Source organism: Streptomyces sp. NPDC101191 (assembly GCF_044767915.1).
Lineage (GTDB): Bacteria > Actinomycetota > Actinomycetes > Streptomycetales > Streptomycetaceae > Streptomyces.
Map to the genome: position 1 here is coordinate 426531 of NZ_JBIWOU010000006.1, position 57182 is coordinate 483712.

The following is a 57182-nucleotide window of genomic DNA, read 5'->3' on the forward strand; positions in this document are numbered from 1 at the left end:
CGACGCCGGTGACGCTGTGGCGGGAGACGAGGAGGGTCTGCGGGACGGTGTCCGGGCCGAAGGCGTCGACCACCTGCTCGCAGGACACGTACGCGGTGTCGGCGGCCTCGCAGAACAGGTCGTCGAAGTACGGGTCGGGGCCGAGGTACTGGCCGTTGCCGAGCCGGTCGGCGCGGTTGAGGTGGACGAGGGCGGCGTCCATGCGCAGGGCGGGCACGGCGACGAACTCCTCGCCGTCCGCGTACGGCGAGGTCACCGTGCGCAGTTCCGGATTGACCCGCATGACGTCGGAGCCGAGGCCGGCCCGCACGGGCAGGAAGGGCAGCCGGTTGGCGGCGGCGTGCAGGCCCCACATGAACATCGCCTCGTCGAGCTCCGTGAGCCGGAAGGCGCCGCGCTCGCGGGCGGCCCGGAAGTGCGGTTCGAGCGGGATCGAGTCCAGGGTGGCGAAGGGCGCGACGAGCCGGCGGATCCGGCCGGCGGCGGCGAGCAGGCCGACGTCGGGGCCGCCGTAGGAGATCACCGTGAGATCGGTGATCTTGGCCCGGAGCAGCGCTCTGACCAGGGCCATCGGCTTGCGCCGGGAGCCCCAGCCGCCGATCCCGATCGTCATGCCGGAGCGGAGCCGGCCCACCACGTCCTCGGGGGTCATGGTCTTGTCGGTCATGCCTGCCGCTCCTTCCCGGCGGCCCCGGAGGCGCCGAAGGTGTCGCGGACCCGGTCGGCGACCCCGCTGAGGTTGGCCTCGAAGGTGAAGCCCTGCTCGAAGCGGTAGCTGCGCCGCACGTCGACCGGGTCGATGCCGTTGATGGCCGCCTTGGCGAGCCGGATGAGGGTGCCGTCCTTGGCCGCGATCTCGCCCGCGAGCTCCAGGGCGGCGGCGCGCAGTTCCTCGCGCGGGACCACCTTCCACACCGAGCCGTGGGCGTGCAGTTCGTGGGCGGTGGCGGTGCGCGAGGTGAAGTAGAGCGCGCGCATCAGATGCTGGGGGACCAGCCGGGCGAGGTGGGTCGCGGCGCCGAGCGCGCCCCGGTCGAGTTCGGGCAGGCCGAAGACGGCGTCCTCGGCGGCGACGATCGCGTCGGCGTTGCCGACCAGTCCGATCCCCCCGCCCAGGCAGAAGCCGCCGACCGCGGCGACCACCGGCACCTCGCAGTCGTAGACCGCCGCGAAGGCTTCCGCGCAGCCGTGGTTGACGCCGATGAGCGAGCCGTGGCCGGGGTCGCGCTGGAGTTCCTTGATGTCGACGCCCGCGTTGAAGCCGCGGCCCTCGGCGGCGAGGACGACACAGCGGACCTCGGGATCGCGCCCGGCGGTACGGACCGCGTCGGCCAGGTCGTACCAGCCCCGCACGGGAAGGGCGTTGACGGGTGGGAAGTCGACGGTGACCAGTGCGACGCCCTTGTCGGGGCGGGAGGTGGAGACACCCATGAGCGGATCAGCTACCTTTCCACCAAACGTTTGTTAGGTGACGCTGGGAGGAAGGTAGCAGCCGATGGAGCTGGACGGGAGGGTCGCCGTCGTCACCGGCGGAACCCGCGGGGTCGGCGCGGGCATCGCCCGGGCCTTTCTGCGGGCCGGGGCCCAGGTCGTGGTCTGCGCCCGCAGACCGCCCGACGAACCGGTCGCCGCCGCGGGCCGCGAGGCCGTCTTCGAAGCGGTCGACCTGCGCAGATCCGAGGAGGTGAGCGCGTTCTTCGACCGGGTCGCCGAGCGCCACGGGAGGCTCGACACGCTCGTCAACAACGCGGGCGGCACGCCGTACCGCCTGCTGGGCGAGGGCGGCGCCGCCGCGGCCGAACGGCACGCGCGGGTCGTCGAGCTGAACCTCACGGCCCCGCTGACCGCCTCGCTCGCCGCGTACGAGCGGCTGCGCGCGACCCGCGGCTCGGTCGTCATGATCGGCAGCGTCGGCGGCACCCGCCCCTCGCCGGGCACCGCCGCCTACGGCGCCGCCAAGGCCGGCCTGGAGAACCTGGCCCGCTCCATGGCCGTCGAGTGGGCACCCGAGGTCCGGGTCAACACCCTGGTCCTCGGCATGGTCAGGACCGAGCTGTCCCACCTGCACTACGGCGACGCCGAGGGCCTCGCCGCCGTCGGCCGCACCGTGCCCCTCGGCCGGCTCGCCGAACCGTCCGACGTCGGCGAGGCCGCGGTCTTCCTCGCCTCCGACCGGGCGGGCTACGTCTCCGGAGCCTCGCTCCTGGTCCACGGCGGCGGGGAACGCCCCGCCTTCCTGGACGCCGCAACCGCCAACAAGGAAAGCTGAGGAGAGCCGACATGGGACTGTGCGACGAACGAGTGGCCGTCGTGACCGGCGCCGGCCGCGGCCTCGGCCGCGCCCACGCGCTGGCCTTCGCCGCCGAGGGCGCCAAGGTCGTCGTCAACGACCTCGGCGTCGGCCTCGACGGGCGGCCCGGCCCCGACAGCCCGGCGGCCCAGGTCGTCGACGAGATCCGGGCGGCCGGTGGCGCCGCCGTCGCCCACGGCGGCGACATCGCCACCGAGGAGGGCGCGGCCTCCCTCGTGCGGACCGCCCTCGACGCCTTCGGGCGGCTCGACACCCTCGTCAACAACGCGGGCTTCCTGCGCGACCGCATGCTCGTCAACCTCGGCGAGGACGACTTCGACGCCGTCATGCGCGTGCACGTGAAGGGCCACTTCCTGCCGCTCCGGCACGCCGCCGCGCACTGGCGCGCCGAGGCCAAGGCGGGCCGCCCGGTGACCGCCCGGGTCGTCAACACGACCTCGGGCGCGGGCCTCCTCGGCAGCGTGGGCCAGGGCAACTACGCGGCGGCCAAGGCCGGGATCGTCGGCCTGACCCTCGTCGCGGCGGCCGAGATGGGCCGCTACGGCGTGCAGGTCAACGCCATCGCCCCGGCCGCCAGGACCCGGATGACCGAGCAGGCCTTCGCGGGGCTGGCCGCACTCCCGGAGGACGTCTCCCCGCTGGTGGTCTGGCTGGGCTCGGCCGCCTCCGCCGGCGTGACCGGCCGGGTCTTCGAGACGGAGGGCGGCCGGCTCACCGTCATGGAGGGCTGGCGCCCCGGCCCCACGGCCGACAAGGGCGCCCGCTGGACCCCGGCCGAGGCGGGGGAGACGGCCCTGAAGCTCCTCGCGGAATCGGAGCCGCCCCAGCCGGTGTACGGGGCGTAAGCCCGGACGGCCGTAGCCCCGGGGTGCAACGTCGGCCGACCTCGGCCGGTCGCGGCGGGCCCCGGGTGCCGGGCGAGTTCGGCGGCGCGCGCGACGCGGGCCCGCCCGCGACCGGGGGCGACGGCGTCCGCCCCGTGCCGGTCGGCCCCGTGCCGGCCGGCCCCGCGACCGGCGGCGAGCCGGACCGTCCCGACGCCCCTCCTGGTCAACCCGTCTGTCGAGCGGTCAGGTCGGCTCGCCTAGGCTGCTGCCCTGGTCGGCGCGCCGGTCGGCCGGAGGATCGGGGGGACGGGGCGGATGAAGAGCGTGACCGAGGTGTTCCAGCCACTGCAGGCGGACGATCCGGTCCAGGTGGGCGACTACCGCCTTGCCGCACGGCTGGGCGCGGGCGGCATGGGCCGGGTCTACCTGTCGCACACCCGGGGCGGGCGGCCGGTGGCCATCAAGGTCGTACGGCCCGAGCTGGCCGACGACCCGGACTTCCGGCGGCGCTTCCGCCGCGAGATGGAAGCCGCCCGGCGTGTCCGCGGCGCGTACACCGCCGAGTTGATCGGCGGCGACGCGCAGGGCGCACCGCCCTGGCTGGCCACCCTGTACGTGCCCGGGCCCTCCCTCGCGGAGGCCGTCGCCCGGAGCGGACCGCTGCCGGTCCCGGCCGTGCTGTGGCTGCTGGCCGGCGTGGCCGAGGCGCTGCAGGCCATTCACGGGGTGGGCGTGGTGCACCGGGACCTGAAGCCCGCGAACGTGCTCCTCGCCGCCGACGGCCCCCGGGTGATCGACTTCGGCATCTCGCTCGCCTCCGGCGTCTCCTCGCACACCGCCACCGGCGCCGCCGTCGGCACGCCGTCGTTCATGGCACCCGAACAGGCTTCCGCGGCCGAGGTCACCCAGGCCACCGACATCTTCGCGCTGGGCCAGACGGCGGCGTTCGCGGCCCTCGGCCGGCCGCTGTACGGGGACGGCCCCGGGGTCAGCGTGCTGTACCGGATCGTCCACTCGGACCCCGATCTGTCGCAGCTGCCGGAACAGTTGCGCCCGCTGATCGCCCGGTGCCTGGCCGCCGATCCGGCGGACCGCATCACCGCCGCCGAGGTCGTGGACCGGTGCCGCCGGCTGCTCGGCGCTGACCTCGAAGCGGGCGTCGGACCGGCCGCCTGGCGGGAGGTCAAGGGGCCCGACCCGGAGATCCCGCCGCCGGTGGCCGAGCCCACCCCGCTGCACGTGCCGCCGCTGGGCACCTGGCCGTATCCGCCGGACGCCGCGGCCCCGGTGTCCGCCGGCGGGGCCGGGGACGACGAGGGGCGCCGCGCGCGCAGGAGGCGCACCGCGCTGGTCACGACCGCGGCCGTGACGGCCGGGGCGCTGGTGCTGACCGGTGTGGTCATGCTGCTCGGGGACGCCTTCGGCCGGCTCGCCGACCGCGCGGCGCAGGGCCCGTCGACGGGGGCGAGCCGCTCGGCGGACCCGAGCGGCTCGGCGGGGGCCGCCTCTTCCGGTCCGGGCACCGGGAACCCGGCCTCCGGCTCCACCGCGTCCGCCTCGGGCGGTCCGTCGGCGCAGCCGACCCCCGAGCCGTACAACGGTGTCTTCCTCGACGAGAAGAGCTCGGTGGGCATCCGGGACGGGGAGCGCCGCACGGACCGCAGGGGGGACCTGCGGCTGGTGTGCGACCCGGGCAGGTGCGAGTTGGAGAGCGACAGCAGTGTGATGGTGCAGCTCTTCGGCCAGGAGGGGAACGGCCTCGACATGTGCCGGCTGATGCTCCGGAGCGCCACGGAGCACAGTTGGCCGATGGCCGCGATGGCGGCCGGCAGCCGGCTCTGCGTCCGCCACCCCTCCGGGGACATCGCGCTGCTCGTGGTCCAGGTGAAGTCGACGTACCTGCCGGCATCGTCGAGCGACTTCGTGACCGCGGACATGACGGTCTGGCGGAACGTCTTCGACCGGCGCTCCGCATCCAGTCGCTGAACCGCGGCTCGGCACGGCCACCGACCTGCTTGGACCGGGTGGGGGCGCGCCGCCGGTGTGCCTGCCGGGCGGACAGCCCTTCCTCCTCGTCGCCGACCGCGGCATCCCGGGGACGGTGATCGTGAACGCGGCGGGGGAGCGGTACGCGAACGAGGCGGCGCCCTGTCCGGGCCCCGGCGCGCCGATCGGCCCGGCGACGGCCGCCGCGTGGGCCGCGGTCGGCGCGATGGCCGGCGCCGGGCCGCGTCCGTAGGTCCCGCCCGGCTCGCGGGCGCCTCGCACGCACGCTCGCCGCGCCGCCGGTGTGCCCGCCGGGCGAACGGCCCCTCTTCCCCGTCGCCGACCGGGCATCCCGGATCCCCGAGTACGCCCGGTACGAGAGCGACCCTCCGCCGTGCGATCGCACGCGCCAGGCGCCGCGAGCCCCGCCCTCCGGGCGGACAGCGCTACTCTCCGGACGCGACCTGGCGGCACCGTGGTGTCGTCCACTCCAGCCGGGTCCTGACCCGGGGGTCCCGGAGGTGCTCCAGGGCGGCCAGGGCCGTCTCGCGGGCGGGGTCGTCGGGGGCGCTGTCCGCCAGGATGCGGGCCAGGGCCTCGACGGCGCGGGGGTCCTGACGGATCGCCAGGCCGCGCGCCGCCTCGGCCGCCGTCTCCGGATCGGGGTCGGCGAGCCGGGCGGCCAGGGCCTCGCGCACCAGTGGGGTGTCGTCGGGCAGCTCGCCGAGGGCGAGGGCCGCCCAGTCGCGGACCCGCGCCTCGGCGTCCCGGCTCAGTGTCACGAGCACCCGGGCGGCCTGCGGGTGCCCGGCCGGCACGAGACCGGCGAGGGCCGCGGCCACCTGCTGCCGCACCTCGGCCGCGGGATGCCCGGCCAGGCCGAGCAACTCGCCCACGGCGCCCGCGTCCCCGCACCGCCCGAGCGCGATCGCGACGGACAGCGCGGGCTCGGGGGCGTCCTGCCGCGCCGGCCCGTCCGTGGCGCACTCGGCCGCCAGGCGGCGCAGGACCGGCACCGCGCTTCCCGTCCAGTCGGTGAGGGCGCCCAGGACGCGGGCGCCGAGGGCGCGGCGCAGCGGGTCCCGGTCGGCGCACCAGGCGGCGGCGGTGACGAAGGTGTGCTCGTCGGCGCGGTCCGCGAGCGCCGCGACGGCCGTGGTCCAGTCGTCCTGCTCGGGGTCGCCGCAGCGCAGCGCGCGCCCGGCCAGTTCCTCCGGCGGGACCCGGATCCCGAGGGCGCGCTCCAGGAGCGTGGCGATCGCGGCGTGGCCGGTCTGGCGTTCGTCGCCGCGGGTCGGGGCGCCGTCCTCGCGCAACAGCTCGACGACCACGGTGACGCCGCCGTCCTCCGGGACGCGCCGGACCACCGCCTCGTACGTCTCCGCGGTGCCGCCGCTCTCGACGAGCCCGCGCCGCAGCACGCCCGCCATGTCGGCGCCGATCCACCGCCGGGCCTCGTCGAGCGCCTCCTCCCGGTGGTCCGCGCCGTGGTCGAGCAGCACCCGGACGAGGGAGGCCGAGCCGCGCCGGGCGGCGGCGACGAGCGGCGCGAGCCCGTCGGGGCCGGGGCGGCCGGGCGAGGCGCCCGCCTCCAGCAGCGCCCGCGCCACCCCGGTGTGGCCGAGCCGCACCGCCCAGGCCAGGGCGGTGAAGCCGTACGCCTCCTCCTGGTCCGGCTCGGCGCCGGCCGCGAGCAGGGCCCGGACGACCTCGGTGTGGCCGCCGCACGCGGCCCCGCACAGCGGCAGGTCTCCGTCGTCCTCGCCGCTCGTCCGGGCCGGGTCCGCGCCGGCCGCGAGCAGCAGCCGGACCGCCACCGGACGGTTCGCGACGGCCGCCCGGTACAGCGCGGTCTCCCCGTCCTCCCGGGCCTCCGGGTCGGTCCCCTCCCGCAGGGCCCGGACCACCCCGTCGTCGTCCCCTGCCACCAGCGCGTCGAACAGCATGCTCATGCGCCGACCCTCACCCGAACCACCCGAACGGCGCAAATGCATAGCGCACGGATGCACCGTGGGTGCGGTGGGCGAGGTGCTACGGCGCGCACTCCAGGACCGTCTCGCAGACCCCGCACCGTGCCTTCAGGCGCCGCTCCGGTGCCACCCGCAGCCGCTGTCCGCAGACCGGGCAGGGGAAGACGCCGTCGCCGGTGGCGCGGGCCCGTCGGCGGGCGGCCCAGCCGGCACCGGCCAGCGGCGGCCGGCGCCAGTCGCGCGCGGCCTCGGCCCGGCCGCGTACCCAGGCCTCGTACGCCACCGCGCTGGTGAACCACGGTGACGGGTCCTCGCCGAACACCTCGGCGCGTTTGGCCAGGACGTAGCCGAACTCCTCCGGCGTCAGATAGCCGAGCTTCTGGCTGGAGACGCCGTCCTGCCGGAAGGCGTCGAGGAGGAGCCAGCCGGCGCCGAGGTAGGTGGTGACGACGTCGGTGAGGATCTCGTTCTCGGCCGTCGCCGGGAAGGAGAGGCCGAGGCGGTGCAGCAGCACGTGGGTGATCTCGTGCGCGAGGGCGGCGCCGATGTCGCGCCGGTGGGTGCGGAAGCGGTCGTTGAGCTCGACGAAGTACTCCGGGCCCGCGGTCAGTTCGACGCCGGCCGCGTGCTCCATCGCCCGGAAGCCCACCACCATGCGGGCGTCCGGCAGCCGCAGGTGCCGGACGAGGGCGCGGGCCGCCCGCTGGGCGCCGAGGTGGAGCCCGTCGGCGTCGTCGACCAGCACGTCCGCTGCCGTGACGCTGGTCCCGTAGCGCCGTACGCCGTCCGGGGAGAGTCGCCGGTAGAGCGCGGCGATCGAGGCCCGGACCGTGTCGAGGTGCGGGAACCCGTGGACCACCCGGGAGACTTCATCGCTGTGCGACACGTACGGCACGCCGGACCACCCCCTGCCGCCCAGGGTACGGGCGGTCCCTCGCCACTCCCAGGACGTCCCCCATCTGGCCGAAAAGGCCTCCTTGTGACCCCGGTTGGGCGTTGTCCATACTCCGGACACGTCTTGACGGGCACATGCCATCAAGATCAACCCCCCATGAAAGAAGGCAGTCGCATGCAGAAGAACAGACTCGTCCGTGCCCTGCAGAAACTCGCCGCCGCCGGTGCCGTCGTCCTCGCGGCCGTCAGCCTCCAGCCCACCACCGCCTCCGCCGCGCCCGCACCGGTCGTCGGCGGCACCCGCGCCGCCCAGGGCGAGTTCCCCTGGATGGTCCGGCTCTCCATGGGCTGTGGCGGCTCCCTGATCACCCCTCAGGTCGTCCTCACCGCCGCGCACTGCGTGAGCGGCTCCGGCAACAACACCTCCATCACCGCCACCGCCGGCGTCGTGGACCTCCAGTCGAGCAGCGCCATCAAGGTCAGGTCCACCAAGGTCTACCAGGCCCCCGGCTACAACGGGCAGGGCAAGGACTGGGCCCTCATCAAGCTCGCCTCCCCCATCACCAGCCTGCCGAACCTGAAGATCGCCGAGACCACCGCCTACAACAACGGCACCTTCACCGTCTCCGGCTGGGGCGCCACCCGCGAGGGCGGCGGCCAGCAGCGGTACCTGCGCAAGGCGACCGTCCCCTTCGTCTCCGACGCCGACTGCCAGTCCGCCTACGGCAGCTCCCTCGTCCCCGGCGAGGAGATCTGTGCCGGCTTCAACGAGGGCGGCGTCGACACCTGCCAGGGCGACTCCGGCGGCCCGATGTTCCGCAAGGACAACACCAACGCCTGGATCCAGGTCGGCATCGTGAGCTGGGGCGAGGGCTGCGCCCGGGCCGGCTACCCCGGCGTCTACACCGAGGTCTCGACCTTCGCCTCCGCGATCAAGGCCGCGGCCGCCACGCTCTAGCGGCGGAAGCGCCACGGGGCGCCCGGGGCCGGCCGGCCCCGGGCACCCCGTTCACGCGAGCTCGACCGCGTCCCCCGGCCCGCCCGCCAGCTCCAGGACCCACACCTCGTTCACGCCCTCCCGCAGCACCGGGCCCGGCACGAACAGCGACTCCTGCGGGCCCGCGTTCCAGTAGCGCCCCAGGCAGAAGCCGTTGACCCACACGAAGCCGCGCGTCCAGCCCGGCAGCCGCAGGGCGGCGTCACCCGGCGACGCGACCACCACCGCACCCCGGTGGAGCCCCGGCCCGGCGTCCGCCGGCACGGCACCCCACGGCACCTTCGCCACCGCCGCCGCCTCGAAGGCGTCCAGCCGCAGACCCCGCGCCCGCACCCCGTGCAGATACTGGCGCTCGTGTCGCACCCCGCCCGTGACCCCCTTCGGCTCGGCCAGCCGCGGCCCGTAGTTCACCCGCCCCAGGGACTCCACCCACAGCTCGACCACCGCGGGCCCCGCCACCGGCTCCGGCAGCTCCGCCTCCTCCGTGTCCAGCACCCCCGCGAGGACCCCGTCCACGTACACCGTCGCGCGGTCCCGCAACCCCGACACCGCCAGCGGATACGGCTGCCGCGGCCCCGGCACCTCCACCCGGTAGCGGACCAGCCCCCGGTCCACACCGAGTTCCTCGAACGTCGGCGGCAGCGGCGTGTCCGACTCCTCGTCCCCGAGCACCCCCAGGACCTCCGCCAGCGGCGCCCACTCCGGCACCGTGCCCGCCGCCGGCGCCCCGATCCGCGCCGGCGCCTCCGGCACCCCGGGCAGCGGCCCGTCCGTGTACCCGGCGAGCACCTCACGGAAGAGCCAGAACTTCTCCGTCGGCAACCCCGCCTCGTCGACCGGCGCGTCGTAGTCGTACGAGGTCACCGTCGGCCGCAGCACGCCCCCGTGCAGCCGGCCGGCCCGGTTCGCGCCCGCCCACCCCCCGAAGCTCGTCCCGCCGTGCGCCATGTAGACGTTGACCGACGCCCCGCACTCCAGGATCTCCCGCAGCGCCGCCGCCGCGTCCGCCGCGTCCCGCCCCACATGGTCCCTGCCCCAGTGGTCGAACCACCCGCACCAGAACTCCATGCACATCAGCGGCCCCGCCGCCCGGTGCCGCCGCAGCGTCGCGAACGCCTCCCGCGCCCCCGAGCCGAAGTTCACCGTCGCCAGCACCCCCGGCACCGAACCACCGGTCAGCATGTGGTCCTCCGGGCCGTCCGAGGTGAACAGCGGCACCTCCACCCCGCACGCCACCAGCAGATCCGCCATGTGCCGCAGATACCCGGCGTCCGTGCCGTAGCTGCCGTACTCGTTCTCCACCTGCACCATCAGCACCGGACCGCCCCGCCCGATCTGCCGCTCCGCCACCTGCGGCAGCAGGTGACGGAACCAGCGGTCCACGTGCACCAGGTACTCGGCGTCGTCCGTCCGCACCCGCCGCCCGAGCCGCCCCGTCAGCCAGTGCGGCAGCCCGCCGTTCTCCCACTCGGCGCAGATGTACGGACCAGGGCGCACGATCGCCCACAGACCGGCCCGCGCCACCGCGTCCAGGAAGCGCCCGAGCTCCGCCACGTCCCCGTACCGGCCCGGCTCCGGCTCGTACAGGTTCCACGGCACGTACGTCTCGACACAGTTGAGACCCATCGCCCGCAGCATCCCGAGCCGGTGCTCCCACTGCTCCTCGTGCACCCGGAAGTAGTGCAGCGCCCCCGACAGCAGCCGCACCGGCCGCCCGTCGAGAAGGAAGTCCTCGTCACCCACCACGAACTGGCTGAACTCGCTCATGCGCCTCACCTTCGCCCTCTGGCGGCGGACCGGTCCATGGACAAAGATCGTCGCAGTTTGGACGTTCGGACCGAGGTCAGGAAGGCGGTCGCGCCGTGTACCACACCTGGATGCGCTACTTCACGCCCGGCCCCGCCCACCACCGCCTCGGCCTGGTCTGCCTCGGCGTGGGACTCCAGCACGGCGCCCTGCCCACCGTCGGCCCGCGCACCCTCGACCACCACGTCGCCGTCCTCGTCAGCTCCGGCAGCGGCTGGTACCTGGGCACCGACGGACGCCGCACCACCGTCACCGCACCCGCGCTGATCTGGCTCACCCCCGGCACCCCGCACCACTACTCCGCCGACCCCGGCAGCGGCTGGGACGAGTCCTTCGTCGACTTCACCGGACCCGCCACCGCCACCTACACCGAACTCGGCTACATCGAACCCGACCGGCCCGTCGTCCCCCTCGCCGACGCCGCCCCCGCCCGCGCCGTCATCGCCCGCATCGCCCGCGCCGCCCGCCCCGGCAACCCCCTCCTGGAGGTCGAGACCGGGGCCGCCGTCCACGAACTCCTCGTCGCCCTGCGCCGCGCCCGCGCCGACACCAACGCCGACGGCGACCCCGTCCTCGCCGCACTCGCCCGCGACGCCTTCCGCCGCCTGTCCGTCGCCGAACACGCCGCCCGGCACGGCATGACCCCCGCCGAGCTGCGCACCGCCGTCCGCCGCACCGCCGGCTGCAGCCCCAAGGACTACCTGCTCACCGTGCGCCTCGGCCGCGCCAAGGAACTCCTCGCCGCCACCGACCTGCCCGTCGCCGCCGTCGCCCGCCGCGTCGGCTACGACGACCCCGCCTACTTCTCCCGGCTGTTCACCCGCCGGGTCGGCACCGCCCCCGTCCGCTTCCGTGAGCAGCAGGGCAGGACCGTGCCGGGCGGCTGGAGCCACACCGTTCCGGATCCCGAACACCCGCCGACCATCCTCACGGGATCCGGATAGGCTCGCGCATCATGAGCGACCCCAGCGATATCGACGAGTCCGTACGGGCCGACCTGACCCGACTGCGCGAGAGCATCGACAACATCGACGCGGCGGTGGTCCACATGCTCGCCGAGCGCTTCAAGTGCACCCAGCAGGTCGGCGTCCTCAAGGCGGAACACAACCTGCCGCCCGCCGACCCGGCCCGCGAGGCCCGCCAGATCGCCCGGCTGCGGGAACTCGCCGAGAGCGCGAAACTGGATCCGGCGTTCGCGGAGAAGCTGCTGAACTTCATCATCGCGGAGGTCATCCGCCACCACGAGACGATCGCGGACGGAGCACGCTGATGGCGCGCGTCACCGTATTCACCCTGGGGGGCACCATCTCCGCGCGGGGCGGTGACGCGGCCCGCATGTCCGGCGCGGAGGTGCTCGCCGAACTCGGTGTCGACACCGCGGGCCCGTCCGGCACCACCGAGGTCGAACTCCGGGACTTCCGGCGGGTCCCCAGCTCCTCCCTGACCTTCGAGGACCTGACCGCCCTCGCCGACGAGGTCGCCAGGACCGTCGCCGCCGGCTCCGGCGTGGTCGTCGTCCAGGGCACCGACACCCTGGAGGAGACCGCCTTCCTGCTCGACCTGGTGTGCACCACCGAGCAGCCAGTCGTGGTCACCGGCGCCATGCGCCGCCCCGACCTGCCCGGCGCCGACGGCCCCGCCAACCTGGCCGCCGCCCTCGCCGTCGCCGCCGACCCCGGCTGCCGCGAGCTCGGCGTCCTCGTCGTGCTCGCCGACGAGATCCACGCCGCCCGCTTCGCCCACAAGGCCCACACCACCTCCGTCGCCACCTTCGCCTCGCCCGGCGCCGGCCCCCTCGGCGTCGTCGTGGAGGGCGAGCCCCGGCTCCTGCTCCGCCCGGCCGTCGCCAGCCGGCTCTGCCCGCTCCGCTTCGACCCCGACGTACGGGTGGCCCTGCTGACCCTCTCCCTCGGCGACCGCGGCGACCTCCTCGAACTCGTCACGGAACGGCCCGAGCGGTACGACGGCCTGGTCGTCGCCGCCTTCGGCGCGGGACACGTCCCCGCCTGGTTCGTCGAACCCCTCGCCGCGCTCACCGAGCGCATGCCCGTCGTCCTCGCCTCCCGCACCGGCGCCGGCGCGACCCTCTCCCACACCTACCGCAGCCCCGGCTCCGAGTACGACCTGCTGCACCGCGGCCTCATCCCCGCCGGCCCCCTCGCCCCGGCCAAGGCCCGGCTGCTGCTCCACGCCCTGCTCTCCAGCGGCGCCAAGGGACCCGCCGGCTACGACCGGCCCCGGATCTCCGCCGCCTTCGCCCACCTGGACGGCGCCGGACTCGCCTGAGGAATCCGCCGGGGATCTCCCGGGACTCGCCTGTGGAATCCGCCGGGGATCTTCCGGTACCCGCCTGAGGAATCCGCCGGGGGGCCTCCCGGGACTCGCCCGGGGATCTCCCGGGACTCGCCCGGGGGGATCCGCTGAGCTCTCGGTGAACGCCCCTCCCCGGCCCCGCGGGGCATCAGGCAGCATGGGCCCATGTCCGTACTGACGCGCGACGAAGCGCAGACCCGTGCCCAGCTCCTCGACGTCCACCACTACACCGTGGACCTCGACCTCACCACCGGCGACGAGACCTTCGAGTCCACCAGCCTCATCCGGTTCACCGCCCGCGCCGCCGGGGACACCTTCGTCGAGCTCAAGCCGGACGCCCTCCACTCCGCCGTCCTCGACGGACAGCCGCTGGACACCGCGGCCCTCGACGGCAACCGGCTCCCGCTCACCCTCACCGAGGGCGAGCACACCCTCAGCATCGCCGCCACCATGCGCTACTCGCGCACGGGCGAGGGCATGCACCGCTTCACCGACCCCACCGACGGCGAGGCGTACGTCTACACCCAACTGTTCATGGAGGACGTCCAGCGCGTCTTCGCCGCCTTCGACCAGCCCGACCTCAAGGCCGTCTTCGAGGTCGGCGTCACCGCCCCCGAGGGCTGGTCCGTCCTCGCCAACGGCATCACCGAGCAGCAGGCGGACGGGCGCTGGAAGGCCGCCCCCACCCCGCTGCTCTCCACCTACTTCGTGTGCGTCGCCGCCGGCCCCTGGCACTCCGTCCGCACCGAGCACGCCGGCCTGCCCTTCGGCATCCACTGCCGCCGCTCGCTCGCCCCCCACCTCGACGCCGACGCCGACGAGATCCTCGACATCACCAAGGCCTGCTACGACCGCTACCACGAGAAGTTCGACGAGCCGTACCCCTTCGACTCGTACGACCAGGCCTTCGTGCCCGAGTTCAACGCCGGCGCCATGGAGAACCCCGGACTCGTCACCTTCCGCGACGAGTTCGTCTTCCGCTCCGCCGTCACCGACACCGAGCGGATGACCCGCGCCATGGTCATCGCCCACGAGATGGCCCACATGTGGTTCGGCGACCTCGTCACCCTGCGCTGGTGGGACGACATCTGGCTGAACGAGTCCTTCGCCGAGTACATGGGCTTCCAGACGGTCAACGAGGCCTGCGCCGACCGCTTCGCCGACACCTGGATCGACTTCGGCGTCACCCGCAAGTCCTGGGGCTACGAGGCCGACCAGCGGCCCTCCACCCACCCCGTCGCCCCCGACCCGGACGCCGTCCCCGACACCGCCTCCGCGCTGCTCAACTTCGACGGCATCTCCTACGCCAAGGGCGCCTCCGCGCTGCGACAGCTCGTCGCGTGGATGGGGGAGAAGGACTTCCTCGCCGGCATCAACATCCACTTCAAGCGCCACAAGTTCGGCAACGCCACCCTCGCCGACTTCATCGACAACCTCGCCGCCGCCACCGACCGCGACGTCCACGGCTGGGCCGAGCAGTGGCTGCGCACCACCGGCGTCGACACCCTGACCCCCCGCCTGGACGGCGAGGGCCGGCACTGGCGGCTCACCGTCGACCGCGACGGCCGCCGGCCCCACCGCCTCGCCGTCGGCGTCTACGACCGCGACGGGGCCGGCGACCTCGTGCTGCGCGAGCGCCCCTGGGTGGACGTGCCGCAGGAGGCCCCGCTGGAGCTCGAGGGCCCGCGCCCCGCCCTCGTCGTCCTCAACGACGGCGACCTCACGTACGCCAAGATGCGCTTCGACGAGGTGTCGCAGGAGAGCGCCCTGCGCGGGCTCTCCCGCATCCCCGACGCCCTCACCCGCGCGGTCGTGTGGAACGCGCTGCGCGACATGGTCCGCGACGGCGAACTGGAGCCCGCCGCCTACCTGCAGACCGCCCTCGTCCACCTCTCCGAGGAGACGGACCTCGCCGTCGTCCAGGGCGTCCTCGGCTTCGCGCGGACGCAGATCGCCGACCGCTACGTCTCCGAGGCCGAGCGCCCCGCCGCCCTCACCACGATCTGCGAGATCGCCCGCGCCCTGATGCGCCGCACCGAGGACGGTGAGGCGCCCGGCCTGCGCCTGACCGCCGTGCGCACCTACGTCGACAGCGCCACCACCCCCGCCAAGATCGCCTCCTGGCTCGACGACGGCACCGTCCACGGCGGCCCCGAGCTCGACCCGGAGCTGCGCTGGCGCATCCTCGCCCGGCTCGCCGTCCTCGGCGCCACCGACGAGGCCGCCATCGCCGCCGAGCTCGAGCGCGACCCGAGCGCCACCGGCCGGGAGGGCGCCGCCCGCTGCCGCGCCGCGCTGCCGACGGCGGAGGCGAAGGAGGCCGCCTGGGCAGCCATGTTCGCGTCCGACGAACTGTCCAACTACCTCTTCACCGCCACCGCCCAGGGCTTCTGGAAGCCCGAACAGGCCGAGCTGGTAAGGGAGTACGTGGCCCGCTTCTACCCCGACGCCGTCGCCATGGCCGGGCGCCGCAGCCCCGCCATGGCCGAGGCGGCCGGCCGCTGGGCCTTCCCGTCGTACGCGGTCGACGCGGACTCCCTCGCCCTGGGGGAACGCCACCTCGCGGACGACGAGATGATCCCGGCCCTCCACCGCAAGCTGGTCGACCAGCTGGACGACCTGCGCCGCGCGCTGCGGGTGCGGGCCTGAGCCGTGTCCGTCAGGTCCCGGACTCGACCCAGGCGGGAACTGCCGACCACGCCGAGCTCCCTGCCGACCACGCCGGGCGCCCTGCCGATCACGCCGGGCTCCCTGCCGACCATGCCGGGCTCCCTGCCGATCACGCCGGGCTCGCGGTGTCCGGCCTCTGATCCGGCCTGATCGACAAGGCACCCCCGGCAGCCGGTGACGGCCCTACACCGGGCCCGACGCCCAGTCCCAGTCGGTGAGCGCCGCGTGCATGAGGCGCGCGGCGCCCGCCGGTTGCCCGTCCGCGCTCCGGAGCAGGGTCAGGGTGCGCCGGCAGCCGGGGCCCTCGACGGAGATCCAGGCGACCGGGGCGCGGGTGGCGCTGCGCCGGGCCATGTCCGGGATGAGGCCGATGCCGAGCCCCGCGCCGACCAGGATCGCCGTGGCGCCGGGCTCGTCGCCCTGGCACACGATCCTCGGCGGGGCGAGGCCGTTGCCGGTGAAGAGCCGGTCGAGGAGCCGGCGCTGCCAGTGCCCCCGGCGGGTGGTGACGAAGGGCTCGTCGGCGAGCTCGGCGACCGTCACCGAGGTCCGGCCGGCCAGCGGATGGCCGAGCGGGGTGACCACCCACACCGCCTCGTCCAGGAGTTCCACCGCCTCCAGGCCCTCCCCGCGGACCGGCTGGGAGGCCACGCACAGGTCGACCTCCCGGGCCCTGAGCCGGCGGGACATCTCCTCGGCGGCCATCTGGTGCAGCTCGACCTCGACCGCGGGATGGGCCCGCTTGAACACGCCGAGCGGACCGGTCAGCGTCAGGAAGGTCTCCGACGCGAGCCGTACGGTTCCGAAGCCCTCGCCCGTGCTCTCGGCGACGGCCCGGCGCCCCGCGTCCAGCTCCCCGAGGGAGCGCTCCACATGACGGAGGAAGATCCGCCCCGCGTCGTTCAGCCGCAGTCGGCTGCCGCGGTCGAAGAGCGGCGTGCCCAGGTCGCCCTCCAGGCGGGCGATGGTGCGGCTCAACGAGGGCTGCGCCACGCGCAGTTCCTCTGCCGCGCGGCTCAGGTGCTCCAGCCGCGCCACCACGACGAACTGCCGGAGCGAGTGGAGATCCATCATGCCCCCCGAGGCATAGCGCCATAGCGATATTGATCTTGGACACGATATCGCCGCGGTCATAGCGTCGAAGCGTTCACCCACCGACGACAAGAGGGGGAGGGGCGCCTCATGCTGAGGAGCGTATGGCGGGCCGTCGTCACCGCGCACGTGGTCGCGGTCTTCGGCCAGCCGGTGTTCGCCGGCGTCTACCTGAGCGGCGACTTCGACGGCCTGGGCCTGCACGCGACGGGGGCCGACGTCGTCACCTCGCTGTGCCTGGTCCAACTGGTCGTCGCGATCGTCGTCTGGGCACGGTTGCGCCGCTCCTGGCCCTTCCAGGCGACGCTGGGCCTGACGGTCGCCGAGTCGCTGCAGTACGTGGCCGGGACGGCGGGCGCGCTGTGGCTGCACATCCCCCTGGGCGTGTTCACCGTCGTGGGCGCCGCCCTGCTGTTCGTCGCGGTGTGGGCCCGGCCCCTCGTCCGACGGGAGACCGCCGATGTCTGAGGGCATGACACGACGACAGGTCCTCGCCGTCGGCGGAGCCCTCGGGGCGATGGCGGCCGGCGGACTCGCGGCCGCGGCGGGACTCTCCCGGCACCCCGCCACCACCGGCGCCGAACTGCGCAGCGCCGTACCGCTGCCGCCCCCGTACACGACCCCGCTGCCGCTCCCCACCGTCCTCGCACCGGTGGCCGTCTCCGGCGGCACGGACCGTTACGAGATCGTCCAGCGCGAGACCACGGCGGAGATCCTCCCCGGCATCAGGACGCCCCTGTGGACCTACGGCGGCACCTTCCCCGGCCCCACGATCGAGTCCCGCCGCGGCCGGCCGGTCACCGTGACGCACCGCAACGAACTGCCCGTACCGACCGTCGTCCACCTGCACGGCGGACGCACCCCGGCGGACTCCGACGGCTACCCCACCGACCTGGTCACGCCGAAGGGCTGGCCGGCGGCCGGCGCCCGCCGCACGGCGCACGACCGGGGAGTGGCGGCCGGCGCCCACGACGCCCCCCACACGATGCACGACCCGAGGGCCGTGCCGACACCGCTGACCCGCGACTACACCTTCCCGCTCGACCAGCGCCCGGCGCTGCTCTGGTACCACGACCACCGGATGGACTTCACCGCCCCGGCGATCTGGCGAGGACTGGCCGGGCTGCACATCGTGCGCGACGCCGCCGAGGAAGCGCTCGGCCTGCCCGACGGGCCACGCGAGCTGCCGCTGATGATCGCCGACCGGGCGTTCGCCGCCGACGGCAGCCTCGACTACCCCAGCCTCGACCCCACCCTCCGCACCCGCCCCGGCGTCCGCGAGCCGTACCTCGCCGGCGTCCTCGGCGACGTCATCCTCGTCAACGGCGCCCCCTGGCCCGTCCACGAGGTCGACGCCGCCCGCTACCGGCTGCGCGTCCTGAACGCGTCGAACGCCCGGCACTACGACCTCGCCGCCGTCGACGGCGACGGCCGCAACCTCCCCCTCGTCCAGATCGGCTCCGACCAGGGCCTGCTGGCGGCACCCGTCACCCACCGGAGCCTGCCGATCGCGCCGGCCGAACGCTACGACCTCGTCGTCGACTTCACCCGTGAACCGGTCGGCGGCCTCGTCCGCCTCGTCAACCGCCTCGGCACCGGCCGCACCCGCGACGTGATGGCCTTCCGCGTCGCCCGCCGGGCCGCCGACCCCAGCCGCGTCCCCGGCACCCTCGCCACCGACCTTCCGTCCTGGCGCCGCCAGGACGCCGTCCGGGTCCGCGACTTCGCCTTCCGCGCGGGCCGCATGGGCGAGGACGGAGGCCACGGCTGGCTGATCGGAGGCCGGCCCTTCGACCCGGCCCGCTCCGACGTGCGGGTCCGCCTCGGCGACATCGAACTCTGGCGCCTGGTCGCCGACGTCCACCACCCGGTCCACCTCCACCTCACCGGCTTCCGCGTCCTCTCCCGGGGCGGCAGACCCCCACTGCCCCACGACGCGGGCCTCAAGGACACCGTCTCCCTCCGCCCCGGCGAATCCGCCGAGATCCTCACCCGCTGGGAGGGCTACCGCGGCCGCTACCTCTTCCACTGCCACAACGCGGAGCACGAGGACATGGGCATGATGGCCAACCTGGAGGTCGTCTAGGCCCCGGCCGAGGGCCGCCGCTCCGCCGGCGGCACGCCCCCGCGCAGGACCGCACCAGGCCCGTACGAGCGGGGCGTGACCACCGGCCCGCACCCGATCACCGGGGCCGCGCCCTGCCGTTCGGGGCCGCGCCCTGCCCATCGGGGCGACCCCCGCCCACCTGGGCCGCGCCCACCCCTTCAGGGCCGCGCCCTACCGCGCCCCGCCTACAGGGCCACGCCTTGCCCATGGGGGCCGCGCCCGTCGGGGCGCCTCCGCCCGTCGGGGCCGCGCCCAGCCCACCGCCTACCGGGGCCGCACCCCGCCCATGGGGGCCGCGCCTTGCCCATGGGGGCCGCGCCCGTCGGGGCGCCTCCGCCCGTCGGAGCCGTGCCCCGCCCACCGCCCACCGGGGCCGCGCCCTGCCCACCGGGGCCGCGCCCTACCCTTCGGGCCGCGCCCCGCCTACCGGGGCCGCCGCCCTCGGGGCCGCGCCCCGCCCACCGGGGCCGCGCCCTACCTTTCGGGGCCGCCCCGCCCTCGGGGGCCGCGCCCCGCCTACCGGGGCCGCCCCCCCGCCCTCGGGGGCCGCCCCCCGCCCACCGGGGCCGCGCCCTACCTTTCGGGGCGCCCCGCCCTCGGGGGCCGCACCCCCGCCCGCGCGGCCGGGCGCATCTACCCGACCCCCACCCCGCGCACCAGGCCCTACCCGGCCCATGTCCCTCGTTCGGGTCATACGCATCCGGTCGCCGGACAAACCCCGACAACCCCCGGCACCCTGTCGTCCATGCGTGCCGCACCCCTCGCCGGAGGCGCCCTCGGGCCCGACGCCCTCCGCCCGCTGCTCGACACCACCCTCGACGCCCTCCGCGCAGGCGCGGAGCAGCGCGGCGGCCCCCTCCCGGCCGGCGGCCCCGACGCCGTCGCGCACCATCTGCGCGAAGCCCTCGCCGGCCCCGCGCTCCCGGAGACCGGGACCGGACCCGACGAGGCGCTGCGCACCCTCGTGCACGCCCTCGCCGCCGGCGCCGCCGACCCCGCGCACCCCCTGTGCGCCGCGCACCTGCACACCCCGCCCCTCGCCCTCGCGGCCGCCGCCGACCTCGCCGCCTCCGTGCTCAACCCGTCCCTGGACTCCTGGGACCAGGCCCCCGCCGCCTCCGCGCTCGAAGCACTCGTGTCGGCCGCGCTCGCGGCCGAGGTGTACCCGGCGGCCCCCGCCCCCGACGCCCTCGTCACCACCGGCGGCACCGAGTCCAACCAGCTCGCCCTGCTCCTCGCCCGCGAGCGCCACGGCTCCGTCCAAGCCGTCGTAGGCGCCAACGCCCACCACTCCTTCCACCGCGCCGCATGGCTCCTCGGCCTGCCCGAGCCCGTCGTCGTACCCGCCCCCAGCGGCACGATCGACCTCGTCGCGCTCGACGAGGCGCTCACCGACCTCGCTGGCCGCGCCCTCCTCGTCGCCGCCACCGCCGGCACCACCGACGCCGGTCTCGTCGACCCGCTCCCGGAGATCGCCGACCTGTGCGCGGCGCACGGCGGCGCGGAACTGCACGTCGACGCGGCCTACGGCGGCCCCCTCCTCTTCAGCGACACCCACCGCCCCCTCCTCACGGGGCTCGACCGGGCCCGCACGGTCACCGTCGACCTGCACAAGCTGGGCTGGCAGCCGGCCGCCGCCGGCCTCCTCGCCGTACGCGACACCGCCGACCTCGCCGTCCTCGGACACACCGCCGACTACCTCAACGCGGACGACGACACCGAGGCCGGACTCCCCGACCTCCTCGGACGCTCCCTGCGCACCACGCGCCGCCCCGACGTCCTCAAGACCGCCGTCACCCTGCGCGCCCTCGGCCGCAGCGGGCTCGGCGCCCTCGTCGACGCGTGCACGGCACGGGCACAGCAGCTCGCCGACCTCGTCGAGAAGACCCCCGGCCTGGAGCTCTACGCCCGCCCCACCCTCACCACCGTCCTCTTCCGGCCCCACGACGCCACTGACGCCACCGTCGCCGGCATCCGCCGCACCCTCCTCACCGAAGGCCGCGCCGTCCTCGGCCGGGCCACCGCCGACGGCCGGCTGTGGCTCAAGGCCACCCTGCTCAACCCCCACGCCACCCCCGACGACCTCGCAGCGCTCATCACCCTCGTGGAAGGCGGCATCGACCGATGACCGGCAACACCCCCCAGCACGACCCCGACCACCCGTACGACCTGGTGGGCGTCGGCATCGGCCCGTTCAACCTCTCGCTCGCCGCCCTCGCCCACGGCGTCCCCGGCGGCCTCGCCACGGCCTTCTACGAGCAGCGCCCCGCCTTCCACTGGCACCCCGGGCTCCTCATCGAGGGCGCCACCCTCCAGGTCCCCTTCCTGGCGGACCTGGTGACCCTCGCCGACCCGGCCAGCCCCTGGACCTTCCTCAACTACCTGCGCGCCCGCGACCGCCTCTTCCCCTTCTACTTCGCGGAGAAGTTCCACATCCAGCGCGCCGAGTACGACGCCTACTGCCGCTGGGTCAGCGAACGCCTCCCCGGACTGCACTTCGCCCACCAGGTCGACTCCGTCCGCTGGAACCCCGAACGGCGCCTCTTCGAAGTCGACTTCACCCACCTGGACACCGACGGCGAGGCCGCCGCCCTCGGCCGCTCCTACACCCGCAACATCGTCCTCGGCGTCGGCACCGAACCGTACGTCCCCGAGCCGCTCCGCCCGCTCGCCGACGCCCCCGGCGTGCCCGTGTTCCACTCCGCGGACTACCTCGCACACCGCGACACCCTGCTCGCCGCCGAACACGTCACCGTCATCGGCTCCGGCCAGTCCGGCGCCGAGGTCTTCCTCGACCTGCTCCGCGCCCGCCCCGCCGGCCGGGAAGGGCTCCACTGGCTGGCCCGCACCGAGGCCTTCGCCCCCATGGAGTACTCCAAGCTGGGCCTGGAACACTTCACCCCCGACTACACCCGCTACTTCCACGCCCTGCCCGAGCAGGTCCGCGGCGAACTCATGCCCCGCCAGTGGCAGCTGCACAAGGGCATCGACGCCGACACCATCGCCGCCATCCACGACGAGCTGTACCGCCGCACCCTGCACGGCGGCTGGCCGGACGCCGTCCTCACCCCGGGCGTCCGGGTCCGCACCGCCGGCCGGGTCGCCACCACCAAGGTCGAACTGCACCTGGAACACCTCCAGCAGTCCAGCCGCTCCCGGCTCACCACCGACGCCGTCGTCCTCGCGACCGGCTACCGGGAACGCCCCGTCGACCGGATGCTCGCCGGCCTCGACCCCTACCTGCGCCACGACTCCGCCGGCCGCGCCCGGATCGACGCCGACTACCGACTGGTCCTCGACCCGTCCGTCACCGGATCGGTCCACGTCCAGAACGCCGAACGGCACACCCACGGCGTCGGCGCCCCCGACCTCGGCCTGGCCGCCTGGCGCAGCGCCGTCATCCTCAACGCGGTCACCGGCAAGGAGGCGTACCCGCTGCCCCGCCGCACCGCCTTCACCAGCTTCGGCCTGGACGCGCGAGAGACGCCGGGCATTCCGGCCCAGGGCCGGAAGCTGACGCCTCTCGCTCGCCACCTGTGACGCCCACGCGCCACCCGTGACGACTAGAAGACCGGCACCCCGTCCCGGGTCAGCTTCCAGTCCACCGACGCGAACACGCCCGGGTCGATCGTCCCCTTCGCCTTCACCCACTGGATGATGGTGTTACGGATCTCGTCCGAGTTGGCCCACAGCTGCTGCGCCTTGGCGACGTGCGGGAACGCGCCGCCACCGCTGGCCCGGTAGTTGTTGACCGCGAGCACGAACTGCGCCGCCGGGTCGAGCGGCCTGCCCTGAAAGGTCAGGTTCACGATCCGCTGACCGGCCGGCTTGGCGATGTCGATGTCGTAGGCCAGGCCCGACACGGCGTCGTAGTTGTAGTCCGGCGTGTTCCCCGCGTTGGTGAGCTTCGCCGTGTCCACGGGAGCGCCCGCCGGGGTCTGGACGTAGTACCTCGCCGAGTACTCCAGGTAGTCCTTGAGCTGGGCGCCCGTCATCAGACGGGCCTCCAGGGTGTTCTCGAAGGGGTAGAGCCCGGCGGCGTCCTTGATGGAGACGGCGCCGGCCGGGATGCGGGCCGTGCGGGAGAAGCAGGAGGCCTGCGACAGCACCGGCAGGCTCCCGTACGCACCGCCCGCCAGGGCGGCCTTCACGGTCTCGGCCTGGACGACGTTGATCAGGTCGATGATCGGCTCGTCCTTCCACGGCGCGTCGGCCGTGGTCATGGCGGCGGTGGAGGTGCCGATGACCTGGTTGACGTACTCCACGACCTTCTTGTGCTCGTCCGCGAGCAGCCCGGTGATCTCCGGGTCCTCGGCCACCGTGTTCGAGTTCAGGACCGTCGCGCCGACCTTCTCGACGAGCCAGCGGCCCTTCTCCCACACCAGCTCGAAGTCGAAGAGGGTGAGACGCTGGCCCCACTTGAGCGGCTCGGACAGGACCACGTCCTTGCCCGTCGCCTTGTTCGTGACCCTGTACTCGGGGATCTCGGTGTGGGCGTGGCCGACCAGGATCGCGTCGATCCCCGGGACCTGCTCGGCGACGAGGCCGGCCGCGTTCTCGACGTACGGCAGCTGGTCACCGTACGAGGAGGTGCCGCTGGAGCCTGAGTGGGCCGACACGATCACCACGTCGGCACCCATGGAACGCAGCTTCGGCACCCACTTCGCCGCCTGCTCCTCCAGACCGGGGAAGACCATCTTGCCGGTGACGTTCGCCTTGTCCCAGATGGCGATGCCCGGGTTGGTCAGACCGAGCACGGCGACCTTGACGTCCCGGCCGTGCGGGGTGCACAGGCGGTGCATGCTGAACGGCGGGAAGGCCGGGCGCAGCGTCTTCGCGTCGAGCGCGTTGGCGCCGAGCAGCGGGAAGTCGCACTGCTGCTGGAACTTCCGCAGCACCGGGATGCCGTAGTTGAACTCGTGGTTGCCGAGCGCCGCGGCGTCGTAGCCGATGGCGTTCATGGCCTGGGCCATGGGGTGGACCGGGCCGCCGGCCTGGGTGATGGGGTCGACCTTGGCGTAGTAGTAGGACAGCTGGGTGCCCTGGATGGTGTCACCGGCGTCGATGAGCAGGGTGTTGCCCTCGCCCTTCGCGGCGCGCACCTGGTTGACCAGGGTGGAGATCTTGGCGAGGCCGACGTCGTTGTGGGCCTTGTCGTCGAACTCCTTGTCGGTGAAGTAGTCCCAGTTGAAGACGTTTCCGTGCAGGTCGGTGGTGCCCATCACGGTGAAGGCGTACCGCTTCCGCGGGTGCGGACGACCGGCGCCGGCGGGCGTCTGCTCGGCGGCCTCGGCGGGGGCGGTGACGGCCCCGGCGAGGGCCACACCGGCCCCGGCGGCGGCCGAGCGCTCCAGGAACGTCCTGCGGTTCAGCGGCATGAGTGTTTCTCCCCTTTTGTTCTGTGGCGCAGGCGCGTTCGTCGGCGCACAACGCGCGTAGATTCTGGCTCAGACCGCGCGGTCGCAACAGACCTTTCGAGTTACGGAGTGGGAAAGTGTTCGGTATGACGCAACAGCACCCCACCGCCGAGGCCCCCCAGGTGACGGTCCGCGGCGAGGGCCGCCTGGAAGTCGAACCGGAGCTCGCCCGGATCGGGATCGCGGTACGCGCCAGGGGCACCGACCGGGCCTCGGTCCTGGCCACCCTGACAGGCCGTAACGCCGAGGCGATCGCCCTCGTGAAGTCCTACGGCGAAGCCGTCGCCGCACTGGAGACCGGCGCCCTGTCCGTCACCCCCGAGCCGGCCCGGCACGGCCGCGGCGAGCGGGTACGCGGCTACCAGGGCTGGGTCCACCTGACCGCCGAGCTGACCGACTTCACCGCCCTCGGCGAGCTCGTCACCCGCCTCGCCGACCTCGAATGGACCCGCGTCGACGGCCCCTGGTGGGCACTGCGCCCGGACTCCCCGCAACACGCGGAGGCCCGCCGGCAGGCCGTACACGAGGCAGTGCGCCGCGCACGCGAATACGCCGAGGCGCTCGGCACCTCCCTGGCCGCGCTCCTCGAACTCTCCGACACCGGACTCACCCCCGGTATGCCCGCGCCCGCCGGCGGAATGCGCATGGCCTTCGCGGCAGAGACCGCGGAGGCGCCCGCCCCACTGGACCTGGAGCCCCAGCGCCAGACGGTCACCGCGGAGGTCGCCGCACGGTTCACCATGGCCCCGCCCGCCCTCTGAGACGAACGCCTTTTCGGCCCCGAATCCGCTCATCGGAGCAACCCGGCGCACAAATTCAAGACTTGTCAACAACCTTTCACGGAAAGGTTGTTGAGTAGTCATGCCCGGCCCCTTCGCTACCCACTGGTAAGGCCTAGGCTCGCCTTATGCGCCGAGCAAAAATCGTCTGTACTCTTGGGCCCGCCACCGAAACATACGACCAGATCAAGGCGTTGATCGAAGCCGGAATGGACGTGGCCCGCTTCAACCTCAGCCACGGCAGCTACATCGACCACGAAGTGCGCTACCAGCACGTCCGCAAAGCCGCCGAGGAAACCGGCCGCAGCGTCGGCGTCCTCGCCGACCTTCAAGGTCCGAAGATCCGCCTTGGCCGATTCCGCGAAGGCCCCGTACTCCTTGAACGCGGCGACACCTTCACCATCACCGTCGAACCGGTGGAAGGCGACCGCCACCACTGCGGCACCACCTACGCCGGCCTCGCCGACGACGTCACCACCGGCGAACGCATCCTCGTCGACGACGGCCGCGTCACCCTCGAGGTCACCTCCGTCGACGGACCCCGCGTGCACACCCGGGTCGTCGAAGGCGGCATGATCTCCGACAACAAGGGCCTCAACCTGCCCGGCGTCGCCGTCTCCGTCCCCGCCCTGTCCGAGAAGGACATCGACGACCTCCGCTGGGCCCTGCGCACCGGCGCCGACGTCATCGCCCTCTCCTTCGTCCGCAGCGGCCGCGACGTCGAGGACGTCCACCGGATCATGGCCGAGGAAGACCGCCGCGTCCCGGTCATCGCCAAGATCGAGAAGCCCCAGGCCGTCGAGAACATCGACGACATCGTCGCCGCCTTCGACGGCATCATGGTCGCCCGCGGCGACCTCGGCGTCGAAATGCCCCTCGAACAGGTGCCGATCGTCCAGAAGCGAGCCGTCAAGCTCGCCAAGCGCAACGCCAAACCGGTCATCGTCGCCACCCAGATGCTCGACTCGATGATCGACAACTCCCGGCCCACCCGCGCCGAGGCCTCCGACGTCGCCAACGCCGTCATCGACGGCACCGACGCCGTGATGCTCTCCGGCGAGACCAGCGTCGGCAAATACCCCATCGAGACCGTGCGCACCATGAGCCGCATCATCGAAGCGGCGGAAGAAGACATCCTCGCCAAGGGCCTCCCACCCCTCACCGAACGCAACAAGCCCCGCACCCAGGGCGGCGCCGTCGCCCGCGCCGCCGCCGAGATCGGCGACTTCCTCGAGGCCAAGTTCCTCGTCGCCTTCACCCAGTCCGGCGACACCGTCAAGCGCCTCTCCCGCTACCGCTCACCCATCCCGCTGCTCGCCTTCACCCCCGACCCGGCCACCCGCTCCCAGCTCAACCTCACCTGGGGCGTCGAGACCTTCCTCGGCCCGCACGTGGACTCCACCGACGCCATGGTCGCCCAGGTGGACGAGGAACTGCTGCGGATCGGGCGCTGCAAGAAGGGGGACATCGTCGTCATCACGGCGGGCTCACCCCCCGGCGTCGCGGGCTCCACCAACCTGGTCCGGGTCCACCACATCGGCGACCCGGTGGCCAACTGACACTCAGTGCTTCGGGCCGACGTGGAGCTCCATGAGGGCCACCGAGGCTCTGCGGGCGACGGAGATGTTGTACGGCTTGCCCGCGCGCGTACAGTGCCTCCACTCGACACCGAGCCCGTCGAGGGTGTCGGTGCAGAGGCGCCGGATGTCGTCGGAGACGTTGGTGAAGAAGTAGCGGACGTACTCGTACCGCTTCTTCTCCCCCCGTACGACACGAGTCGTCCAGTTGACGATGCGGCACCCGTCGGAATGGATCAGTCCGCGCACGAACTCCCACGGGTGCGCGTCCACGATCCGCTGCTGCCACGGCTTGAGCACGATGCGCCGCTCGTGCTTCTTGCCGGGGCCGTGCTGGGGGAAGAGGCACTTCCAGTGCCGACCGTAGCTGGTGACGGCGACGCACCCCCGCTTCTGGAGGACGCAGACGCTTCCTTCGGGGCGTACGGCCAGGATTGCCTCGCGGCACGCCTGGATCAGTCCGGGCCAGGCGTCTGTGCAGGCGATGCGAAGGTGGTGACCGCCTCGTGGGTGGTCGCTGATGCAGCCGTCGCCGAGGTAGAGGCCGAGCAGGTAGGCGTAGGCCGCCGTGTTTTCCGGCGCCCCCGGCACGGGACGGCACCGTGGGCAGGGCAGGGACTGTCCGTTCAGGCGACGGTGGGGCTCGAGCCGCCTCTGCCAGTCCCGTAACGCCGATCGCGAGATGCCGGTCCGCTTGCTCACCGAGTTGAGGCTCTGGCCTTGGGCGACGAGAGCGAGCGCTTGCCGGCGCGTTCCCAGGTCGTACATGTGCCCGAGTGTGGGAGCTTCGTCCGAGCGGCGTCGCGGAGATGGCCCGATGTCACGCGTGTGGGTGACGAACCATTATCGGATCGTGACCTTGGAAATAAAGGTAAAGTACCCCGGGTGGGATTCGAACCCACGCTGGATGGTGTTTGAGACCATTGCCTCTAACCGCTGGGCTACCGGGGCTTCCTTCGAAATGAAGGTTGGCGGTGACCCGCCGTGCTCCTACCTTACAGGAGGTAGGTAGGCTCATGGGGAGCAGTAGTTGCCCCGCAACGAGGAGCCCCCGTGACCGCCCCCGAGTCGCCCCAGCCCGACGCCGATGACGCTGCCGCGTCCCACGTCCCGCCGCTGACGACCCGTGTCGTCATCGCCGAGGACGAGGCCCTCATCCGTCTCGACCTCAAAGAGATGCTGGAGGAGGAGGGCTACACCGTCGTCGGCGAGGCCGGCGACGGCGCCACGGCCGTGGAGCTGGCCCGGGAGCACCGCCCCGACCTGGTCATCCTCGACGTGAAGATGCCCGTCCTCGACGGCATCTCGGCGGCCGAGAAGATCGCCGGCGAGTCCATCGCCCCGGTTCTTATGCTGACCGCCTTCTCCCAGCGAGAGCTCGTCGAGCGGGCCCGGGACGCCGGGGCCATGGCGTACCTGGTCAAGCCGTTCAGCAAGAGCGACGTGGTGCCGGCCATCGAGATGGCCGTGTCGCGTTTCGCCGAGCTGCGTGCCCTGGAGCAGGAGGTCGCCGACCTCTCCCAGCGCCTGGAGACCCGCAAGCTCGTCGACCGTGCGAAGTCGATCCTGCAGACGCAGTACGGTCTCACCGAGCCGGCCGCGTTCCGCTGGATCCAGAAGACCTCCATGGACCGCCGCATGTCGATGCAGCAGGTCGCCGAGGCGGTCATCGAGGACGCCGAGGAGAAGAAGGCCGCCAAGGCCAAGGAGCAGTAGGAGGCTCCGCCTCGGACCGAAGGCCCGTGCCCTACGGACCACGGCCTACGGACCACGGCCCCCGGGCGACGGCCTGCGGCTCTCGCCCGCGGCTCCGGTCCCCGGCCGCGGCCCACGGATACGGCGAAGGCCCGCCCCACGACAGTGTGGGGCGGGCCTTCTGCTTGCGGGGGAGGGTTACTCCTCGCCGAGGTACGTCTTGCGCACCTCGTCGTCGTGGAGCAGGTCCTGGCCCGTGCCGGACAGCTTGATCTTGCCGACCTCGAGCACGTAGGCCTGGTCCGCGAGCGAGAGCGCGGCCTGCGCGTTCTGCTCGATGAGCAGGATCGTCATGCCCTCGGACTTCAGCGTCGAGATGGTCTCCATGATCTTCTGCATCATGATCGGGGAGAGGCCCATCGACGGCTCGTCCAGCATCAGCAGCTTGGGCTGGGACATGAGCGCCCGGCCCATGGCCAGCATCTGCTGCTCACCGCCGGAGAGGGTGCCCGCGGCCTGCTTGCGACGCTCGCCCAGGATCGGGAACAGGTCGTAGGCCTTCTGGATGTCCCGCTCGATGCCGTCCTTGTCCTTGCGGAGGAAGGCGCCCAGCTGGAGGTTCTCGGCGATGGTGAGCCGGGGGAAGATGTGCCGGCCCTCGGGGGAGTGGGCGAGGCCCAGGGAGACGACCTTGTGGGCCGGGATGCCGTTGAGCGCCTGGCCGTCGAAGCTGATCTTGCCCGAGGTGGGCTTGATCAGTCCCGAGAGGGTCCGGAGGGTCGTGGTCTTGCCGGCGCCGTTGGTGCCGATCAGGGCGACGACCTGGCCGGCCTCGACGGAGAAGGAGATGCCCTTGACGGCCTCGATCTTGCCGTAGGCGACCCTGAGGTCCTCGACCTCCAGAAGTGCGGTCACTTGGAGTCTCCTTCGGTGGTGCTGTCCGCTTCCTCGGAAGCGGGGGTCGCGGCCGCCTCGGCCGGGGCCTCGGGCTCGCCCTCGCCCTCGGTGTCGGCGTCGGCCGTCGCCTCGGGCTCGGCGTCGGCGTCTGCCGTGGCCTCGGGCTCGGCGTCCGCGTCAGCCGCGGCCTCAGGCTCGGCCTCCGCGTCGGCAGCGGCCTCGGCCTCGGCCGTGGCCCCGGCCGCCTCGGCGTGGGCCTCCGCGGCCTCCACCTCGGCGAGCTCCTCCGCGCCCGGCGCGTCCTCGTACGGCGTGCCCAGGTACGCGGCCACGACGCGCTCGTCGCCCTGGACGACCTCGGCGGTGCCCTCGACGAGCTTCTCGCCCTGGACGAGTACGGCCACCCGGTCGCACAGCTTGAAGATGAACTTCATGTCGTGCTCGATGACCAGGACCGCGATGCCGCGGTCGCGGATCGCGAAGACGAGCTCCTCGGTGGTGCGCGTCTCGCTCTGGTTCATGCCGGCCGTCGGCTCGTCGAGGAGCAGCAGGCCGGGGTCGCTGGCGAGTGCGCGGGCGATCTCCAGCTTGCGCTGCTCGCCGTACGGCAGGTTGCGCGCGAGGTGCTCGGCCTTGCCGGCCAGGCCGACGAACTCCAGGAGTTCCATGGCCCGGTCGCGGGAGGCGGCTTCGGCCTTCTTGAAGCCGGGGCCGCGCAGGAGCGCGGACCACAGGCCCTCCTTGGTCCGGGTGTGGCGTCCGACGAGGACGTTCTCCAGGACCGTCATGTTGGAGAAGAGGCGGATGTTCTGGAAGGTGCGGGCGATGCCGGCCTGGGTGACCAGGTGCGGCTTCGGCGGCAGGACCGTTCCCTTGTAGCTGACCTGGCCCTCGGTCGGGACGTACAGACCGGTCAGGCAGTTGAAGAAGGTGGTCTTGCCGGCGCCGTTCGGGCCGATGAGGCCGACGATCTCGCCCTCGCGGACGGTCAGGTCGACGTCGCGGACGGCGGTGAGGCCGCCGAAGCGCATCGTGACACCGCTCGCCTCGAGGACGGTGGCGGCCGTGGCCGTCGTGGTGGTGCCGGTTTCGGTGGTGGTCGTCATGGCGTTCACGCCCCCGCCTTCGCCGTGCCGGTGTCCGACTCCGCTTCCGCGGGCTGTCGTTGCTCCGGTACGGCGACCTGGTCGTCGTTCTCGTGGAATTCCAGCTTGGCCCGCTTGTTGGCGATGAGGCCCTCGGGGCGGAAGCGCATCAGCAGGATCAGGGCGATGCCGAAGCCGAGCAGCTGGTAGTCCTGGAGGAACGAGAGCTTGGCCGGGATCAGGAAGAGCAGGGCGGAGCCGACGATGGGGCCGGAGATGGTGCCCATGCCGCCGAGGATGACCGCCGCCAGCAGGAACGCGGAGTTCGGCGGGACGGGGCCGGCGAACACGTAGTTCTCCGGGACCACGGTGGTGTTGACGTGCGCCTGCACGGTGCCCGCGAGGCCGGCCAGGGCGGCGCCGAGGGCGAAGGCGACGAGCTTGACGCGGAAGCCGTTGATGCCCATGGCGGTGGCGGCGGTCTCGTCCTCGCGGATCGCGACCCACGCGCGGCCGATGCGGCTGTTGCCGGCCCGGGAGAAGACGACCACGACCAGCGCCATGATGAAGATCATGAGCAGGTAGTAGTTGGCGTAGGCGCCGAGCTCGACACCGAGGACGGTGTGGGACTCGCCGAAGTTGTAGCCGAAGAACTCCAGCTGCGGGATGTTCGGGATGCCGTTGGGGCCGTTGGTGATCTGCGGGCCGGAGGTGCCGTCGAGGTTGCCCATGGCGATGCGGAAGATCTCTCCGAAGCCGAGGGTCACGATGGCGAGGTAGTCGCCGCGCAGTCGCAGGGTCGGGGCGCCGATGACGACACCGAAGACCAGCGAGGCTGCCATGCCGGTGAGGGCGGCGGCCCAGAAGGGGAACTGGACTCCGAAGGCGGAGGAGGTGGCGCCGGAGACCAGGGCCGCGGTGTAGGCGCCCACGCCGAGGAAGGCGACGTAACCGAGGTCGAGCAGACCCGCGAGGCCGACGACGATGTTCAGGCCGAGGGCGACGGTCGCGAAGATCAGGATGTTGACCGCGATCAGCGTGTAGGTGTCGCCGCTCTGCTGGATGAACGGGAAGGCGATCGCCATGACCAGGCTGGCGGTGACCGTCACCTGGCGGTTGCGTGCGGTGATCTGCGAAAGGCGGGCGGTGAGGCCGGACTTGACCAGCGCGGTGGCCGCGAAGGCGACCAGGATCAGGTAGGCGATGAAGAGCTGCGGCTCGGAGTCGTCGGTGTCGATGCCGAAGGTGACCACGAAGAGGCCCAGGGCGAAGACGGCGACGATGATCAGGACCTCGGCCCAGGACGCCAGCTGCTTCGCGGGGGCGGCCTTGCGGGTGTCGTCGGGCAGCTTGTACGCGGCGACGGCCGGTACGGCGGCGGCGAGGACGGCGATGCCGGCGCCGGGCTCCAGGTCCACCAGGGCACCGAGCTCGACGATGATCGAGAGCGCGGTGAACAGGGTGGTGGCGAACGTGCCCAGGGCCAGGATCCACAGGGCCTTGCGGGAGCCGGTCGGCGTGAGCCAGCCGAGGCCCTTCACGCCGAGCGCGGAGAGCGCGTACAGCCCGGTGAGGACGGCTCCGACCAGCGTGAGCAGCTGGAGCGGGGCGGGGTTGCCGTAGATCGTGAGGTTGCCGGGGAAGGCGGTGGTCCACGTCCAGGCGAGGAAGGTGGAGGCGGCGGTCGCGACGGAGCCGGCGACGGCGGTCCACAGGAGCCCGGTGGGGGCGCCGGAGGCGGTGGCCACGGTTGCGGTGGCCTCGGTGGTGAGGGTGTTCTCGCTCATGGTGCTCACGCCCTGTCCGCGACGCGCTCGCCCAGCAGGCCCTGTGGCCTGACGAGGAGTACGAGGATGAGGAGGACGAAGGCCCACACGTTGGACCAGGCACCGCCGCCGAGCTGCTGCATGCCGGGGATGTCCTCGATGTAGGCGATCGAGAGGGACTCGGCGATGCCGAGGACGACGCCGCCGACCATGGCGCCGTAGATGTTGCCGATGCCGCCGAGGACGGCCGCGGTGAAGGCCTTGAGGCCGAGGATGAAGCCCATCTCGAAGTTGATCTGGCCCTTGTCGAGGCCGTAGGCGACGGCGGCGACGGCGGCGAACGCGGCACCGATGGCGAAGGCCATGACGATGATGCGGTCGGTGTTGATGCCCATCAGCTTCGCGGTGTCCGGGTCCTGCGCGGTGGCCTGCATGGCGCGGCCGCTGCGGCTCTTCGAGACGAAGATGCCGAGGGCGAGCATGCACAGAGGGGCCAGGGCGAGCACGAAGGCGTCGGCGCGCTGGATCTGGAGGCTTTCGGTGATCTTGAAGGCTTCGCCCTTGAACTCGGGGAAGCTGACGGCCTTCTTGGCGTCGGGGTAGAACTGCCACACGAGCTGCTGCAGCGCGATGGACAGGCCGATCGCGGTGATCAGCGGGGCGAGCCGGGGCGCGTTGCGCAGCGGCCGGTAGGCGAACCGCTCGGCGGCGGTGGCGACGGCCACGGAGGCGATCGCGCCGCCGACGATCATGAGCGGTATCGCCACCAGCAGGGACGTTCCGCTCGGAAGAGCGGTGTAGGTGGTGAGGGCACCGAAGCCCCCGATCATGAAGATCTCGCCGTGGGCGAAGTTGATGAGCTGGACGATGCCGTAGACCATGGTGTACCCGATGGCGATGAGACCGTAAAGGGCACCCAGGGCAAGGCCGTTGGCCAGCTGTTGCGGCAGTTCGTTCACCGCAGGCCTCCGATGAGCTTGTCGGATAAGACTCCGCGCGAGGGCGCTGTTTGCGCCCTCGCGCGGCTGTGGATCAGGTGGTGCGGGGCTCCCGGCTCAGGGCCGGGGCGGTGTGCTTACTGGTTGAAGGTGTCGCTCTTGACGTCGACCCACTTGCCGCCCTGGACCTTGTAGACCGTGAGCTGCTTGTTGGTGGTGTCGCCGTACTCGTCGAAGGAGACCTTGCCGGTCACACCGTCGAAGGAGACCTTGCCCAGGGCCTCGGTGACCTTGGCGCGGGCGTCGGTCGGCACCTTGCCGCCGTTGGCGGCGACGACGGCCTTGACGGCCTGGATGATCGCCCAGCCGGCGTCGTAGGAGTAGCCGCCGTAGGCCGCGTACGGGTCCTTGTAGCCGCCGGCGTTGTAGTCCGCGATGAACTTCTTGGCGGTGTCGAGCTTCTCGACCGGGTAGCCGATCGAGGTGGCGAGGTCGCCCTCGTTGGCCTCGCCGGAGGCGCTGATGAACGCCGGGTCGTAGATGCCGTCGCCACCCATGACCGGAACCTTGGCGCCGGTCTTCTTGATCTGGTCGGAGAGCAGGCCGCCCTCGGGGTACTGGCCGCCGAAGTAGACGGAGTCGGCGCCGGTGCCCTTGACCTTGTCGGCGGTGGAGGAGAAGTCGGTCTCCTTCACGGTGACGTGGTCGGTGCCGACGACCTGGCCGCCGAGGCGCTTGAACTCGTCGGTGAAGATCGCCGCGAGGCCGGCGCCGTAGGTCTGCTTGTCGTCGACGACGAAGACCTTCTTCTTGCCGGCGTCCTTGAAGAGGTACTGGGCGGCGAACTTGCCCTGGACCACGTCGGTGGCGGCGGTACGGAAGTAGGTCTTGAAGGGGCGCTTGAACTCGCCCTTGCCCCAGTTGTCACCCTGCGAGAGGGAGGGGTTCGTGTTGGCGGGGGAGACCTGCGCCAGGTTGGCGGCGGCGAAGACACCCTGCATCTGCTGCGAGACGCCGGAGTTCAGCGGGCCGACGACACCGACGACGTCCTTGTTGCCGACCAGCTTGGTGGCGTTGGCCTGGCCGGAGGCCGGGACGGCCTGGTCGTCGAGGGCCTCGATCTTGAAGGTGACGCCCGGGACTTCCTTGTTCTTGTTGGCGGTCTGGACCGCCAGGTCCACGGAGTTCTTGATGCCCTGGCCCAGAGCGGAGAGCGAGCCGGTCAGCGGGGCGTCCACACCGATCACGACGGTCGTGCCGCCGCCGGCGTTGTCGCCGCCGCCGTTGCCCTTGTCGTCGCGCGAACCGCAGGCGGTGAGGGTGAGCGCTCCCGTGGTGAGCACGCTGGTCAGGATGAGCAAAGAACGGTGTCGCACGAAAAATCCTTTCCCTGGCGCGGCCCCCTCAAGCTGAGGCGGTGCCGTGAAGCTGTGTAGCTAGAGGTGCCGTTTTCGATGCCGGGCCGTACTGGTGGAGCAGGGCCGTGCAGAGGAAGCGCCCGGCGGCGCGGTAACTGGCCGTGACTCTAGGCGCAGCCGGGGAAGGTCGGGGAGCGCCCAGGTCAGGATGTGACTGTCTTGTTATGCCGACGGGGGGAACCGGTGTGCAGGCCATGGGCAAACTGGGACATATGGGTCTGTAGTTCGGTGTTCACATAGTGAGAACGCCCAGTTCCGCTAAGGGGCTTGGGTAGATCTTGGTCCTGACGACCCCCTCGGAAGGCTCTCCGGATATCGGACACTTGCCTCATTGCCAGCGGACGGAGGAGTCGGCCGGGGTGCGCCGCTCCGACATTGCGGGGTTGTTACGCAGTGTTACGGCGAGGATGGCCGGTATCCGCTGGTGGGAACTCCCTGTTCGCTGGGCGGGCGCCAGTTCTCCGAGCTGCCGGTCGCTCCCTTCGCCGCCTCGCAGCGCCGCCGCGTCTCCCGGTCGGTCAGCGCGAAGGCGGCCTCGCGTCCGTCGCGCCGCTCCTCCGCCCGTGCCGCGACCAGCACCTCGTCATGGATCTCGTACTGCTCGTTGGACATGCCCTTCTGCTCCCAGTCGAGCCCCGCCCATTTGCTGCCCCTCAGGGCCTCTTTCACCCAGTACGAGACGAGATCGGTGCACACGTCGGCCGGAGTGCTCGCACGGGGAGCGGGGGCCCGTGGTGCCTCCCCGCACCCGGTGGTCAGGAAGGCGACCGTGAGGAGAACGGCCCCGCCCACCCCGATTCGCTTGCATATCACGGGAGTTGGACGTACGCCCGGAGGAAGTCGCGGGCACCCGGCGTATCCAGCCGGTACACCACGTTGGTCGCGTAACAGGGTGTGTCCCCGGTGATCGTGGTCGCCACCAGGGTGAACCGCCCGTCGACGGTCGCGAAGTTCGGCCCGCCCGAATCCCCGTAACAGGCACCGCCGTTGCCCTGCGACGCGGTCATGCCGAGCCGGACCCACGAAGGGTTCAGCGCGTGGAACGTGACGGGCGCCTTCATCCGCACACCGCCCCCGGGATGCGTGTGTCCGCCGGGCCCTCGGTGCGCCTCCTCGGTGCCGTATCCGGCGACGAGGAAGCCGGTGTCGTTCAGCCCCCGGGGGCCCAGCGCGTCCAGCGCGCCCGCCTTCGGCAGCGAGGCCGGCGTGAAGGCCCAGCGCTCCGCGATCTTCGCGGCGGGCAGTTCGATCACGGAGATGTCGTGCCGGTCGGAGGCGGGCCCCGGATACGCGGGGTGACTGTGGGCGGAGCCCTCGACCGCCACGGCCCGGGCCACGGTGTCGGGCCGCCCCGGATGCGCGGCGGCGGCCCGGTCGAGCTCCCCCTGCACGTCCTGGTCGAGCGACACGAAGAAACGCACGTTCTCCGGCCAGTCCGTCGTGCAGTGCGCCGCGGTCAGGAAGGTGTCGGCATCGATCATGGTGCCGGAGCAGACCCAGTCCACCCGGTCCGGTGTCCCGGGATCGGCGTCGTCGTCCCAGGTCGCGATCAGGGCGCCCACCTCGGTGCGCTCGGGCGCGGGGGCTGCGTTGTACGAGTTGATCGCCGCGGACGGCATCGCGGTGGCGAGCACGGCGGCGCAGGCGGCGGCGACCAGGATGGTGGCGCGTGGCGCGGTCACGGAATTCCCCTCGCTGTCAGGAGTGGAACGCCAGTGAACAGGTTGCCCTCCAGGGCGGCAAGAGCCCTGGAGGAAAAGGGAGTTGGGAGTGCCGGATGCGGCGGACGGGCACCCGGGCCCCGCGCGCCCACGGGGTCGGCGGGCCCGGCCGCCGGGCGGTCTCAGGCGCCGGCGCCCTCGGCCCGGCCCGCGGCCGGCAGGTTGTCCGCGTCCTTCGCGCCGATCTCCCTCAGCATGCAGGTCAGCCGCGCCGAGCAGACCCGCTTGTCCTGCTCGTCCGTGATCACGATCTCGTAGGTGGCCGTGGAGCGGCCGCGGTGCACCGGCGTGGCGACGCCGGTCACCAGGCCGCTGCGCGCGCCCCGGTGGTGCGTGCAGTTCAGGTCCACGCCCACGGCGATCTTGGACACTCCGCCGTGCAGCATCGAGCCGATCGACCCCAGGGTCTCGGCGAGCACCGCCGAGGCGCCGCCGTGCAGCAGACCGTACGGCTGGGTGTTGCCCTCCACCGGCATCGTGCCGACCACCCGGTCCGCCGACGCCTCGAGGATCTGGACGCCCATCCGGTTCCCCAGGTGTCCGGCCGAGAAGAGGGCCGGCAGGTCCACACCGAGCGAGGCGTACTCGTCGATGACCTCCTGCGGGAACTTCACATGCTGCTGCTCACCCATGGCGCGGCTCCGTTCGTCTTCGTACGGCTGCTGATCACTGTCTACCGCCACCCCGCACCCACGCGCCACCGAGGTGCTGAGCAAGCGCTTAGGCGGACGGCTTCGGGGATTCTTCCAGACGCACGATCACGGACTTGCTGGCGGGGGTGTTGCTGACGTCGGCCGTCGACTCCAGCGGCACCAGCACGTTCGTCTCCGGGTAGTACGCCGCCGCGCAGCCCCGGGCCGTCGGATAGTGCACCACCCGGAAACCGGGCGCCCGGCGCTCGCTGCCGTCGGTCCACTCGCTCACCAGATCCGCGTACGCCCCGTCCGCGAAGCCCAGCGCCGCCGCGTCCTCCGGGTGCACCAGGACCACGCGGCGCCCGCCGGTGATGCCCCGGTAGCGGTCGTCGAGTCCGTAGATCGTGGTGTTGTACTGGTCGTGCGACCGCAGCGTCTGCAGCAGCAGCCGCCCCTCCGGGACCTTCGGGAACTCGACCGGCGCCGCCGTGAAGTTCGCCTTCCCCGTCGCCGTCGGGAACCGGCGCTCGTCCCGCGGCGCGTGCGGCAGCGCGAAACCGCCCGGACTGGCCGCGAGCCGCGCGTTGAAGTCCTCGAAGCCGGGGACCACCCGCGCGATGCGGTCGCGGATCACCGCGTAGTCCGCCTCGAAGTCCTCCCAGGGCGTGGCCGAACCCGCGCCCAGCACGGCCCGCGCCATCCGCGCCACGATCGCCGGCTCGGACAGCAGCTGCGGGCCCGCTGGCGGCAGGTTGCCGCGCGAGGCGTGCACGAGACCCATGGAGTCCTCGACCGTCACGAACTGCTTGCCGCTCTTCTGCACGTCCTTGTCCGTGCGCCCGAGCGTCGGCAGGATCAGCGCGCGCGTACCGGTGACCGCGTGCGAGCGGTTCAGCTTCGTCGACACGTGCACCGTCAGGCGCGCGTTGCGCATCGCCGCCTCGGTCACGTCGGTGTCCGGGGTCGCGCCCACGAAGTTGCCGCCCATGGCGAAGAACACCTTGGCCTCGCCGTCGCGGAGCGCCTCGATCGACCGCACCACGTCGAAGCCGTGATGGCGCGGCGAGGTGATCCCGAACTCCTTGTCCAGGGCGTCCAGGAAGGCCGCCGCGGGCCGCTCGAAGATCCCCATCGTCCGGTCGCCCTGCACGTTGGAGTGCCCGCGCACCGGGCACACCCCGGCGCCCGGCCGGCCGATGTTGCCGCGCAGCAGCAGGAAGTTGACCACCTCGCGGATGGTCGGCACCGAGTGCTTGTGCTGGGTGAGGCCCATCGCCCAGCACACGATGGTCCGCCGCGAGGCGAGCACCATCTCCAGGGCACGCTCGATCTCCGCCCGGGAAAGACCGGTCGCGGCGAGCGTCTCGTCCCAGTCCGCCGCCTTCGCCGCCGCCGCGAACTCCTCGTACCCGTGGGTGTGCGCCCCGACGAACTCCTCGTCGACCGCCCCCGGCGTCTCCAGCACCAGCTTGTTGAGCAGCCGGAACAGCGCCTGGTCGCCGCCGATCCGGATCTGCAGGAAGAGATCGGTGAGCGCGGCGCCCTTGAGCATGCCCTGCGGCGTCTGCGGATTCTTGAACCGCTCCAGGCCCGCCTCCGGCAGCGGGTTCACCGAGATGATCCGCGCCCCGGCCGCCTTCGCCTTCTCCAGGGCCGAGAGCATCCGCGGGTGGTTCGTCCCCGGATTCTGTCCGGCGACCACGATCAGGTCGGCCTGGTGCAGGTCCTCCAGGGAGACGCTGCCCTTGCCGATGCCGATCGTCTCGTTGAGCGCCGAGCCCGAGGACTCGTGGCACATGTTGGAGCAGTCCGGCAGGTTGTTCGTACCGAACTCGCGGGCGAACAGCTGGAGCAGGAACGCCGCCTCGTTGCTGGTCCGGCCCGAGGTGTAGAACAGCGCCTCGTCGGGGGAGGAGAGCGCGGTCAGCTCCTCCGCGATGATCGCGAACGCCCGCTCCCAGGACACCGCCTCGTAGCGGTCGGCGCCCTCGGGGAGGTACATCGGGTGCGTGATCCGGCCCTGCTGGCCCAGCCAGTAGCCACTGCGGCTCGCCAGGTCCGCCACCGGGTGCGCGGCGAAGAAGTCCGGCGTGACCCGGCGCAGCGTCGCCTCCTCGGCGACCGCCTTCGCCCCGTTCTCGCAGAACTCCGCCACATGCCGCTTGTCGCCCTCCGGCCAGGCGCAGCCGGGACAGTCGAAGCCGTCCTTCTGGTTGACCTTGAGCAGGGTCCGCGCGGTCCGCCGCACGCCCATCTGCGCCTGGGCGATCCTCAGCGTGTGCCCGATGGCGGGCAGCCCGGCGGCCGCGTGCTGCGGCGCCGCCACCTGCGGCGCGTCCTGAACCGGGTCGCCGACCGGCGGCTTGCTGACCATCGCGCTCTCCCTTGAGCGGTGAAGACCTCGTACGCCTCCGATCCTGTCACGCCCCACCGACAACGGGCCACGCACGGTCGGTCGACCACGCGAGCGCGCTACGTCAACGTGCGGGCACGGTCGGACACGGTCGACGGGGGGCGGGGTGAGGGGAGGTGTCAGAGGGGGCTGGAGGGGAGTGGACGGGCCTGGCGGCGGGGGCGGGAGGGGAGTGGACGGGCCCGGCGGCGGGGGCGGAAGGCGAGCGGGCCGGGTGGAGGGAGCAGGAGGGGAGCGGGCCGGGCGGAGGCGGCGGGAAGGGAGCGGGTCGGGCGGAGGCCGCAGGAGGAGAGCGGGTCGGGCGGGGGAAGAGGAGTGGACGGGAATGTCGGTGGCGCGTGGCAGGATCGTCCCGTGGCCGAGACAGCAGCGAAGAAGACCGATATGACCGAAGAGAACCGTCCGCGCCTGCTCCTCATGGACGGGCACTCCCTGGCGTACCGGGCGTTCTTCGCGCTCCCCGCGGAGAACTTCACCACCGCGCTGGGGCAGCCGACGAACGCGATCTACGGATTCGCGTCCATGCTGGCGAACACGCTCCGCGACGAGGCGCCCACGCACTTCGCCGTCGCGTTCGACGTGTCCCGCAAGACCTGGCGCTCCGACGAGTTCCCCGAGTACAAGGCGAACCGCTCCAAGACCCCCGACGAGTTCAAGGGGCAGGTCGAGCTGATCGGCGAGCTGCTCGACGCCATGCACGCCCCGCGCTTCGCGATCGAGGGATTCGAGGCGGACGACGTCATCGCCACCCTCGCCACCCAGGCCGAGGCCGCGGGCTTCGAGGTGCTCATCGTCACCGGCGACCGCGACTCCTTCCAGCTGGTCACCGACCACACCACGGTGCTCTACCCCACCAAGGGCGTCTCCGAGCTGACCCGCTTCACCCCGGAGAAGGTCCAGGAGAAGTACGGTCTCTCGCCCTCCCAGTACCCGGACTTCGCCGCCCTGCGCGGCGACCCGTCGGACAACCTGCCCGGCATCCCCGGCGTCGGCGAGAAGACCGCCGCGAAGTGGATCAACCAGTTCGGCTCCCTCGCCGAGCTGGTGGAGCGCGCCGAGGAGATCAAGGGCAAGGCGGGACAGAACTTCCGCGATCATCTCGAGTCGGTGAAGCTCAACCGCCGCCTCACCGAGATGGTCCGCGACGTCGAGCTGCCCAGGACGGTCCAGGACCTGGCCCGCGAGCCCTACGACCGCACGGCCGTCGCGCTCGTCCTCGACACCCTGGAGATCCGCAACCCGTCGCTGCGCGAGCGGCTCCTCGCCGTCGACCCCGGCGCCGCCGAGGAGGTCGCGCCCGCCCCGGCGCCCGGCGTCGAGCTCGACTTCACCGTCCTCGGCTCGGGTGAGCTCGCCGGCTGGCTCGCCGAGCACGCCGGACAGCCGCTCGGCGTGGCCACGGTCGACAGCTGGGCCCTCGGCACCGGCAGCGTCGCGGAGATCGCGCTCGCCTCGGGCGACGGCGCCGCCGCGTGGTTCGACCCGTCGCAGCTCGACGAGGCCGACGAGAAGGCCTGGGCCGAGTGGATCGCCGACCCGGCCCGCCCCAAGGTCATGCACAACGCCAAGGGTGCGATGCGGGTCTTCCCCGAGCACGGCTGGAGCGTCGCCGGCGTCACCATGGACACCGCGCTCGCCGCGTACCTGGTCAAGCCCGGCCGCCGCTCCTTCGCCCTGGACGCGCTCTCCGTCGAGTACCTCGGCCGCGAGCTCGCCCCCGCGGCGGCCACCGACGGTCAGCTCGCCTTCGGCGCCGACGACACCGCCGAGGCCGAGGCCCTGATGTCGCAGGCCCGGGCCGTGCTCGACCTCGGCACCGCCTTCGAGGAGAAGCTGGCGGAGGTCGGCGCCAAGGAGCTGCTCCACGAGGTCGAGCTGCCGACCTCGGCCCTCCTCGCCCGTCTGGAGCGCCACGGCATCGCGGCCGACCGGGACCACCTGGAGGCCCTGGAGCAGCAGTTCGCCGGTGCGGTGCAGCAGGCGGTGAAGGAGGCGCACGCCTCCGTCGGCCACGAGTTCAACCTGGGCTCGCCCAAGCAGCTCCAGGAGGTCTTCTTCGGCGAGCTCAACCTGCCCAAGACGAAGAAGACGAAGACCGGCTACACCACGGACGCCGACGCGCTCGCCTGGCTGGCCGGCCAGACCGAGCACGAGCTCCCGGTGATCATGCTCCGCCACCGCGAGCAGGCGCGTCTGCGCTCCACCGTCGAAGGCCTGATCAAGACGGTCGCGGCGGACGGGCGGATCCACACCACCTTCAGCCAGACCGTGGCCGCCACCGGCCGCCTCTCCTCGACCGACCCCAACCTGCAGAACGTGCCGGTGCGCACGGACGAGGGCCGCGCGATCCGGCACGGCTTCGTCGTCGGCGAGGGCTTCGAGGCCCTGATGACCGCCGACTACAGCCAGATCGAGCTGCGCGTGATGGCCCACCTCTCCGAGGACGAGGGCCTCATCGAGGCCTTCACCTCCGGCGAGGACCTGCACACCACGGTCGCCTCGCAGGTGTTCGGCGTGGAGCGGTCCGCCGTCGACGCGGAGATGCGCCGCAAGATCAAGGCCATGTCGTACGGTCTGGCCTACGGCCTCTCCGCCTTCGGCCTCTCGCAGCAGCTGAACATCGACCCGGCCGAGGCCCGCGGTCTGATGGACACCTACTTCGAGCGCTTCGGCGGGGTGCGGGACTACCTGCGCCGGGTCGTCGACGAGGCCCGCGCCACCGGCTACACCGAGACCATGCTCGGCCGTCGCCGCTACCTGCCGGACCTCAACAGCGACAACCGCCAGCGCCGCGAGGCGGCCGAGCGGATGGCCCTCAACGCCCCGATCCAGGGCACCGCGGCGGACATCGTCAAGGTCGCCATGCTCGGCGTCGACCGCGCCCTGACCGAGGCCGGCCTCGCGTCCCGGATGCTCCTTCAGGTCCACGACGAAATCGTCCTGGAGCTCGCCCCCGGCGAGCGCGACCAGGTCGAAGCCCTCCTCCGCGAACAGATGGCCAACGCCGCCGCCCTCCGAGCGCCTCTGGACGTCTCGGTCGGCGTAGGCCCCAACTGGGACTCGGCCGCCCACTGACCGAGGCTCCTCAGGCCCCCTCTCCCCAGGCACCCCTGCACGGCCGGGCCGCGGTCCCCCCGCGCCTCGGTCGTGCCGGCCCCGGTCCCACCGGGCCCGCCGACCAGGGGCCAGGGCCGTCGGCCCGGCCCCGGGCCTCGGCTCCGCAAGGCTGCCTCCCTACGGGCAGCAGCCCCATAGGAGCCCCGGCCACACTGGGAGCCCCGCCACACCGGGAGCCCCGGCCGCACCGGGAGCCCCGGCCGTGCGGGGCTTTGGCGGTGCGGGGCTCTGGCGGTGCCGGGCTCTGGCCGTGCCGGGCCCTGGCGGTGCCGAGCTCTGGCGGTGCGGGGTTCTGGCCGTCCCGGTCCCCAGCGGTGCGGGGCTCTGGCGGTGCCGGGCTTTGGCCGTGCCGGGCCCTGGCGGTGCCGGGGCCCGGCCCCACAGGTCCTCCGAAGAACCGGGTCTTGTGGTGGCTGGGCCGGGCGCCGGTTTGCGGGCGGACACCGCCCCCCGGCGTGGGCGGCCCCGAGCCGGGGCCCAGCAGGGGGCGCGGCCATGCCGCACACCTCCCGCGCGGGCCCTCGTCACCTCCGCCCGCCCACCCCCGTGGGACCTCCGCCTGGCCACCTCGGTGGGGCTTCCGCCCTGCCCACCGCCGTAGGGGTCGCTCCGTACGGGCCGGCTGCGCGCCTGACTCCGTGTGGGGAATCGTCCTGCCCCGGACCCAGTCCGGAGGCCCCAGGCGGGACGGGTGGGCGCACGGACCGTGCCTCTGCACCGCTCGCCGCCCCCGTTCCGCCCGTACCCACCACGCCGCCGTTCCCGGCCGAGCCTCCGGTCGATCAGACTCCGCGCCGCTTGGGCCGGTTGGACCAGTGGCGGGGCGCCGGGCGGCCGGGCGTCCCGAGACTGGCCCCATGCCCGTGATCACGACCCGCCGCCCCCGGCTACGCGCCCTGGCCCTCACCGGCGCCCTCCTCGGCACCCTTGGCGCCACCGGCGCGGCGGCCCCGCCCCGTACGGCCGCAACGGCCCCGCTCCCCGCACCTGCGGCGGCCCGTACCGCCCCGCTCAGGGCGGTCACCGAGGCCCAGGCGACGGCTGTGGCCGGGCCGACCACCGAGGTCAAGGTGACCGCCATGGCCGGGCCGACCACCGAGGCCGAGCCGACCGCCGAAGCCTGGCCGACCCCCCTGGCCCGGGCTGCCACCACGGTCACGGCGACCGCCCCCGCCCTCTGCACCTCGCCCCGCGACCCCACCCTGGCCGCCCGCCTTTCCGCGGACATCCGAGCCGCCCTCAAGGGCCGCGACAGCACCGTCTCCCTCGCGGTGCACGACCCCCGTCGGGGACTGCGCTGCGCCCTCTCCGACCGGCGTCCCCACGACTCCGCCAGCATCGCGAAGGTGCTGATCATGCAAGCCGTGCTCGGCCGGGCCGAGGAACTCGGCCGCGCGCCCACCCGCCAGGAGTCCCAGCGCCTCGAAGCGATGATCACCCGCTCGGACAACAAGGCCGCGACCGGGCTGTGGTCCGGCCTCTCCCGCGCCCGGCTGCGCCGCGTCCTGCGTGAGGCCGGCGCCACCGACACCGTCCTCGGCCACGACCTGTACTGGGGCCTGACCGCCACCACCGCCCGTGACCAGCTCGCCCTGCTGGCCGCAGTCGCCCGCCGTCCCGCCGCCCTCGACCTCATGGGCCGGGTGGTCCGCGGGCAGGCCTGGGGCGTGACCGCGGGCGCCCCGCGCGGTGCCAAGGTGCACCTCAAGAACGGCTGGCTGCCCCGCGCCACCCACGGCTGGCGGGTCCACAGCCTCGGCATCGTCCGTGGCGGCGGCCGCGACTACCGGCTCGCGCTCCTCAGCCACGACAACGACACCATGCACTACGGCGTGCGCACCCTGGAGCGGATCGCGCTCGTCGTCCACCGGCGCCTGGGCGGCGGCACGTCCTCGCGCGACTTCACCCCCGTCGAGGGCATCAGCGAGGTCCCGGACGGGAGCGTTCCGGCGCCCGCCGCGCAGCCGGCCCCTCCGAGCGGCCGCCCGGCTCACGGCCCCCCTCCGCGCGCACTTCCGGCCGCGCCGACCACAGCCGTGCCCGCAGCCCGGCCCCGTACAGCACCACCCCGAGGAACAGGCCCGCACCCGCTCCGAAACAGAACGTCGGAATGATGTCCAAGGGCGTGTCGATCCGGCCCCAGTACGCGTACCAGCGCAGCACGCGATGGGCCGCGCCGGCCAGGACGCAGGCCCCGACCACCGCCGCCGCGAGCCGCAGTCCGCGCCGGTCGAGGACCGGGACCGCGGCCGGCAGCGGTGTGTCCGCCGGCACCGCGCGCAGCGCACGTACCGTGCACCACGCGAGCAGGATCAGGGCCAGCGCCGAGCCCCCGTACTGCGCGTACAGATAGACGGGAAGGCCTCCCACCACCTCGCTCAGGACCGGGACCAGCCGTGTGCCCCACCGGTCGAGGTGGGTGAAGGCGTCCCACACGACGTGCGTCGTCGCCCCGATCGCCGCCGAGACGCCGAACCAGGCGCCGAGCGCCGCCGGGTGGCGCTCGCGCCACGGCCGTCCGCGGACGATCGCGTACACCCGGCCGCGCCACCGTCGCGGCAGCAGCGCCACCAGAGGCTCACGCACCAGCAGCCACAGTCCCACCATGGCGGCCGTGATGAGCATGTCGACGGTGACGACCCCGAGGAAGGAGTGCGTGACGTTCCCGAAGAACATCGCGTCGGGGACGGCCGTCGCCGCGAAGTACGTCATGTCGGGGGAGAAGGAACCGGCGACCAGCGCCGACGCCACCAGCGGGCCGCGGGCCGTCCCGTTCCGGCGAATGCCCGGCAGGACCGCGGCGGCATGGCTGAGCGTGAACGGCACGAATCTCCCCCTCGTCCGATGTGCCCGGAGTGCGTTCAGTATTCAGGACCGACGAGCCTGGAACGGCCGGACGGCCAAGTGGTGACGAAACCGTGAAACACGGTCAGGGGCCGGTGTCGGGGTGACGCGAGTTGGCATAGGGTCAGCAGTCGGACTCGCGCGGGGAGCGCGGAGGCGGGACACGGGGAGGGACCACACGTATGGCAGCGCACTTGGGCCGTCGGCTGCGCAGGGGAGCCACCAGCGGCGCGGTGGTGGCCGCGGCCGTCGCGGCGCTCGCCGCCTCGCAGGCACCGGGCACGCCGCCGCCCGCGGACAACGCGAGCGGTGACCTGCCGGTCGGCGCCGGTGACACGACCACGCCCCCGGACGGCTCGGCCTCCGGTGACACGCCGTACTACACCGACCTGCCCCCGCTGAACACCCCCAACAAGCCGGGTGCTCCCGCCACTCTGCCCATCATCACCGGCCCCGCGCAGGCCGGTATACCCGCGACCGTCCTCGCCGCCTATCAGCGTGCCGAGCAGTCGATACGCTCCACCGACCCCGCCTGCAACCTGCCGTGGCAGCTCCTCGCGGGCATCGGCAAGGTCGAGTCCGGGCAGGCCCGCGGCGGTGCGGTCGACGCCAACGGCACCACGACCTCCCCGATCCTCGGCCCGGTCCTCAACGGTGTCGGCTTCGCCAACATCTCGGACACCGACAAGGGCGCCTACGACGGCGACGCCGTGCACGACCGCGCGATAGGCCCGATGCAGTTCATCCCGTCCACCTGGGCCACCTGGGGCCAGGACGCCAACGGCGACGGGAAGAAGGACCCGAACAACATCTACGACGCGGCCCAGGCCGCCGGTCTCTACCTCTGCGCCAACGACCGCAACCTCGCGGTCAAGGCCGACCTGGACCGGGCGATCCTCAGCTACAACCGCTCGACGGAGTACCTGAACACCGTCCTCTCCTGGTTCGAGTACTACAAGCGCGGCTCCCACCAGGTGCCCGACGGCACGGGTGTGCTGCCCGGCGACCGCAGCGACAACCGGGGCGTCACGCCCGGCCGGACGACCCCGTCCCCGACCGCCCCCGTGAAGCCGGTCCCGACGCCGAAGCCCACCACCCCGGCCAAGCCCAAGCCGACGCCGACCACCCCGCCCGTCACAGACCCGGCGGCCAAGGTCGTACGGATCAGCAGCGCCACCTCCGGCACCCTCACCGCCACCGCGGGCCGCACCTTCGCGGACCGGCTCACGGTCCAGGCGCTCGACCGGGCGGGCAAGCCGGTCACCGGAGTCCAGGTGCGCTACCGGATCGAGGGCGACACCGACACCCGCTTCGCCGTCGGCGCCCGCGAGGTCACCGCCGTCACGGCGAGCACCGGCAAGGCCGCCGCGCCGACCCTCAGGGCCGGCGAGCGGACCGGCGCCTTCAAGGTGACCGCCACCGTGGTCGGCCGCAGCCTGACCGCGGTGTCCTTCACCGTGAACGTCACCGAGCGCGCCGCCGACTCGCTCACCCGCCTCGACGCCAAGGACCTCGCGGCCACCACCGGCGGCGACTTCGCCGACGAGGTGCGGGTCAAGGCCACCGACGGTGGGGCTGTCGCCTCCGGCGTGGCCGTCACCGCCACCTTCGTCACCTCGGCTGGCGACCCGAAGCCCGCCACCGACGGCCCCTTCTTCAAGGCCGCGGACGGCACCGCGGTCCGCACCCTCACGCTGACGACGGGCGCCGACGGACTTCTCGTCCTGCCGAAGATCTTCGCGGGCGACCAGGCCGGCACCTTCACGCTGCGGTTGGCGGCTCCCGGCGGCGGCACGGTGACCGTGGAGCTGAAGGTCACCGCCCCGGAGCCGGAGCCGACCCCGACGCCCTCCCCGTCCGGATCGACCTCACCGGACCCGTCGCCGTCCGCCTCCACGCCGGCGGCCACGCCCTCCGCCTGACGCCGCCCCTTCGGCGACCACCCGCCGCCCCCGTGTCCCTCCGGACCGGGGGCGGCGGTGTGTGTTCTGAGTGCAACGTGTTCTCATCTCGCGGTCGCGTTGCTACGGTGCCCCCCGCCCTGACGACGTATCAGATCCAGCCGCACCGGGAGGCCGGCCATGCGCGCCCTTGTCGCCGCCGTCATCGGACTCGTCCCCGTCCTCCTCTTCGTCCTGCTCGTCTCCCTGGTCGATCTGCCGCCGGACGGACCCACCTCGCCCAAGCCCCTGCTGACCGCCGACCCCGGCCCCAAGAAGTGAGGGGCCGAGCGATGCGCCGCCGAGCCAGCCTCGTCCTGCTCGCCTTCGCCGTCTTCTTCGCCGCGATGGCCCCCACCCTGCGCTGGTACGCCTTCCCGCGCCTCGCGAAGATCCCGCCGAACCAGTACCAGGAGACCGTCCTGGAGGCGAAGCCGGCCACCCTGCTCAACTACTCCACGCTCAAGTCCGAGAGGGTCGACAAGATCACGATCGTCCAGACCCTCAAGGGCAACGTGGAGGAGTCGAAGAGGATCGAGGCGGACGCCGGCCGCGACGTCGTCGTCTGGGACTCCCTCTCCTACGTCCTCGGTCCCGACGGAAAGATGGTCTCCAAGATCCCCGAGCGCTACATCTTCGACGCCCACACCCAGGAGCCGGTCCACGCCACCGGCGAGCAGGTCGACGGTGACCCGGTCCGGCGCGAGGGCATCGAGTTCAAGTGGCCCTTCCTCACCGAGAAGCGGGACTACCAGTACTTCGACGCCCAGACCCGCACATCCGCCCCCATCCACTACAAGGGCACCCGCACCTTCCGCGGACTGGACGTCTACTACTTCGAGCAGACCGTCCCCTGGACCAAGGTGCCCATGCCCAAGACGATGCCCGTCCAGGGCATCACCCCCGACGTACTCGCCAAGACCGGCCTCACCCGCTGGTACACGACCAAGCGCATGTTCTGGGTCGACCCCGTCACCGGCGCCCCCGTCAACGGCGAGGAGATCCACAAGGAGGAGCTCCGCAACGCCCGCGCCCTCATGGGCCAGGACACCGTCACCGTCTTCGCGGGCCACGTGAAGATGCGCGAGGACTACATCGCCTACGTCGTCGACCTGGTCCGGAGCAACCGTCTGATGGTGCTGATGCTCGTCTCCTACCTCCCCTGGACGTTCACCGTCCTCGCCCTCCTCCTGCTCGCCCTCTCCCTCTGGCTCGAAGCCCGCTCCCGCCGTCCCGCACCCGAGCCCGGCCCGGCGGCCGGTCCGGCCCCGGTCACCGCTCCTGCCTGAGCCGGGCGCTGGTGTACCGGGTGGGCTCCGCCGCCGACGGGTCCTCCGGCCACGGGTGCCGGGGATAGCGCCCGCGCAGCTCCGCCCGCACCGCGCGATACCCGTCCCGCCAGAACGAGGCCAGGTCGGAGGTCACGGCGGCGGGCCGCCCGGCGGGGGAGAGCAGGTGCACCAGGACCGGCACGCCCGCCACCCGGGGCGTCTCGGCGAGCCCGAACATCTCCTGGAGCTTCACCGCGAGCACCGGTCGCTCCCCTTCGTACTCCACCCGTATCCGCGATCCGCTCGGCACCTCGATCCGCTCCGGCGCCAGCTCGTCGAGCCGCCCCGCCTCGCCCGTCGCCCACGGCAGCAACCGCCGCAGCCCCTCGCCGGCGTCGATCCGGCCGAGATCGGCACGCCGCCGCGCCCGGGACAGCTCCGGCTCCAGCCACTCCTCGGCCCGCCCGAGCAGCGCCTCCTCCGACACGTCCGGCCACGGCTCGCCCAACTCCCGGTGCAGAAAGGCCAGTCGTCGCCGCAGTGCCTCCGCGTCCCGGCTCCACCGCAGCAGCCCCGTGCCCTCCCGGCGCAGCCCGTCGAGCAGCGCCTCCCTGACGAGAGCGGGATCGGCGTCCTCCCGCAGCGGGCGCACCGTGAGCTCCACCGCCCCCAGCCGCTCCACCGACCGGGCCACCACGTCCCCGTCCTCCCAGTGGACCTCCTCGCCCGTGTCCAGCAGATGGCCCGCCGCCCACCGCGCGATCCGCTCGTCCACCACCGCCGCGAGCCGCACCCGTGCCGTGGCACTCTGCGCCGTGCGGTCCGCCACCGCCACGGCCAGCCACCGGCCGGCCGCCCCGAGCCGCGAACCCTCGGCGAGCCGGGCCCCGGTACCGGACACCATCAGATAGCCGCCCTGCTCCCGGGCCCGTGCCACCCGCTCCGGGAAGGCGAGCGCCGTCACCAGACCGGCCACCGCGTCGTCCCCGGCCGTTCCTTCCCGCGTGCGACTGCCCGCCCCGGTACCGCCGTCCCCGGCCGACCGCTCCAGCCGCCGCACCTCCGCCTTCCAGCGCGCCGCGTACCCGTCGCCGCCCCGGCGTGCCTCGCGCCAGGCCGCCGCCAGATCGTCCCCGTACTCCCTCGGCGGCTCCTCGCTCAGCAGCGCCACCACCTCGGCCGCCCGTCGGGTGCCGACCTCGGCGGCGCCGTCGAGGAGCGCCCGGCCGAACCGCGGATGCAGGCCGAGGCGTGACATCCGCATGCCCCGGTCCGTCGCCCGGCCGTCCGCGTCCACGGCGCCGACCGCCGCCAGCACCGCGCGGGCCGCCGCCATCGCCCCGGCCGGCGGCGCGTCCAGGAGCGCCAGCCCGGCCGCCGTCGGATCGCCCCAGCAGGCGGCCCGCAGCGCGAAGTCGGTCAGATCGGCGACCTTGATCTCGGGGGAGGGGAACCGGGCCTGGCGCGCGTCCTCCGCGGCCGACCAGCAGCGGTACACCGTGCCGAAGCCCTCGCGCCCGGCCCGGCCCGTGCGCTGCGTGGCGACCGCGACGGACACCGGGACCGTCGCCAGTGAGCCGAGGCCCCGTGCGTGGTCCATCCGCGGCTCGCGCGCCAGCCCCGAGTCCACGACGATCCGCACGCCCGGCACGGTCAGGCTCGACTCCGCCACCGAGGTCGCCAGGACCACCCGGCGCCGCCCGCCGGGGCCCGCGCCCCGCAGCACCGCGTCCTGGACCGCCGCCGGCGCCCGGCCGTGCAGTTGGAGCACCTCGGCGTCCAGATCCGCGAGCAGCCCGGCCGTCCGCGCGATCTCGCCGGTCCCCGGCAGGAAGCAGAGGAGGTCGCCCTCGTGCCGCTCCAGAGCCTCCCTGACCGTCGCGGCGACGTGGCGCAGCAGTGCGGGATCCACCCAGGTGCCGTGCGCCGGCCGCACTCCGGACGGCGGCGGGGCGAAGTGGATCGCCGAGCCGTGCATCCGGCCCTCGGCCCGGACGACGGGTGCCGGAGCCGCGCCGCCGTCCTGGAGGGTCAGCAGATCGGCCCACGCCTTCGCGTCGCTCGTCGCCGATGCGGCGATGAGCTTCAGCTCCGGCCGCAGTGCCGCCCGCACGTCCACCAGGAACGCCAGGGCCGTGTCCGCGTCCAGATGCCGCTCGTGGCACTCGTCGAGCAGCACCACGTCCACTCCCGCCAGCTCCGGATCGCGCTGGAGCCGCTGGAGCAGGACACCCGTGGTCACCACCTCGACCCGGGTCGCGGGCCCGGTCCGCCGCTCCCCGCGCACCGAGAAGCCGACGGTCCCGCCGACCTCCTCGCCCAGCAGCCATGCCATGCGCCGCGCCGCCGCCCGCACCGCCATCCGGCGCGGCTCGGCCACCAGCACCCGGCGCTCCGGCCCGTCCCCTATAACGCCCGCGAGGGCGAGCGGGACCAGCGTGGTCTTGCCGGTCCCGGGCGGGGCGTGCAGCACCGCCGTGCCGCGTTCCTCGAGCGCGGTCAGCAGCTCGGGGACGGCATGGCGGACGGGAAGACGGTCGAGTGCGTCGTGTCGGATCACACGGCAAGTCTCGTACGCCGGGCCGACCGGGTGCGTCCCGTCGTCCACAGCCCCCACCGATTCATATGACTAAAGGAGGGGGCCGTGGCCGGTCGTGCGGGCCGGCGGGCGTCCGTCAGTCGTCCGTCCGCTCGCAGACGAAGATCGCCGTGCCCGGGATCAGGTTCCCCCGGAGCGGGGACCAGCCGCCCCACTCCTGGCTGTTCCAGGCCGGCCACTCCGGCTCCACCAGGTCGAGCAGCCGGAAGCCGCCGGCCACCACGTCCCGCACCCGGTCCCCGACGGTCCGGTGGTGCTCGACGTAGACCGCCTGCCCGCGCTCGTCCTGCTCGACGTACGGCGTCCGGTCGAAGTAGGAGGCCGCCACCGACAGTCCCTCGGGGCCCGGCTCGTCCGGGAAGGCCCAGCGGATCGGGTGCGTCACCGAGAAGACCCACCGGCCGCCCGGCCGCAGCACCCGGCGCACCTCGCGGAAGACCCGGACCGGATCGGACACGAACGGCACCGCGCCGTACGCGGAGCACGCCAGGTCGAAGGAGCCGTCGCGGAAGGGCAGCGCCCCCGCGTCCGCCTCCACGAGCGGGACGTCGCCGCCGATCCGCAGCGCGTGCTGGAGCTGCCGGTGAGAGAGGTCGAGGGCGACCGGTCGGGCGCCCTGGGCCGCCAGCCAGCGCGAGCACTGCGCCGCGCCCGCGCCGATCTCCAGGACGTCGCGTCCCTTCAGCGAGCCGGCCGGCCCGAGCAGCGCCGCGTCCGCCTCGTCCAGCCCCTCGGGTCCCCAGACGAACCGGTCGTCCCCGAGGAACGCTCCGTGCTCGCTCTGGTACTCGTCGGCGTTCCTGTCCCACCAGCCCCGGCTGGCCCGGCTGCTCTCCGCGTCCCCCGCGTCACGCCGGGTCGCCTCCGCGTCGTCCTCGGGGCCGACTTCCTGTTCGTACTCTTGGTTCATCTCGCCCGTCGATGTAGTTTGCGCTCAGTGCCGCGCGCGGAGATGCGACGCGGTCGTCCGTGCCCAGGATGGCCTGGGACGACACGAGTTGTGCCGGGTATGCGGTGATCCGCCCCGGGTGTGCGCTTCGCGCATTGACCCTGTCCGGCCATCCCCGTATGCTAAAGGTTGCGCTGCGGGCCTGCGCGCCTCAGACGGAGCAGGTCGCGCTCGCATCTGTTGTATGTCCCCTCGGTTTTCGAGGCGCCCCCGTTCTTCGGGTCAGGTGCCTCTTTGGCTGTCCGGCTTCTTCAGCTGCGATACGGGCTCTCGGCGTAGCAGTACCTACGACTTCATGTCCGTACCGGAGCCCTTTCCCACATGACGAGCAGCACCGAGACCACCGCCACCACCCCGCAGGTTGCGGTCAACGACATCGGTAACGAGGAAGCCTTCCTCGCCGCGATCGACGAGACGATCAAGTACTTCAACGACGGCGACATCGTCGACGGCGTCATCGTGAAGGTCGACCGGGACGAGGTCCTGCTCGACATCGGTTACAAGACCGAAGGTGTCATCCCGAGCCGCGAGCTCTCGATCAAGCACGACGTCGACCCGAACGAGGTCGTCAAGGTCGGCGACGAGATCGAGGCCCTGGTTCTCCAGAAGGAGGACAAGGAAGGCCGCCTGATCCTCTCGAAGAAGCGCGCCCAGTACGAGCGCGCCTGGGGCACCATCGAGAAGATCAAGGAAGAGGACGGCATCGTCACCGGTACCGTCATCGAGGTCGTCAAGGGTGGTCTCATCCTCGACATCGGCCTCCGCGGCTTCCTCCCGGCCTCCCTGGTCGAGATGCGTCGCGTCCGCGACCTCCAGCCCTACGTGGGCAAGGAGCTCGAGGCGAAGATCATCGAGCTGGACAAGAACCGCAACAACGTGGTCCTGTCCCGCCGCGCCTGGCTCGAGCAGACCCAGTCCGAGGTTCGCCAGACCTTCCTCACGACCCTCCAGAAGGGTCAGGTCCGTTCGGGCGTCGTGTCCTCGATCGTCAACTTCGGTGCCTTCGTGGACCTGGGTGGCGTCGACGGCCTCGTGCACGTCTCCGAGCTGTCCTGGAAGCACATCGACCACCCGTCCGAGGTTGTCGAGGTCGGCCAGGAGGTCACCGTCGAGGTTCTCGACGTCGACATGGACCGCGAGCGTGTCTCCCTGTCGCTGAAGGCGACCCAGGAGGACCCGTGGCAGCAGTTCGCCCGTACCCACCAGATCGGCCAGGTCGTTCCGGGTAAGGTCACCAAGCTGGTTCCGTTCGGTGCGTTCGTCCGCGTGGACGAGGGCATCGAGGGTCTGGTCCACATCTCCGAGCTGGCCGAGCGCCACGTGGAGATCCCGGAGCAGGTCGTCCAGGTCAACGACGAGATCTTCGTCAAGGTCATCGACATCGACCTCGAGCGTCGTCGCATCAGCCTCTCGCTGAAGCAGGCCAACGAGTCCTTCGGTGCCGACCCGGCCTCGGTCGAGTTCGACCCGACCCTGTACGGCATGGCCGCGTCCTACGACGACCAGGGCAACTACATCTACCCCGAGGGCTTCGACCCCGAGACCAACGACTGGCTCGAGGGCTACGAGACCCAGCGCGAGGCCTGGGAGACCCAGTACGCCGAGGCGCAGCAGCGCTTCGAGCAGCACCAGGCTCAGGTCATCAAGTCCCGCGAGGCCGACGAGGCCGCCGCTGCCGAGGGTGGCGCCGCCGCTCCGGCCGGTGCCCCGGCGGGTGTCTCCGGTGGTTCGTACTCCTCGGAGTCGGACGACAACTCCGGCGCCCTGGCGTCGGACGAGGCCCTGGCTGCCCTCCGCGAGAAGCTGGCCGGCGGCCAGAGCTGAATCCGGCTCTCCGCTGAGCTCCAGTAGCTAGCAGCACCGAGGCCCGTCTCCCTCCGGGGAGACGGGCCTCGGTCGTTTCCGCCTCGGGCGACCCTCCACGCCGGCGCCTCGCCGCCTCTCCTCGGTGCTTTCCCTTCCGCGCTCTTTTCGCCGTGCAGGCGGGAATGGTGCTGTGCCGGCCGACGTTGTGCTGGAAGAACGCGAGGAGGAGCGGAAATCGTGCTTGATCCCCAGGATTTGTACGAATGGGACCAGAAGGGCCTGGCCGTGGTGGACCTGGCCCTGGCGCAGGAGTCGGCCGGGCTGGTCATGCTCTACCACTTCGACGGCTACATCGACGCAGGTGAGACCGGCGAGCAGATCGTCGACGGCCTGCTCGAGACGCTGCCCCACCAGGTGGTGGCCCGCTTCGATCACGACCGGCTCGTGGACTACCGCGCCCGCCGCCCCCTGTTGACCTTCCGCCGCGACCGCTGGACCTCCTACGAGACGCCCTCCATCGAGGTGCGGATCGTGCAGGACGCCACCGGCGCGCCCTTCCTGGTGCTGTCCGGACCCGAGCCGGACGTCGAATGGGAGCGGTTCGCCGCCGCCGTGGGCCAGATCGTCGAGCGCCTGGGGGTTCGCCTCTCGGTCAACTTCCACGGCATCCCCATGGGCGTGCCGCACACCCGCCCCGTGGGCCTCACCCCGCACGGCAGCCGCACCGACCTCATGCCCGGCCACCGGAGCCCCTTCGACGAGGCCCAGGTGCCCGGCAGCGCGGAGTCCCTCGTCGAGTTCCGCCTCACCGAGGCCGGCCACGACACCCTCGGCGTCGCCGCCCACGTCCCGCACTACGTGGCCCGGTCCTCGTACCCGGACGCCGCCCTGACCGCCCTCGAGGCCATCACCGCCGCGACGGGTCTGGTCCTGCCCGACGTCGCCCATGCCCTGCGCACCGAGGCCCGGCGCACCCAGACCGAGATCGAGCGCCAGATCGGCGAGGGCGACGAGGAGCTGACCACGCTCGTCCAGGGCCTTGAGCACCAGTACGACGCCGTCGCCGGAGCCGAGACCCGCGGCAGCCTGGTCGCCGAACCCGTCGACCTCCCTTCCGCCGACGAACTGGGCCGGGAGTTCGAGCGCTTCCTGGCCGAACGGGAGGGCGACGCGTAGCGGCCCGGGAGCGGGATCTAAGCTGCCGCTCATGCTGAAGGTGGGCCTGACCGGTGGAATCGGCGCCGGCAAGAGCGAAGTGTCCCGGCTGTTCGTCTCGTACGGTGCCGTACTGATCGACGCCGACCGTATCGCCCGCGAGGTCGTCGAGCCCGGCACGCCCGGGCTCGCGGCCGTCGTCGCGGAGTTCGGCCCCGAGGTCCTCACCCCCGAGGGCACCCTCGACCGGCCGAAGCTCGGCTCGATCGTGTTCAACGACCCCGGGCGTCTGGCCGCGCTCAACGCGATCGTCCACCCGCTCGTCGGCGCCCGGTCCGCCGAGCTGGAGGGCCTCGCGGGCCCCGGGGACGTCGTCGTCCACGACGTCCCCCTGCTCACCGAGAACGGCCTCGCGCCCCTCTACGACCTTGTCGTCGTCGTGGACGCCGCCCCGGAGACGCAGCTCGACCGGCTCGTCCGGCTGCGCGGCATGACCGAGCCCGAGGCCCGCGCCCGGATGGCGGCGCAGGCCACCCGAGCACAGCGCCGGGCCGTCGCCGACCTGATCGTCGACAACGACGGCCCCCTGGAGGCCCTGGAGCCCCAGGTGCGCACGATCTGGGCGGAGCTCCGCGAGCGGGCCGGGGAAAGCCGGTAGTCCGGCGCCGGTCCATCGGCCGTCGGGCTGGGTAGGGATCGCAGGGGGCCGGCTGGGGCTTGTACGTCGTACGGAATACCGCCGGCGGGCCCGATGTTGGACCACCGCAGCGACGGAAAGGACGCCCGCGTGGCCGAGTCGAACCCGGAGACCCATGTCATCGCCTTCCGCGCGGCCGAGCAGCTGCTCGAAGCCCGGGACCCGCGCGGTGCGATCAAGTTGCTGGACTCCGTCATCGAGGCGCACCCGGAGAGCGGCGCGGCGCGCCTGCTCAGGGCCCGCGCGTACTTCGCGTCCGCCCAACTGGGAAGGGCCGAGCGCGAGTTCCAGCACATCGTGGACCACGAACCGGACAACGCGTTCGCGCACTTCGCGCTCGCCCGCACCTTCCAGCGCTCAGGCCGCCCGGACCAGGCCGCCCGCCACTTCCGCCTCGCCGCCGCGCTCGACCCCAAGCCGGAGTACCTGGAGGCGGCCCGGTTCGACACGACGGCCGAGTGACGCGCCGGCGGCAGCGCCGGGTCCCCGCGACGCTTCTCAGGGCCGCGGGCCCCGGCGCCCGCGCCCGCCGTGATCCGGCTCGTACGGCGGGATGTCCCGCCCCGGCTGCCAGTGCGGGCCCTGCCGGATGTGCCGTGTGACCAGGACCAGGTCGGTGGCGGCCACCACGAACAGGACGCCGCACGCCGCAGCCCAGCCCGGCCGCCCGACGAGCAGGAACACGGTCGTGCCGAAGGCCGCCCACAGCGCCCCCCACAGGCTCAGCCAGAACCGCAGCCGCAGCGCACTGCGCGCGGTCGCCGGTTCACTCCCCGTACGCATGACGCGCCTCCCGGGTGAGGGGACCCCACAGACCTCAGAGGGCACTTCCAGCATCCACCCACGACACGCGATCCGAAAGAGCCGCCCGCGGGCCGCGGCGCACGACGGCCGGGCGAGGGAGGGACGCGAGAGGGCATGAGCGCACGCGAGGGGCACCGGAGCACCGGGCCCGGGCGCATCACCCCGGACGGTTGCGCCGTCGAGCTCTACCCCAGGCGCCGGCCGGCGGCGAGCCCGGCGTGATCACCGGCGCCGTCCCGCCCGGTTCCAGCCCGGTTCCCGTCCCGGCGCCTGACCCCGAGGCCTTCGAAGGCGGTCTCGCGAGGCGGTCTCGCGGCGGCCGGGCCGGCCGCCGGCCGTGGTGTGACGGAGGACGGGACCCGGGCGAGACGGCCCGCGCGGGTCAGTGGACGAAGCTGTAGCTGCGCCAGGGAAGGGTGCCCCGCGCGATCTCGTCGGTGGTGTTGGTCGCCACGTAGATGGGGTCATTGTCGCGGCAGTCGCGGGTCCGGTAGAGCTGGAGGTCCACCAGCGTGTGGTTCTCGACCCGCGTCGCCCCCGTCGGCGCCAGGCGGTGGCAGCCCTTCACGGAGGGGCTGGTCACGCTCACCACGAACTCACGACCCGTCTCGTACGAGACGGGTCCCACCGCGGTGCGGCCGAGACCCGAGCAGCCCGCGACCGTGAGCGAGAGCAGGACGGCCCCG

46 protein-coding genes, 1 tRNA gene and 2 pseudogenes (2 of these 49 cut by a window edge) are annotated in these 57182 nt (G+C 72.9%); 26 read left to right on the forward strand and 23 right to left on the reverse strand.

Going from position 1 to position 57182, the window contains the following annotated elements:
* Positions 1-667, reverse strand: the 5' portion of a protein-coding gene (locus ACIRQF_RS24990) for a CoA transferase subunit A (RefSeq protein WP_404095151.1). 191 nt of this gene lie to the left of the window's left edge; the window shows 667 of its 858 coding nt (coding positions 1-667); its start codon is at positions 665-667; its stop codon lies off the left edge, out of view.
* Complete coding sequence (locus ACIRQF_RS24995) at positions 664-1431, reverse strand: enoyl-CoA hydratase family protein (RefSeq protein ID WP_376629526.1); 768 nt, start codon at positions 1429-1431, stop codon at positions 664-666. The genes ACIRQF_RS24990 and ACIRQF_RS24995 overlap by 4 nt, the downstream gene beginning before the upstream one ends.
* A gap of 64 nt (positions 1432-1495) precedes the next feature.
* Between ACIRQF_RS24995 and ACIRQF_RS25000 the strand changes: the two genes are divergently transcribed.
* The 4 genes from ACIRQF_RS25000 (at position 1496) to ACIRQF_RS25015 (ending at position 5377) form a co-directional block, all read left to right on the forward strand.
* On the forward strand, positions 1496-2269 hold the full coding sequence (locus ACIRQF_RS25000; RefSeq protein WP_404095154.1) for an SDR family oxidoreductase: 774 nt from the start codon (positions 1496-1498) through the stop codon (positions 2267-2269).
* An 11-nt stretch (positions 2270-2280) separates the two neighbouring features.
* Positions 2281-3156, forward strand: coding sequence for an SDR family oxidoreductase (locus ACIRQF_RS25005; RefSeq protein WP_382483048.1), 876 nt, complete (start codon positions 2281-2283; stop codon positions 3154-3156).
* Positions 3157-3453: 297 nt separating this feature from the next.
* Positions 3454-5124: a serine/threonine-protein kinase gene (locus ACIRQF_RS25010; protein ID WP_404095157.1), complete on the forward strand. Its 1671-nt coding sequence runs from the start codon at positions 3454-3456 to the stop codon at positions 5122-5124.
* Between the two features lie 55 nt (positions 5125-5179).
* Positions 5180-5377 carry a hypothetical protein gene (locus ACIRQF_RS25015; RefSeq protein ID WP_404095160.1) on the forward strand — a complete coding sequence of 66 codons (198 nt, stop codon included), beginning with the start codon at positions 5180-5182 and terminating at the stop codon, positions 5375-5377.
* A gap of 193 nt (positions 5378-5570) precedes the next feature.
* Here the strand turns inward: ACIRQF_RS25015 and ACIRQF_RS25020 are convergent, their stop codons facing one another.
* Both ACIRQF_RS25020 and ACIRQF_RS25025 read right to left on the reverse strand, forming a co-directional pair.
* The gene (locus ACIRQF_RS25020) at positions 5571-7076 is read right to left on the reverse strand and encodes an ankyrin repeat domain-containing protein (protein ID WP_404095163.1); all 1506 of its coding nucleotides are present in this window, start codon (positions 7074-7076) and stop codon (positions 5571-5573) included.
* Positions 7077-7155: 79 nt separating this feature from the next.
* Positions 7156-7980 (reverse strand): hypothetical protein, encoded by an 825-nt coding sequence (locus ACIRQF_RS25025; RefSeq protein ID WP_404095484.1) that lies wholly within the window; start codon positions 7978-7980, stop codon positions 7156-7158.
* 183 nt (positions 7981-8163) lie between these two features.
* On the opposite strand from ACIRQF_RS25025, the gene ACIRQF_RS25030 reads away from it, so the two are divergent.
* Positions 8164-8946, forward strand: a complete 783-nt coding sequence (locus ACIRQF_RS25030; RefSeq protein WP_376629538.1) for a trypsin-like serine protease — start codon at positions 8164-8166, stop codon at positions 8944-8946.
* A gap of 51 nt (positions 8947-8997) precedes the next feature.
* On the opposite strand, the gene ACIRQF_RS25035 is transcribed toward ACIRQF_RS25030, so the two are convergent.
* Positions 8998-10752 (reverse strand): beta-galactosidase family protein, encoded by a 1755-nt coding sequence (locus tag ACIRQF_RS25035; RefSeq protein WP_404095167.1) that lies wholly within the window; start codon positions 10750-10752, stop codon positions 8998-9000.
* Positions 10753-10847: 95 nt separating this feature from the next.
* Between ACIRQF_RS25035 and ACIRQF_RS25040 the strand changes: the two genes are divergently transcribed.
* The 4 genes from ACIRQF_RS25040 to pepN all read left to right on the forward strand — a co-directional run bounded on the left by ACIRQF_RS25040 (position 10848) and on the right by pepN (position 15753).
* The gene (locus tag ACIRQF_RS25040) at positions 10848-11735 is read left to right on the forward strand and encodes a helix-turn-helix domain-containing protein (protein ID WP_376629542.1); all 888 of its coding nucleotides are present in this window, start codon (positions 10848-10850) and stop codon (positions 11733-11735) included.
* A gap of 11 nt (positions 11736-11746) precedes the next feature.
* Complete coding sequence (locus ACIRQF_RS25045; protein ID WP_376629544.1) at positions 11747-12061, forward strand: chorismate mutase; 315 nt, start codon at positions 11747-11749, stop codon at positions 12059-12061.
* Positions 12061-13077 carry an asparaginase gene (locus tag ACIRQF_RS25050; RefSeq protein ID WP_404095171.1) on the forward strand — a complete coding sequence of 339 codons (1017 nt, stop codon included), beginning with the start codon at positions 12061-12063 and terminating at the stop codon, positions 13075-13077. Before ACIRQF_RS25045 ends, ACIRQF_RS25050 begins: the two co-directional genes overlap by 1 nt.
* 192 nt (positions 13078-13269) lie before the next feature.
* Positions 13270-15753, forward strand: a complete 2484-nt coding sequence (pepN, locus tag ACIRQF_RS25055; protein WP_404095174.1) for an aminopeptidase N — start codon at positions 13270-13272, stop codon at positions 15751-15753.
* A 204-nt stretch (positions 15754-15957) separates the two neighbouring features.
* Here the strand turns inward: pepN and ACIRQF_RS25060 are convergent, their stop codons facing one another.
* Complete coding sequence (locus ACIRQF_RS25060; RefSeq protein ID WP_404095177.1) at positions 15958-16848, reverse strand: LysR family transcriptional regulator; 891 nt, start codon at positions 16846-16848, stop codon at positions 15958-15960.
* A 108-nt stretch (positions 16849-16956) separates the two neighbouring features.
* Here ACIRQF_RS25060 and ACIRQF_RS25065 point away from each other — a divergent pair, with 108 nt between their 5' ends.
* From ACIRQF_RS25065 to ACIRQF_RS25080, 4 genes are all read left to right on the forward strand, one after another.
* Positions 16957-17334: a hypothetical protein gene (locus tag ACIRQF_RS25065; protein ID WP_403523663.1), complete on the forward strand. Its 378-nt coding sequence runs from the start codon at positions 16957-16959 to the stop codon at positions 17332-17334.
* A 4-nt stretch (positions 17335-17338) separates the two neighbouring features.
* The gene (locus ACIRQF_RS25070; protein ID WP_404095180.1) at positions 17339-18952 is read left to right on the forward strand and encodes a multicopper oxidase family protein; all 1614 of its coding nucleotides are present in this window, start codon (positions 17339-17341) and stop codon (positions 18950-18952) included.
* A gap of 766 nt (positions 18953-19718) precedes the next feature.
* Positions 19719-21101 (forward strand): pyridoxal phosphate-dependent decarboxylase family protein, encoded by a 1383-nt coding sequence (locus ACIRQF_RS25075; RefSeq protein WP_404095183.1) that lies wholly within the window; start codon positions 19719-19721, stop codon positions 21099-21101.
* A complete protein-coding gene (locus ACIRQF_RS25080) occupies positions 21098-22513 on the forward strand; it encodes a lysine N(6)-hydroxylase/L-ornithine N(5)-oxygenase family protein (RefSeq protein WP_404095186.1) in 1416 nt (471 codons plus the stop codon). The genes ACIRQF_RS25075 and ACIRQF_RS25080 overlap by 4 nt, the downstream gene beginning before the upstream one ends.
* A gap of 23 nt (positions 22514-22536) precedes the next feature.
* On the opposite strand, the gene ACIRQF_RS25085 is transcribed toward ACIRQF_RS25080, so the two are convergent.
* Positions 22537-24351, reverse strand: coding sequence for a bifunctional metallophosphatase/5'-nucleotidase (locus ACIRQF_RS25085; protein ID WP_382483039.1), 1815 nt, complete (start codon positions 24349-24351; stop codon positions 22537-22539).
* 125 nt (positions 24352-24476) lie between these two features.
* Between ACIRQF_RS25085 and ACIRQF_RS25090 the strand changes: the two genes are divergently transcribed.
* Together ACIRQF_RS25090 and pyk are read left to right on the forward strand one after the other, a co-directional pair.
* On the forward strand, positions 24477-25151 hold the full coding sequence (locus tag ACIRQF_RS25090) for an SIMPL domain-containing protein (protein ID WP_376629562.1): 675 nt from the start codon (positions 24477-24479) through the stop codon (positions 25149-25151).
* 146 nt (positions 25152-25297) lie between these two features.
* On the forward strand, positions 25298-26728 hold the full coding sequence (gene pyk, locus ACIRQF_RS25095; protein ID WP_376629564.1) for a pyruvate kinase: 1431 nt from the start codon (positions 25298-25300) through the stop codon (positions 26726-26728).
* A 3-nt stretch (positions 26729-26731) separates the two neighbouring features.
* Here the strand turns inward: pyk and ACIRQF_RS25100 are convergent, their stop codons facing one another.
* Together ACIRQF_RS25100 and ACIRQF_RS25105 are read right to left on the reverse strand one after the other, a co-directional pair.
* The gene (locus ACIRQF_RS25100; RefSeq protein ID WP_404095190.1) at positions 26732-27514 is read right to left on the reverse strand and encodes a helix-turn-helix domain-containing protein; all 783 of its coding nucleotides are present in this window, start codon (positions 27512-27514) and stop codon (positions 26732-26734) included.
* Positions 27515-27623: 109 nt separating this feature from the next.
* Positions 27624-27697, reverse strand: a tRNA-Leu gene (locus ACIRQF_RS25105).
* 102 nt (positions 27698-27799) lie between these two features.
* Between ACIRQF_RS25105 and ACIRQF_RS25110 the strand changes: the two genes are divergently transcribed.
* Positions 27800-28462, forward strand: coding sequence for an ANTAR domain-containing response regulator (locus ACIRQF_RS25110; RefSeq protein WP_376629568.1), 663 nt, complete (start codon positions 27800-27802; stop codon positions 28460-28462).
* A gap of 177 nt (positions 28463-28639) precedes the next feature.
* Here ACIRQF_RS25110 and ACIRQF_RS25115 read toward each other — a convergent pair whose 3' ends face one another.
* The 9 genes from ACIRQF_RS25115 to ACIRQF_RS25155 form a co-directional block, all read right to left on the reverse strand.
* Positions 28640-29356 (reverse strand): ABC transporter ATP-binding protein, encoded by a 717-nt coding sequence (locus ACIRQF_RS25115; protein ID WP_365341686.1) that lies wholly within the window; start codon positions 29354-29356, stop codon positions 28640-28642.
* Positions 29353-30444, reverse strand: coding sequence for an ABC transporter ATP-binding protein (locus ACIRQF_RS25120; RefSeq protein ID WP_404095486.1), 1092 nt, complete (start codon positions 30442-30444; stop codon positions 29353-29355). Before ACIRQF_RS25120 ends, ACIRQF_RS25115 begins: the two co-directional genes overlap by 4 nt.
* A gap of 5 nt (positions 30445-30449) precedes the next feature.
* A complete protein-coding gene (locus tag ACIRQF_RS25125) occupies positions 30450-32210 on the reverse strand; it encodes a branched-chain amino acid ABC transporter permease (RefSeq protein WP_376629570.1) in 1761 nt (586 codons plus the stop codon).
* A 5-nt stretch (positions 32211-32215) separates the two neighbouring features.
* The gene (locus ACIRQF_RS25130; protein ID WP_376629572.1) at positions 32216-33148 is read right to left on the reverse strand and encodes a branched-chain amino acid ABC transporter permease; all 933 of its coding nucleotides are present in this window, start codon (positions 33146-33148) and stop codon (positions 32216-32218) included.
* 116 nt (positions 33149-33264) lie between these two features.
* Positions 33265-34503 (reverse strand): branched-chain amino acid ABC transporter substrate-binding protein, encoded by a 1239-nt coding sequence (locus ACIRQF_RS25135; protein ID WP_376629574.1) that lies wholly within the window; start codon positions 34501-34503, stop codon positions 33265-33267.
* 438 nt (positions 34504-34941) lie between these two features.
* A complete protein-coding gene (locus tag ACIRQF_RS25140) occupies positions 34942-35358 on the reverse strand; it encodes a hypothetical protein (protein WP_404095194.1) in 417 nt (138 codons plus the stop codon).
* On the reverse strand, positions 35355-36227 hold the full coding sequence (locus tag ACIRQF_RS25145) for a trypsin-like serine protease (protein WP_404095196.1): 873 nt from the start codon (positions 36225-36227) through the stop codon (positions 35355-35357). Before ACIRQF_RS25145 ends, ACIRQF_RS25140 begins: the two co-directional genes overlap by 4 nt.
* A gap of 161 nt (positions 36228-36388) precedes the next feature.
* Entirely contained in the window at positions 36389-36898 is a 510-nt protein-coding gene (locus ACIRQF_RS25150; RefSeq protein WP_376629580.1) for a PaaI family thioesterase, read from the reverse strand.
* 88 nt (positions 36899-36986) lie between these two features.
* Positions 36987-39275 (reverse strand): FdhF/YdeP family oxidoreductase, encoded by a 2289-nt coding sequence (locus tag ACIRQF_RS25155; RefSeq protein ID WP_404095200.1) that lies wholly within the window; start codon positions 39273-39275, stop codon positions 36987-36989.
* A gap of 393 nt (positions 39276-39668) precedes the next feature.
* On the opposite strand from ACIRQF_RS25155, the gene polA reads away from it, so the two are divergent.
* Positions 39669-42389, forward strand: coding sequence for a DNA polymerase I (polA, locus tag ACIRQF_RS25160; RefSeq protein WP_404095203.1), 2721 nt, complete (start codon positions 39669-39671; stop codon positions 42387-42389).
* A 1472-nt stretch (positions 42390-43861) separates the two neighbouring features.
* Positions 43862-44218: pseudogene (locus ACIRQF_RS25165) on the forward strand (serine hydrolase); the annotation flags it as partial.
* Positions 44219-44351: 133 nt separating this feature from the next.
* Here the strand turns inward: ACIRQF_RS25165 and ACIRQF_RS25170 are convergent.
* Positions 44352-45257: a DUF4184 family protein gene (locus tag ACIRQF_RS25170; RefSeq protein ID WP_404095205.1), complete on the reverse strand. Its 906-nt coding sequence runs from the start codon at positions 45255-45257 to the stop codon at positions 44352-44354.
* A 200-nt stretch (positions 45258-45457) separates the two neighbouring features.
* On the opposite strand from ACIRQF_RS25170, the gene ACIRQF_RS25175 reads away from it, so the two are divergent.
* From ACIRQF_RS25175 to ACIRQF_RS25185, 3 genes are all read left to right on the forward strand, one after another.
* Positions 45458-47197 (forward strand): lytic transglycosylase domain-containing protein, encoded by a 1740-nt coding sequence (locus tag ACIRQF_RS25175; protein WP_404095208.1) that lies wholly within the window; start codon positions 45458-45460, stop codon positions 47195-47197.
* Positions 47198-47356: 159 nt separating this feature from the next.
* Entirely contained in the window at positions 47357-47497 is a 141-nt protein-coding gene (locus ACIRQF_RS25180) for an SPW_0924 family protein (RefSeq protein WP_376629590.1), read from the forward strand.
* A gap of 11 nt (positions 47498-47508) precedes the next feature.
* Positions 47509-48504: a DUF3068 domain-containing protein gene (locus ACIRQF_RS25185; protein ID WP_404095213.1), complete on the forward strand. Its 996-nt coding sequence runs from the start codon at positions 47509-47511 to the stop codon at positions 48502-48504.
* Here the strand turns inward: ACIRQF_RS25185 and hrpB are convergent.
* Together hrpB and ACIRQF_RS25195 are read right to left on the reverse strand one after the other, a co-directional pair.
* Positions 48488-51046: an ATP-dependent helicase HrpB gene (gene hrpB, locus ACIRQF_RS25190; RefSeq protein ID WP_404095215.1), complete on the reverse strand. Its 2559-nt coding sequence runs from the start codon at positions 51044-51046 to the stop codon at positions 48488-48490. The two genes, ACIRQF_RS25185 and hrpB, sit on opposite strands and share 17 nt — an antisense overlap.
* 115 nt (positions 51047-51161) lie before the next feature.
* Positions 51162-51995 carry a class I SAM-dependent methyltransferase gene (locus tag ACIRQF_RS25195; protein ID WP_382483026.1) on the reverse strand — a complete coding sequence of 278 codons (834 nt, stop codon included), beginning with the start codon at positions 51993-51995 and terminating at the stop codon, positions 51162-51164.
* A 360-nt stretch (positions 51996-52355) separates the two neighbouring features.
* Between ACIRQF_RS25195 and rpsA the strand changes: the two genes are divergently transcribed.
* The 4 genes from rpsA to ACIRQF_RS25215 all read left to right on the forward strand — a co-directional run bounded on the left by rpsA (position 52356) and on the right by ACIRQF_RS25215 (position 56154).
* Positions 52356-53858, forward strand: a complete 1503-nt coding sequence (gene rpsA / locus ACIRQF_RS25200) for a 30S ribosomal protein S1 (RefSeq protein ID WP_019885395.1) — start codon at positions 52356-52358, stop codon at positions 53856-53858.
* A 219-nt stretch (positions 53859-54077) separates the two neighbouring features.
* Positions 54078-55016, forward strand: a complete 939-nt coding sequence (locus ACIRQF_RS25205) for a PAC2 family protein (RefSeq protein ID WP_404095218.1) — start codon at positions 54078-54080, stop codon at positions 55014-55016.
* Between the two features lie 31 nt (positions 55017-55047).
* Positions 55048-55653, forward strand: coding sequence for a dephospho-CoA kinase (gene coaE / locus ACIRQF_RS25210; protein ID WP_404095221.1), 606 nt, complete (start codon positions 55048-55050; stop codon positions 55651-55653).
* Positions 55654-55782: 129 nt separating this feature from the next.
* On the forward strand, positions 55783-56154 hold the full coding sequence (locus tag ACIRQF_RS25215) for a tetratricopeptide repeat protein (protein ID WP_376629601.1): 372 nt from the start codon (positions 55783-55785) through the stop codon (positions 56152-56154).
* A 36-nt stretch (positions 56155-56190) separates the two neighbouring features.
* Here ACIRQF_RS25215 and ACIRQF_RS25220 read toward each other — a convergent pair whose 3' ends face one another.
* Positions 56191-56475: a DUF6343 family protein gene (locus tag ACIRQF_RS25220; protein WP_376629603.1), complete on the reverse strand. Its 285-nt coding sequence runs from the start codon at positions 56473-56475 to the stop codon at positions 56191-56193.
* A gap of 135 nt (positions 56476-56610) precedes the next feature.
* On the opposite strand from ACIRQF_RS25220, the pseudogene ACIRQF_RS25225 reads away from it, so the two are divergent.
* A pseudogene (locus tag ACIRQF_RS25225) lies at positions 56611-56744 on the forward strand (SAM-dependent methyltransferase); the annotation flags it as partial.
* Positions 56745-56878: 134 nt separating this feature from the next.
* Here the strand turns inward: ACIRQF_RS25225 and ACIRQF_RS25230 are convergent.
* Positions 56879-57182, reverse strand: partial view of a hypothetical protein gene (locus tag ACIRQF_RS25230; protein WP_382483021.1) — the 3' portion only. It continues 32 nt past the right edge of the window; the window shows 304 of its 336 coding nt (coding positions 33-336); its start codon lies beyond the right edge, outside the window; its stop codon occupies positions 56879-56881.

Bases quoted from the DNA above. Each gene is read 5' to 3' on its own strand.
- ACIRQF_RS25195 (WP_382483026.1), bottom strand. From the start codon at position 51,995: ATGAACCAAGAGTACGAACAGGAAGTCGGCCCCGAGGACGACGCGGAG.
- ACIRQF_RS25020 (WP_404095163.1), bottom strand. From the start codon at position 7,076: ATGAGCATGCTGTTCGACGCGCTGGTGGCAGGGGACGACGACGGGGTG.
- pepN (WP_404095174.1), top strand. From the start codon at position 13,270: ATGTCCGTACTGACGCGCGACGAAGCGCAGACCCGTGCCCAGCTCCTC.
- ACIRQF_RS25030 (WP_376629538.1), top strand. From the start codon at position 8,164: ATGCAGAAGAACAGACTCGTCCGTGCCCTGCAGAAACTCGCCGCCGCC.
- ACIRQF_RS25075 (WP_404095183.1), top strand. From the start codon at position 19,719: ATGCGTGCCGCACCCCTCGCCGGAGGCGCCCTCGGGCCCGACGCCCTC.
- rpsA (WP_019885395.1), top strand. From the start codon at position 52,356: ATGACGAGCAGCACCGAGACCACCGCCACCACCCCGCAGGTTGCGGTC.
- ACIRQF_RS25100 (WP_404095190.1), bottom strand. From the start codon at position 27,514: ATGTACGACCTGGGAACGCGCCGGCAAGCGCTCGCTCTCGTCGCCCAA.
- ACIRQF_RS25150 (WP_376629580.1), bottom strand. From the start codon at position 36,898: ATGGGTGAGCAGCAGCATGTGAAGTTCCCGCAGGAGGTCATCGACGAG.
- ACIRQF_RS25060 (WP_404095177.1), bottom strand. From the start codon at position 16,848: ATGATGGATCTCCACTCGCTCCGGCAGTTCGTCGTGGTGGCGCGGCTG.
- ACIRQF_RS25085 (WP_382483039.1), bottom strand. From the start codon at position 24,351: ATGCCGCTGAACCGCAGGACGTTCCTGGAGCGCTCGGCCGCCGCCGGG.
- ACIRQF_RS25155 (WP_404095200.1), bottom strand. From the start codon at position 39,275: ATGGTCAGCAAGCCGCCGGTCGGCGACCCGGTTCAGGACGCGCCGCAG.
- ACIRQF_RS25000 (WP_404095154.1), top strand. From the start codon at position 1,496: ATGGAGCTGGACGGGAGGGTCGCCGTCGTCACCGGCGGAACCCGCGGG.
- ACIRQF_RS25220 (WP_376629603.1), bottom strand. From the start codon at position 56,475: ATGCGTACGGGGAGTGAACCGGCGACCGCGCGCAGTGCGCTGCGGCTG.
- ACIRQF_RS25050 (WP_404095171.1), top strand. From the start codon at position 12,061: ATGGCGCGCGTCACCGTATTCACCCTGGGGGGCACCATCTCCGCGCGG.
- ACIRQF_RS25185 (WP_404095213.1), top strand. From the start codon at position 47,509: ATGCGCCGCCGAGCCAGCCTCGTCCTGCTCGCCTTCGCCGTCTTCTTC.
- coaE (WP_404095221.1), top strand. From the start codon at position 55,048: ATGCTGAAGGTGGGCCTGACCGGTGGAATCGGCGCCGGCAAGAGCGAA.
- pyk (WP_376629564.1), top strand. From the start codon at position 25,298: ATGCGCCGAGCAAAAATCGTCTGTACTCTTGGGCCCGCCACCGAAACA.
- ACIRQF_RS25045 (WP_376629544.1), top strand. From the start codon at position 11,747: ATGAGCGACCCCAGCGATATCGACGAGTCCGTACGGGCCGACCTGACC.
- ACIRQF_RS25005 (WP_382483048.1), top strand. From the start codon at position 2,281: ATGGGACTGTGCGACGAACGAGTGGCCGTCGTGACCGGCGCCGGCCGC.
- ACIRQF_RS25065 (WP_403523663.1), top strand. From the start codon at position 16,957: ATGCTGAGGAGCGTATGGCGGGCCGTCGTCACCGCGCACGTGGTCGCG.
- ACIRQF_RS24995 (WP_376629526.1), bottom strand. From the start codon at position 1,431: ATGGGTGTCTCCACCTCCCGCCCCGACAAGGGCGTCGCACTGGTCACC.
- ACIRQF_RS25080 (WP_404095186.1), top strand. From the start codon at position 21,098: ATGACCGGCAACACCCCCCAGCACGACCCCGACCACCCGTACGACCTG.
- ACIRQF_RS25120 (WP_404095486.1), bottom strand. From the start codon at position 30,444: ATGACGACCACCACCGAAACCGGCACCACCACGACGGCCACGGCCGCC.
- ACIRQF_RS25125 (WP_376629570.1), bottom strand. From the start codon at position 32,210: ATGAGCGAGAACACCCTCACCACCGAGGCCACCGCAACCGTGGCCACC.
- ACIRQF_RS25070 (WP_404095180.1), top strand. From the start codon at position 17,339: ATGACACGACGACAGGTCCTCGCCGTCGGCGGAGCCCTCGGGGCGATG.
- ACIRQF_RS25175 (WP_404095208.1), top strand. From the start codon at position 45,458: ATGGCAGCGCACTTGGGCCGTCGGCTGCGCAGGGGAGCCACCAGCGGC.
- ACIRQF_RS25090 (WP_376629562.1), top strand. From the start codon at position 24,477: ATGACGCAACAGCACCCCACCGCCGAGGCCCCCCAGGTGACGGTCCGC.
- ACIRQF_RS25010 (WP_404095157.1), top strand. From the start codon at position 3,454: ATGAAGAGCGTGACCGAGGTGTTCCAGCCACTGCAGGCGGACGATCCG.
- ACIRQF_RS25180 (WP_376629590.1), top strand. From the start codon at position 47,357: ATGCGCGCCCTTGTCGCCGCCGTCATCGGACTCGTCCCCGTCCTCCTC.
- ACIRQF_RS25035 (WP_404095167.1), bottom strand. From the start codon at position 10,752: ATGAGCGAGTTCAGCCAGTTCGTGGTGGGTGACGAGGACTTCCTTCTC.